We start from the raw sequence: 55,961 nt of genomic DNA, 5'->3' as shown, positions 1-55,961 counted from the left end.
CCCGTGACCACGGGAAGGGGAGCACCCACTGCGCTACAGCGTTCATCGGGGCCCCACCTCCAAGCATCACGTCACGGACCACGGCACCGTATCAACCGGTCCACCGCGCCGGCCAGCCATTTTTGCAGGTCTCGAACACTTGTTCTAATATGTGGCCATGGGGTACAACAATCCGCCGATCAAGTGGTCCGAGCTGGAGCGGAAGCTCTCGGATCGCTCGCGGCCGGGTAGCCATGGTGGGCGGCCGGTGACGGGGGACGGTGGTGACAGTCCGGCGTGGTCGCAGCATCGCGGGCCGTATGTGCCTTCGAAGGTTCTGGCCGTCAGACCGGAGCATTCGGTGCCGTACGCCGAGCTCCACGTCCACTCGAACTTCTCCTTCCTGGACGGCGCCTCGCAGCCGGAGGATCTGGTCGAGGCCGCCGTCCGGCAGGGGCTGCACGCGCTGGCGCTGACCGATCACGACGGGTTCTACGGCGCGGCGCGGTTCGCCGAGGCCGCGGCGGCGTACTCGCTGCCGACCGTGTTCGGGGCGGAGCTGTCACTCGGGCTGACCGGCCCGCAGAACGGGGTGGCGGATCCTGAAGGCAGTCACCTGCTGGTGCTGGCCGAGGGGCAGGAGGGGTACCACAAGCTGGCCGGCGAGATCACCGAGGCGCAGTTGAAAGGTGGGGAGAAGGGGAAGCCGGTCTACTCGTTGGAGCGGCTGGCCGACAAGGGTCGTGACGCCTGGGTAATCCTGACCGGGTGCCGGAAGGGACTGGTCCGGCAGGCGCTGGAGCTCGGCGGGCGTGCCGACGGTCCGGCGGCGGCCGGTCGCGAGCTGGACCGGTTGGTCGCGCTGTTCGGCAAGGACCGGGTGGTCGTCGAGCTGATCGACCACCACGTCCCCGCCGACACCACGCGGAACCGGGTCCTGGCCGGCCTGGCGGCCGACCGCGGCCTCCCGGTAGTTGCCACGAACAACGTTCATTACGCGACCCCGGCCGAGCACAAGCTGGCGGCCGCGCTGGCCGCCGTACGGGCCCGTCGCGACCTGGACGCGATGGACGGCTGGCTGCCGTCGAGCGGGATGGCGTTCGTGCGTTCCGGCGCGGAGATGACCGCCCGTTTCCAGCGGTACGACGGGGCGGTGGCGCGCTCGGTGATGCTGGCGGACCAGCTCGCGTTCGACCTCGCGCGGGCGAAGCCGAAGCTGCCGCTGCGCGACGTACCCGACGGTCACGACCCGATGTCGTGGCTGCGGGAGCTGACGTTCCGGGGGGCTTCGAAGCGGTATGGGACGCGTGGGCAGCGGCCGGACGCGTACGAGCGGCTGGAGCGGGAGCTCGACGTCATCGAGGAGAAGGGTTTTCCGGGGTACTTCCTGATCGTTGAGGACATCGTCCGGTTCGCCCACGACAACGGGATCCTCTGCCAGGGCAGGGGATCGGCGGCGAACTCCGCGGTCTGCTACGCGCTCGGGATCACCGCGGTGGACAGCATCCTCTACAACCTGCCCTTCGAGCGGTTCCTGGCCACCACCCGCGCCGAGGAGCCGGACATCGACGTCGACTTCGACTCCGGACGCCGCGAGGAGGTGATCCAGCACGTCTACACGAAGTACGGCCGGCACAACGCCGCCCAGGTGGCGAACGTGATCTCGTACCGCCCGAAGTCCGCCGTCCGGGATATGGCCAAGGCGCTGGGGTACTCCGTCGGTCAGCAGGACGCGTGGTCGAAACAGGTGGACGGCTGGAGCCCGGAGATCACCTCGACCGAGCACGACATCCCGCCGCAGGTGGTGGGGATGGCGACCGAGCTGCTGAAGTTCCCGCGGCACCTGGGGATCCATTCCGGCGGCATGGTGCTGACCGAGCGTCCGGTCGGCGAGGTGGTGCCGATCGAGCACGCCCGGATGGAGAACCGCACGGTCCTGCAGTGGGACAAGGACGACTGCGCGTGGATGGGGCTGGTGAAGTTCGACCTGCTCGGGCTCGGCATGCTGGCCGCGCTGCAGTACTGCCTGGACATGGTCCGCGAGCAGCTCGGGGAGTCGTGGGAGCTGCACACGATCCCGCGGGAGGAGGCCGGGGTCTACGACCAGCTCTGCCGCGCGGACTCGGTGGGCGTGTTCCAGGTGGAGTCCCGCGCGCAGATGGCGACCCTGCCGCGGCTGAAACCGCGGCGGTTCTACGACCTGGTCACCGAGATCGCGCTGATCCGGCCCGGCCCGATCCAAGGCGGCGCCGTGCATCCGTACATCCGCCGCCGGACCGGGGAGGAGCCGATCACCTACCTGCACCCGAAGCTGGAGCCGGTGCTGGAGCGGACCATGGGCGTGCCGCTGTTCCAGGAGCAGCTGATGCAGATGGCGATGGCGGTCGGCGAGATCGACGGCGACGAGGCCGACCTGCTGCGCCGCGCGATGGGCTCCAAACGCGGTATCGAGAAGATCTCGTCGCTGAAGGACAAGCTGTACGCCGGGATGGCGGGCAACGGGATCACCGGGGAGCTGGCCGACGAGATCTACGCCAAGATCGAGGCGTTCGCGAACTTCGGGTTCGCCGAATCGCACTCGATCAGCTTCGCGCTGCTCGTCTACTCCAGCACATGGCTGCGGCTGCACTACCCGGCCGCGTTCCTGGCCGCACTGCTCCGGGCACAGCCGATGGGGTTCTACTCACCGCAGTCCCTGGTCGCCGACGCCCGCCGGCACGGTGTCGAGGTACGCCGTCCGCACCTGCATCTCTCGGGTGTCGACGCGGGGCTCGAGCTGCTGGTCGACGGGCAGGAGCGGACCGGGCCGACCGGGTTGGACGAGTGTTTGGCGGACCCGCAGCCGTTGGTCGGTCCGTTCGATCCGAAGGCGCCGTTCGACACCACGGTGCATCGCCGGGACGGCGTGTTCGCGGTCCGGCTCGGGCTGTCCGAAGTACGCACGGTCGGGGAGAAGGGCGCGAAGCTGATCGTCGAGGAGCGGGAGCGGGGCGGGCCGTTCACCGAGATGGCCGACCTGGTCCGGCGTACCGGAATCACTGCGGCACAGGTCGAGGCGCTGGCGACCGCCGGGGCGTTCGACTGTTTCGGGCTCGACCGGCGACAGGCGTTGTGGGAAGCGGGCCGGGCGGCCGAGGAGCGTCCAGGTCAGCTGGCCGGGATCACCGCGGCCGGTCCGCCGCCGACACTGCCTGGGATGAGCGACATCGAGGCCGACATGGCCGACCTGTGGTCCACCTCGATCACCACCGCGAGCCATCCGATGCAACGGGTCCGCGACCGGCTCCGCGCCGACGGCATCCTGTCCGCGGCCGAACTTCGCGAGGCCCCCAACGGCGCCCGCGTCCGGGTCGCCGGCGTGGTCACCCACCGCCAACGCCCCGCGACCGCCTCCGGCGTCACGTTCATGAACCTCGAGGACGAAACCGGCATGGCGAACATCGTCATCACCGTCGGCTGCTGGCACCGCCACGCCGCCGTAGCCCGCAACGCCGCCGCCATGATCATCCGCGGCCGGGTAGAACGAGCCGGCGAAGTAACCAACCTCTCCGCCGACCACCTCCAACGCCTCCCCCTAACCGCCCGCACCAAATCCCGCGACTTCAGATAACCCCCACCAGTCGCGAACAACCCTGCGTCGAGTCGTGGTGTTTGGTTCGGGGCGGGTACGGCGAGTCGTGGATCGTGGTTGGGTTTTGCAGCCGTATCTCACGACTCGGTGGGTGGTTGCCGGGATCAGGCTGGGGTGGGGTGTTTTCGGCGGGTCCAGAAGGGGGCGGGGTGGGGGAGGGCTACGGCGTAGTAGTCGGCTCGGGTGGAGAGGTAGGTGGTGCACTCGGTGTTTCGGGTGGATTCGTAGGACTTGATGGGGGCGGGGTCGGCGGGGTGGAGGAGCAGGTGGGTGGCGGTTGTTGCGGCGGCTTCGGCGGTGCGGAGGGCTCGGGGTACGCCGCTGCCTGAGATGGGGTCGACGGCGAGGGCCGCGTCGCCGACTGCGAGCCACGGGCGGGAGTCGCCGGGCCGCACGAGCCGGTGGCTGGCGGCCGAGTACACCCGGGGACTGGTCGGGAAGCGTGCGGCGGAGGTGCCGTCGGACGCAGTTGGGCGCGTGGCGGCGCCCAGGCTGGTGGCAAAGCCGACGCGGGTGGCGGGGCGGAGGGCGGTGCTGAGGCGGAGGGCGGTTGCGGTGGTGGATTGTAGGTGGATGCGCCAGGGGGCCGAGGTGGCGAGGTTTTGGTGGCGGCAGATGTCGGCGTCGGTCATGAGCATGCCGACCATCACGTTGCCGGGGAGTGGGGCGGTGTACCACCAGCCGTCGGGGACCGACTCGATCAGGAGGTACTGCTCGGTGGTGACGTCCACGTCGCTCCATTGCGCGGTGATCCCGACCAGGTGATCGAACGCGATCCGACGAGCACCGAGCGACCGCCCGATGGTCGCCGAGCGGCCGGTGGCGTCGATCAGCACTCGGGCGGTCAGGCGGCGGCCGTTGGAGCAGGTGAGTTGCCACGTACCGTCGTACCGGCAGTCGATGAGGGACGTGCCGAGGGATACCGACGCGCCGGCCGCGGCTGCTGCGTCGAAGAGCATTCTGTCGAACAACCGGCGATCAACGTGCCAACCGCTGTCGGAACCGCTCTCGAGATGTGAGTGCGCGGCCGGTTCCGTGCTGCTCCAGATGCTCCGGGTGCCCCACGACGGCAAGGGGCCCAAGGCAACGAACCGTTCCCAGACGCCAAGCTCGCGCAGCAACGGTTGGATGCTAGGGGCAAGCGTTTCACCGACACGAGGACGGTCGAAGGAACTGCGCTCCAGCAACGCCACGGTGTGCCCGGCCCGCGCCAGCCGCAAGGCGGTCGCTGCGCCGGCGGGGCCTCCGCCGGCGACAACGACGTCGTACGTCGAGAGCATGGTCAGCAGCCGCAACCGCGCAGGCACTTGCGGAGTGCGTCGATGTCGAACCCGAGCCGCCGCAGCCGCTCGATCAGCTTCTCGTCGATGACCCCGCCCTTGAACAGGCAGGTCAACAACTCGCAGAACGAGTCACTGGTCGGAGGCACCGGCGGGTTGTCGCCGCCACGCCATACGGCGGCGGTGAGCGTACGTTCGCGGGTGAACGGCCGACCTACGCGAGTACGGCCGCGGGCGCGCACGCGGATCCGGTAGACGCCCGGCAGCGACGTACCGAAGCTCGCCGTGAAATCATCGACCCCGTCCAGGACGAGTGTCACGACAGACCCGTCCGGGCGCGTGATGTCGGCCCACACGGAGGGATCGCCGTCGACCGGTACGCCGGACTGGGTGAGCGTCGCGTTGATCGTCACCTCGGCGCCCGGCTCGAAGGATCGCTGGTCGGCCGAGGCTCGCAGCGACACGTTCGAGTAGGAGTGCACCACCAGGCTGTACGGAAGGCCGCGCTGCCCCGGCTGCTCGCCGCGAGCCGGCTCGTTCGCGACCGCGAAGGCCCGCTCGAACTCGAACGGTCGCCGCTCGGGCTGTGCGGATGGAGCAGTTCGCACCGGCTGGTTGCCCCGGCCGCGAAGGATCGACAGGTCGACGCCGTCGGAGTCATCAGGGGTCCTCCCGGTATGTGGCTGCCCGATCGTCAGCAGCGCGTGCCAGGTCCCGGCCTGGTCGAAACGGCCCGGCCGGAGCTGGACGGGCAGGGTGATCCGGTAGTACGCGACGCCGTCACCGGTCACGTACCGCATCGCCGGCTCCGACTGCGCCCGCCACGGTTCGATCAGCAGACCGTTCGGCGTCTGGAGCCGGAAGTCGACGGCATCCGGACGCGGCGTCAGCAGTACGACGTCCACGCCCGAGTCGCCGTCGGACAGCTGGAACGGGATGCGGTGCACCGTGCCGACACTCAGCTCACCGTCCGGGTCGAGTACCACCTCGGCGTTGCTGATCCCCGCCAGTACCTGCAGGAAGTACTTCTGCAGCAGGAACCTGTTGTCGGTCGTGATCGCGCCCGTCACCAGCAGGTACCCGCCGTTGTTGCCGGAGATCGTCTGCAGCGCGGGCACGCTGATGTTCTGCGGCTGCCCGAGCCCGACGGCGTACGTGCGCTCGTTGATCTGCCCGGCGACGTCGGCGATCGCGCGGGGACTGTTCTCGATGCCGTCGGTGAGGACGACCAGCGATTTCACGTCGTACGGCGGTGCCGCGTCGAGCAGCGCGCGGCCCTCGAAGATGCCGTCACCGATGGACGTCGCGCCCTGCGGGTCGAGGCCGGTGCCGTTGATCGTGTCGTGGGTCGCGTTGCGGTTCAGATCGGACAGCCCGCCCGCGCCGAGTTCGAGGACGGACTGCAACGGTTGCGCGTCCTCGTTGAAGCGGACGATCCCGACACCGTCGCCTTCGAGCATCACGTCGACGAAGATGTTCGCGGCCTGCTGCAGCGCCACGTGTTTGCTCTGGCCGTCGCCGCGGTCCTCGCTCATGCTGCCCGAGCGGTCGAGTACCAGCGCGGTGGCGACCGTCGTACGAGCAACCGTGTTGCCGGTGACCGTCACCTGCCAGGTCTGACCGGATGCGGCCTCGCGGACCGTGAGTACCTGCGGCGGGATGGACGACGGAGCCGCGCCGGTCCGGTACACGACCCACAGCCGGGCGGTCGCCACACCGTTCGGCGCAGTCGGACCGACCGTGACCGAGGTAGTGGCGGCGACCAACTGAGGATGCGCCGGGGCACCCCCAGGCGCGTAGTCGAGCGTGACGGCGGATCCAGGTGACAGCACCTCGAAGCTGATCGCCAGCGCGGCCTCGCGCACCATGCCCATCGGCCCCTGCGGTACGTCGATGAAACGCAGCTCGGGGGTGAGCAGCGTGATCGACGACTCGTCGCAGTGCTCGACCTCGACGTGCTCGGCCCCTTGCTCGACGACGAATCCGAGTGTGTGCCACAGCGACACCATGTCGTCCATGCTCGCGACGTCACGATCCCAGCGGGCCTGGCTGCCGGTGTCCTGCGCGATCACGTCGTTCGGTCGCGGGACCGGCCACCAGTTGTCACCGCACGCCTTGAAATCGGCGTGCCACGGCAACGCCATCGCCTGGCTGATCGTGCCGGCGGTGATCGAGGACGCGATCCGGAACGCCTCGGCGTACGACGTCTCGATGATCGGCCGGTCGCCCGCGGACAGCCCGCCGGCCTCGATACCGGGGAAGAACGCGCCGCCGACACAGGCTTCGAGGGCCGCGCGATCCAGGCCGTCCGGGGTCAGGTCGGTCTGCGGTTGCGGCACGCCGGTCCAGTCCGCGGCGTAGTTGCCGGCCTGCCAGCGCTGCATGTGCGCGTACTGGGTCGGCGTCAGCGCGGAGTCGCCGCCGTTGAGCCGAGGCATGTCGCCGGGCGGGCGCAGCCGCGCGAAGATCGCGTCGACGAGCGGCTGCGACGTGACCGGATCCGGCCAGCTGTGCGCGCCGAAGATCCCTTCCACCCAGCGCATGTCGCGGGCGCGTTGCAGGATCGGGTAGACGTCGTTCGTGTACGACGTCGTGGTCGGCGCCGCCGCGAGTCCGAGGTCGATCATGTGTTGCAGGACCCGGTCGTAGAGCGTGGTCACGCTGTCCTGGTGCGGCGCGAACTTCGGCGGCGCGACGATCGCCCACGCGCCCTCGACCGGTGGCGTCGAGGTGTCCGCCCGCAGCGTGATCGTCGCGGTCACCGGTCCGTCCGACACGTCGTCGTACCAGCCGGCGTTTCCCCAGAAGCTGCCGATCACGTTGCCGGCCGGTGACGCGGCGGCCCCGTGCCCGCCGAGGACGAGCAGGTGGTTGTCGTCATCGCTGCGGATCTCGCCGAGCGGCACGGTCACCGACGGCTCGCCGGAGAAGTCGATCGTGCCGGTGTCGAAGAGCTCCCGCTGGTCCGGCCCGGTCAGGGTCCGCGCGCCCGGGTCGATCGTGAGCTGACCGATCGGCTCGCTGTTGCCGCGGTTCGGGTGCGCGGCCTTCGCGTTCACCAGGTGAACAGTCCACGAGATCTCGGCGCTGGCATCGGTGATCTCCTCGACGCTGCCGTCGTCGTGGTGCGCGAAGATCCGGAAGCGGGCGGCCTGCCGTTTGACGCGACACTGTGCGTCCTTGAACCCGCCCGGTGGTTCGGGCCGCTCGCCCAGGTGCTCCGGTCCGACGAAGAACTCGTCCGGACTGTTGCCGACCCGGGCGATGCCGATCGCCGGATGGATCTTGTACGTCGTGGCCATTCGTTTCTCCCCCTAGTTGGTGCGTGAACGCGTGCCGCGGTCGAGCATGGTGCGGAGGCGGCGCAGGACCTGGTCGGTGAACAGGCCGGCCAGGCAGCCGGTCAGCACGAGTACGGCGACCGCGGCGCTGGACGTGCTGTCGTCACCGATGCTGAGCAGGCCGGTGTTGACGGCGATGACCGAGACCGAGCCGAGCATGGCCGACCACAGCGGCCGCATGACGTACCACGCGACCTGATGGTCCGGCGCAGCGCTGCGCGCGAACGCCATACTCTGCTGGATCACACTGCCGACCGCCCCGGCGGCGGCGCCGACGATCAGCAGACTCATGTTCAGCGTGATCGCGAGATGCGCGACCGACTGGCTCGCAACCCGGTGCGGCCCGACGACTTCCTGCGCCGCAACGAGCTGCTCCGCAAGACCGTACGCCGCGACGAGACAGGGCAGGGCGACGACGGCCTCGGTGATGTTGACAGCGACGATCGCCCGCCGCGCAGACCGCCGTACCGCCGTGCTCCGCCTCCGCTGTGGCCCAAGCGTATTGCTCATGGCAGCTCCTCCCCCTACAAGTACGGAGGCCCGAACATGCCGCTGCGATACATGGTTATTGTCAGTGGACGGCGAGAGCAGAGGCGGTGGGTGCGTGTACGCGTGTGTGGCGCATGGGGCGGGGGATTTGCGGGTCGAGGAGCGCCCGGGGGTCGAGCCGGGTGTGGGGCAGGTTGCGGTGCGGGTCGCGTACGGCGGGATCTGCGGGTCGGACCTGCACTACTACCACGACGGCGGGGTGGGGGACTTCCGGATCCGGCAGCCGTTGGTGCTCGGGCACGAGGTGGTCGGGCGGGTCAGCGGCGGCGATCTGCCCGCCGGTACGCCGGTTGGGATCCACCCGGCGACGCCGTGCGGTACCTGCCCGGAATGCCTCCAGGACCGGCGGAACATCTGTGCCTACAGCAACTATCTCGGGAGTGCGGCGCGGGATCCGCACATCCAGGGCGGGTTCGTGCAGGAGCTGATCGTCCCGGCCGACCAGGTGCGGGTGCTACCGGACGGACTCGCGTTGCGGACCGCCGTACTCGCGGAGCCGCTGTCCGTCGCGATCCACGCCGTACGGCAGGCCGGCGACGGCGCCGTGGACGGGAAGCGGGTGCTCGTCACCGGCGCGGGACCGATCGGCTTGCTCGTCGTCGCGGCACTGCGGCAGTCGGGTGCGCGCGAGGTGATTGCGACCGATCTGCAAGAGGCTCCGCTCACGCTGGCGCGAGAAGTTGGGGCGACGCAGACCATTCGGGTCGGTACGGCGGACTGGCCGGACGAGATCGACGTCGCGATCGAGGCGTCGGGTACGGCGGGCGGGTTGCGGACCTGTCTGGAGCGGGTACGTCGGGGCGGCACCGTCGTACAGGTCGGATCGTTGCCAGGGGGCGACACCGCGTTCCCCGGGAGCCTGCTGATGACGCGTGAGCTGACGCTGACCGGTGCGTTCCGGTTCGACCACGAGTTCGACACCGCGATCGCGTGGCTGGCCGGCGGGCTGTTCGTCGATCCGATCGTCACGCACACGTTCCCGCTCGAGGACGCCCGCGCCGCGTTCGACCTGGCGACCGATCGCACCGTGGCGTCGAAGGTGCTGCTGGACCTCAGCGGCGATACACCGCGCTGAGGTTGCCCTCGGGATCGACCGATTCGAGGATCGCGCCGGTGATCTCGGCGAGCTGGGTGATCTGCTCGGGCGTGAGTACGTCGATGACGTGCTGCCGGACCGTCTCGACGTGGCCGGGCGCGGTCGCGCGGATCTTCTTCCAGCCGGCCGCGGTCAGTCGTGCGTTGGTGGCGCGGGCGTCCTCCGGGCACGGGAACCGCTCGACGATGCCGCGGTCCTCGAGGCGCTTCACCACATGTGACAGCCGGGGGAGCGTGGCGTTCGTCCGCTGCGCCAGCGCGGTCATCCGCAGCGTCCGCTTCGGCGCCTCCGACAGCATCGCCATCACGTAGTACTCGTAGTGCGTCAGCTCGGCGTCCCGTCGCAGCTGCGAATCGAGGACACCGGGCAGCAGCTCGAGTACGGCGGCCAGCCGCACCCAGGCCGTCAGCTCCGCGTCGTCCAGCCACCGTGTGCTCACGTCGAACATTCTGCCACACATGGTTGTAGCCACAACTAAATGGCGCTATCGTGATAGTTGAAGGTACAACCAAAAGGAGCGATTATGACGCACGTCAGCATCATCGGCAGCGGCACCATGGGACAGGCGATCGCGGCCGTCGTCGCCAAGGGCGGCAACACCGTCGAGCTGTTCGACTCCACCGACAAGGACAAGCCGGTCACCGGTGAGCTCGTGATCCTCGCGACGCCGTACCCGGCTTTCGACCAGGTGCTCGCCGACCGCGCCGACCAGTTGGCCGGCAAGATCGTCGTCGACATCAGCAACCCGCTGAACTTCGAGACGTTCGACGCGCTGGTGGTCCCCGCGGACGGTTCCGCGGCCGCCGAACTCGCCGTACAGCTTCCGGATTCCACGGTGCTGAAGGCCTTCAACACCAACTTCGCCGCCACTGTCGCGGCCGGGACGGTCGGTGCGGAGCCGACGACCGTGCTGATCGCGGGTGACGACGCGGATGCCAAGGCGCTGCTGGCCGGTGTCGTGTCCGCCGGTGGGCTGAAGGCGGTCGACGCCGGCGCGCTGAAGCGCGCCCGCGAACTCGAGGCCGCCGGGTTCCTTCAGCTCACGCTCGCCGTCGGGGAGAAGGCCTCCTGGACCGGCGGCTTCAACCTCGTTTAGCTCGACTTGGTCTAGCGCAGGAGCGCGAGGCGGACGCCGAGTCCGATGAAGATGCCGCCCGTGGCGGTGTCGATCCGGCGCCGGGCGGTACGGCGGGTGCGCAGCCAGTTCCCGATCCGCCCGGCGAGCAGGCCGACCGTCCCGTCGACCAGGAACTCCAGCACGATCAGGATCGCCCCGAGTACCGCGAACTGCAGCCACACCCGCCCCTGCGACGGCACCACGAACTGCGGCAGGAACGCGATCGTGAACGTGACCATCTTCGGGTTCAGCAGGTTCGTGGTCAGCCCGGTCAGGTACGCCTTCCGCCCGGACATCGCGGCCTCGCCGGCCGGCCCCTCGTCGACAGCGTCGTTGCGGTGCCGGATCATCTGCACGCCGAGATAGACCAGGTACGCCGCGCCGGCGATCCGGACTGTGGTGAACGCGACCGGCACCGCCGCGAACAACGCGGCCAACCCGGCCGCGGCCACCGCGACATGCACCGCCTCACTCGTCGCCACCCCCGCCGTCGCCAGCAGACCGGCCCGCGGCCCGCTGCGCATCCCGCACCCGAGGATGAACAACATGTCCGGACCCGGCGTGATCATCGCGATCGTCGTGGTCACCAGAAACGCAAGCAGAAGGTGCTGATCAACCGGCATGCCCCGATCCTCGCACCACCCTCGCGCGTTGTCCGGTCCTCCTTGCGGCGCACCCCCCGCACCACCGCGGGCCGGCGGCGCGTTGTCCGGTCCACTTTGTGCACCGGATCCGCGCGTTCGGCGCTCGGTGGCGCGGATCTGGTGCACAAAGTGCCCCGCAGGCGATGCCGCTCCGGAGTTGGCCGGCTTTGTGCGCCCACCAACCACTTTTCGGCGTGGTTTTTGGTTGGTGGGTGCTCAAGGATGACCCGCGGAGCGCTCTGGGCGGGCGGGGGCGTTCGGAGGGGATGGTAACGAGCGGTACTATCTTCGGGTGATGGTTTCGGTGGGGCGGTTGTGGGGGGCGGTGTTGTGTGGGTATTTGGCGTTCGGGGCGGCGTTGCAGGTGTTGCCGTCGTACGTGCCGGAGAGGTTCGGGGGTGGGGCGCTGGCGAGTGGGACGGCGGTCGGGATCGCGTTTCTTGCGGCTGCGTGCGGGCGGCCGGTCGCGGGGTGGTTGGCCGATGCGGGGTGGTCGCGTCCGGTGGTCGTTGCCGGGGGAGTGCTGGCGGCTATTGGGGGCCTGGGGCAACTGTTGGCGCCGAACCTGGGCTTGCTACTGGTCGCTCGTTTGGTGATGGGTGCGGGGGAGGCGGCGCTGTTCTCGGCTGCATTGCCATGGGTTCTGGCCGGCACGCGGGTGGCGCAGCGTGGTCGGGTGGCGGGCTGGTTCGGCTTGTCGATGTGGGGCGGCTTGGCTGGCGGGCCGGTGGTCGCGACGGTGCTGGCGGCGATCGCTGGTGACGGTGGCGAGGTGGTCTGGTGGGCGGTTGTCGCGCTCTCCGTCGCGTCGGCCGCCCTGGTCCTGACAACACGGCGCGAGTCGGGATGTGGTGGGCGGTTGGCGCGGGTCCGGGAGTTGGTGCCGCGCGGCGTTCCGTTGCCGGGGGTGGTTGTTGGGTTGGCTGCTTACTGCTATGGGACGGTGGCGGCGTTGCTGGTGTTGCGGTTGCGGGCCGGTGGGATCGGTGTCGACGGCGTTGCGCTGGCGGTGTTTGCAGCGGCGTTTCTGGTGGTGCGGTTTGTGGGGAGTCCGTTGGTTGATCGGTACGGCGGGCGCGTGGTTGCGGCCTCGACCGTCGCCGTGGAGATCGTCGCGTTGGTCGGGATCGCCCAGGCCAACGGGCCTGTGGGCGCAACGATCTCGACCGCGCTGGCGGGGGTCGGGCTGGCGTTGGTCTACCCGGCGTGCGTCTCGATGACGCTGGATCGGGTGCGGGGTTTGCGGCCAGGCGTGTCGATGGGCGTGATGACGTCGTTCTGGGATCTCGGCGTGATGGTGGCGGGTCCGCTCGGCGGGTTCGTCGCCGAGCAGGCCGGGTTCCGCGCGGCGTTCCTGCTCGCAGCCGGCGCGGGGCTCGCCTGTGTCGGCGTACTGCTCAGAATGCCGCGTCGAGCAGGGTCTCCACGATGACCCGCGCCTCCGCGCCCAGCCCGGGATCCTGGTCGACCGCGCTGATCAGCGTCGCACCCTCCAGTACGACGACCAGCTGCCGCGCCGATGCCTTCGGGTCACGCGCCTCGCTCAGCAGTCGCTCGAAAAGTGAACGGTAGAAGGCGAGATGGTCCTGCGCGAGCCGTCGCGGCGCGCCATCGTGTCCGCGGTCCTCGGTGGCCGCGTTCATCATCGCGCAGCCGCGGAACCCGGCTTCGGCGTACCAGCTCGCGACCAGGTCGAAGACCGCGAGAACGCGCTCTCTCGCGTCCCCGCCGGCTTGCTCGACGGCCTCGTGGTGCCACGCGCGGACCCGTTGCGTGCGGTCGGTGAGGACCGCCTCGACCAGACCTTCCTTGGAGCCGAAGTTCTTGTAGATGGTGAGTTTGGACGCGCCGGCCGCCTCGACGACCTCGTTGATCCCGGCCGCATGGATCCCGCGCCGGCCGAACACGTCCGCCGCCGCCTTCAGGATCCGGGCCTTCGTCGCCTCGGGATCCAGCCGTTCCCCCGCCTTGACCGGCATCGGGTCACCACCTCCACGCTCCACCATACCGAGCTGGACCAAGTTAAGAACGATCGGTACTATCAGATCCATGTGGACAGCAGCGGGATACGAGGACGTCGCCGAGGCGTTCCAGCGGAACTTCACCGAGCGCGGCGAGCTGGGCGCGGCGTTCGCGGCGTACCACCGGGGCGAACTGGTGGTCGACCTGTGGGGCGGGACAGCCGATCCGGACACCGGTTGGACGTGGGATCGCGACACCGTGCACCTGATGTTCTCCGGGACCAAGGGCCTCACGAGCGCGTGCATCCTGCTCCTGGCACAGCGCGGCCAACTGCAGCTGGAGGATCCGGTCAGCCGCTACTGGCCCGAGTTCGGTGCCGAGGGCAAGGAACGTACGACGGTCGCGCAGGTGCTGTCCCACCAGGCCCGGCTGGCGTGGGTCGAGGCCGGGTACGCCGATCTCTTCGAGCATGACGTGATGGCCGCGCACCTGGCAGCGCAGGCTCCGGCGTCAGATCCGCGCGCCGGGTTCATGTATCACGCGGTGACCTGGGGCTGGTTGCTGGACGAGCTGGTACGGCGGGTGGACGGGCGCACCGTGAGCCGCTTCTTCGCCGAGGAGTTCGCCGCACCGCTGGGGCTCGAGGTGTGGATCGGCCTGCCGGAGGAGCTGCACTGGCGGGCGGCGACGATGGTCGCTCCGGACGGCGTTCTCGTCGACGGCCCGTGGAGCGAGCTGAACCGGCCGAATCCGCTGTGGATCCCGGGCTCGGAGAAGATCTGGAACAGCGTCGAGTACCGCACCGCCGGGCTGGCCGCAGTCGGCGGTTACGCGACGGCGCGCGGGATGGCGCGTTTCTACGCGTCGATGCTCGGCGAGGTGGACGGTGTTCGCGTGCTCACCCCGGAGAGCGTCGAGCTCGGGCGCCGCGAGATCCGGCGGGGTACCGAACCGAACTGGGGGAGCCCGATGGCGTACGGCGCCGGCTACGAACTGCAGACCGGCGACGGGCGGATGGGCGCCGAGCCCGATGCCTTCGGTCACGCCGGAGCGGGCGGCTCGCGACACGGCGCCTGGCCGGGTCGCGAGACCGCCTACTCCTACTTGATGAACGAGGTGCGCATGGGTCCGGACGACCGATCGCTCACCCTGCTCGAAGCAATCAGCCGAGGTAGTCGCGCCACGGGCCGGTGATGGCCAGCGTGATGCCCGGCGTCTGGATGTTGACGAAGAGCACCTTGCCGTCGGCGGAGAACGTCGGGCCGGTGAACTCGGAGTCGTTCAGCATGTTCCGGGCGATGGCGTACGCCGGGCCGCCCGGCGTCGCGCTCAGCACGTGGCTGCTGGCGTTGCCGTCCTCGGCCAGGACCAGCGAACCCCACGGCGTCACGGTGACGTTGTCCGGGCTGTCGAAGTTGTAGTCGTCGTACTTCGCGCCCGGGCCCAGATCGGCGGCCGCGTTGTCCGGGAAGTACGTGACCAGCTGGATGGTCTCGGCGTCGTAGTTGTAGAACCACACCATGCCGTCGTGCGGGACCGCGTCGGCGGGCAGGTCGGCGGTGCCGGACTCGGCGTACGAGTTCACGACGTACACGCCCTGCTTGGTGCCGTAGACGCCCTCGAACTTCTTGCCGCGGGTGATCTGGCCGTCGGTGAACTGCTTGCGCACCGAGGTCGTGGCGCCGTCGCGGTCGGGCACCGGAACCCACGCGACCCGGAACGGGCGGAGCAGCTGGGCCGACGTCAGGTACGCGACGTCCGGGATCGGCTTGCCGTCGTCACCAAGGATGGCCAGCGCCTCGAGGGTGCCGAAGTCCTTGTTCTGCAGGTCCTGCCAGCTGCGCGGGCCGAGCTTGTAGCCGCGCGGCGCGGACCAGCGGTAGAAGGTGCCGTTCGGGCCGGAGGCGTCCTCGGACAGGTAGACGTGGGTCCGGTCCTCATCGATCGCGAGCGCCTCGTGGGCGTACCGGCCGAGCGCCTTCAGCGGCACCGGGTGCGAGGTCTTGCCGTCGCCCCAGACCTCGAAGACGTACCCGTGGTCCTTCAGCCGGGTGGTGCCGTTGGCCTTGTTCTCGGTCTCCTCGCACGTCATCCAGGTGCCCCAGGGCGTCGGGCCGCCGGCGCAGTTCGTCAGCGTGCCGGAGATGCCGACCCATTCGCCGAGGTTGGTGCCGTCCTTGTCGACGTCGATGACGGTGCAGCCGCCGGCCGCGCCGACGCCGGTGTCGTACACGGTGCCCTCGATCGGCGGTACGCCGAGGGCGTTGGCGGCACCGATCTCGTGGTTCTGGATCAGCTGGTAGCGGCCGGATCCGGCGCTGAACACCGCCGTACCGTCGTGCAAGCTCGGCGTCGGCTGACCGGTCTTCAGCGTGGTCTCACCGGCGTGCGTGACGACCTTGTACTTGAACCCGGCCGGCAGTGCGAGGATGCCCTTCGGGTCGTCCAGCAGCGGCGGGAAGGGCTTGTGCTGGGGGAACGGCGAGCGGTCGCCGTGCGAGGCCGGCGCGGCCTCCGCGAGCGTCGGTACGGCGCCGACGGTGGTGAAACCGACCCCGGCGGCGCCGACTGCGGCACCTCGGAGGACGGAACGACGATCGACAGACATGGGCTTACTCCTTGGACGGGACGTTGCCGCGATCCTTCACGGCGACGGCTGACGGACGGCAAACAGAAGTTGAACAGAAGGTCTGCAACGAACCGGCCGGCGACGGCGTCTACTGTGGGAGGTGATGGTGATGCGCAGTGTGACGACCGTACTGGCGGCAGCCCTGCTTTTGGTTGCGTGTGGCAATGAATCTGTGACTGGAGGACAACCGTCGATGACGACGCCGAGCAGCAGCAGTAGTAGCAGCAGCGCAAGCGGCAGTGTGGTTGACCAAGCGAAGACTGACCTTGCCAAGCGGCTGGGCGTGGAGGCGGCGCAGGTGACCGTGGTCAGCTCCGAGGACGTCACCTGGCCGGACGGCAGCCTCGGCTGCCCGGAGCCGGGGATGTACTACACGCAGGCGCTGGTGCCGGGGAACCGGACGGTTCTCGAGGCCGGCGGGAAGCAGTACAGCTACCACTCCGGCGGTCACCGCGCGCCGTTCCTCTGTGAGCAGCCGCAGCCGCCCAGCCGTTGAAAACTTTCTTGATAACCGGGTGTATCAACTTGCACCGAGGGTGACTCCGCAGAAGTGGGGGGAAGCCTTCGGGCCGTTGCAGGGGGGAGGGCGGCGCGGGGCACGCAGAGGGGGAGCTGGCGCGGTGCGAGAATCCGGACGGTCGGGCCGGAGATCCGCACCGCGCCAGCGCGTGATCAGTGCTGCGCGTTAGCTCTGGCCGAGTGACGCGAGCGCGTCGCCGGCCCGCAGGACCGGCCCGGTGCCGGGCTCGGGCTGGGTGAGCGCGAACGCCAGCAGCGCGTCTGCCGCCTGTTTGGCGCTCTCACCGGTGACCGACATCCGGCCGGCGATCAGACCGGCCACGAGCGGCGTCGCGAACGACGTACCGCTCCAGCGGGCCATACCCGCGAACGAGCGCAGCTGGCCGGTGTTCGGCGGTTCGCTGCACTCGTAGTCGCCGGTCAGGAACGCGTTCACCAGGTGCTCGCCCGGTGCGTACACGTCGACCCAGCCGCCGAAGTTGCTGAACGACGCCCGGTCCCGCCCGTTGTCCGCCAGCGCCCCGACGCCGACGGCCTCCGGGAACGCGGCCGGCCAGAAGTAGTCCCGGGACGACTCGTTGCCCGCGGCGGCGACCAGCGTGAGGCCGTTGACGCGGTTCAGCCGGGTTTGGACGAAGACGTCCAGAGCGAGCGGCGCCAGGTTGAACCGCGTCCTGGTGCCCGCCGACAGGCTGATGATGTCGGGCGCCAGATCGAGGATCTCGTCCAGTGCCTGCGCGAGATCGAACTCCCAGATCGCACCGGCCGTGGTGAAGTAGCTCTTCACCACGATCTCCACGTTGCGCGCGATCGCCCGCATCACCCCGGCGATGAAGGTCCCGTGCCCGGCGTACGGCCGGATGTGCCCGGAACCGTCGAACGCGTTCTCCGGATCACCGGTCACACCGTTCAGCCAGTACGCCGCCGGCGCGTCGGACCAGCCCACATCGAGTACGACGACCTTCACCCCGCGACCGTCAGCGGCGCCCGCGGGCAGGAACGGCGTGGGCAGCACCGGATCCGGCGGAGCGCCTGGTGTGACAACTTCTGGTTCGGTCGCCGGGCACGGGCTGACGCTCGGCGTCACGTAGAACAGGTGCTCCGGTGTGACCACGCCGCGTCCCAGCCGCAGGTCGGCGTACTTGAGGAATCGTTGGGTGAGCGAACGATCCTCCGGAGCTTCGGGCGGCACGCGGTCCGGCAGCAGCAGCCGCGTGACGCCGCCGATCCCGCCCTCGTCCGGGCGTCCGCCCTGGAAGAGCTCGACGACACGCGGAACGTCCTCGTCGCGGACCAGGACCACGCCGGTCCGGTACAGGTAGTCGGCCCCCTCCGGCCGCTTCTCCCAGTCCTCCGGGAACACCTCGACCTGACGCTCGAAGGCCGCCAGAATCAGCTCGATCTGAGCAATGTACTTTCGTTCGGTCGTTTGATTTTCCATCTTCCTGCATCCCCCCTGGACAGTCGAAATGCCCGATATCATTCCAGAATGCCGATGGCAGGGGGGAGTGCCGGGGCGGTAGAAGATTTACTGCCCCTCGCGTTGTCGCGCCCGCACGACGCGATCGCGTCGGCGCGCACGGTGCTGGCCGGTGCGCCGCCCGCGGTCGAGGCGTCGATCGCGCATCAGGCCTGGGGCATCGGCCTGCGGCAGCTCGGCGACGTGACGACAGCGGTCCGCCAGTTGCGCACCGCGCTGCGGCTGGCGGAACAGTCCGGGCGATCGGAGCGGCAGGCGGATGTCCTTGCCACGCTGGGCGCAACGCTCGGCCGGGCGGGGCGTAGCCGGGAGGGTCTCGCGCGGCTCGATCGTGCCGTCGACCTCAGCCGCGGCGCGCTGACCGGGCGGGTGCTGTTACGGCGGGCCGACGTACTGCTGGTGCTCGGGCGGCATCGCGAGGCGCTCGACGATCTGCGCTCGGCGATCACGCGGTTGCGGCGGTCGGGCGATCAGGTCTGGGAGGCGCGGTCGCGGAACTATCGCGGATTCATCCAGCTCGCTTTGGGCTCTACGTTGCGGGCGGATGCTGATTTTGCGGTCGCGGAGAAGTTGTACGCCGCGACCGGGCAGGAGTTCGAGTACGCCGAGGCGCGGCAGAATCGGGGCTTGGTCGCGTACTCGCGGGGCGATCTGCCGGCCGCGCTGCGGTACCTGGACGAAGCGGGCCGACGGTTCGCGGCGGTGGGTGTGGTGTGGCCGGATCTCGCGATCGACCGGTGCGGTGTGCTGCTCGCGGCCGGGCTCAGTGCGGAGGCGCTGGCCGAGATGGATCAGGCGATCACGGCCGAGGGCGGTACGGCGACCAAACGCGGGGAGCTGTGGTTCGCGGCGGCGACTGCTGCGTTGGCGGCCGGGGATCCGGCGGCGGCGCGGGAGCGGGCGGATCGGGCGCGGCGGTTGTTCTCGGCACAGCGTCGGGAGTGGTGGTCGGTGCGTTCGTCGATGGTGCTGCTGGAGGCGCGGTATCAGTCGGGAGAACGCGGAGAGCGGCTGCTTCGGCGCGTGAGTGCGGTGGCTGGTCGGCTGGATGCGTTGGGTGCGTCCGAGGCGTCGGCTGCGCATCTGCTCGCGGGGCGGTTGGCGTTGTCCGAGGGGCGGGCTCGGGCCGCGGATCGTCAACTGGAGTTGGCCGGACGGCACAGCAAGGACGCGCCGCCGATCGCGCGGAGTGCGGCGTGGTTGGGGAAGGCGTTGCGGGCCGAGGCACGTGGTGATGTGCGGGGGATGTTGTCCGCGTGCGGGCGCGGGCTGGATGCGCTGGACGAGCATCGGCTCGCGATGGGCGCGACCGAACTGCGGGCGTTGGCGACCGGTCACGGGGCTGAGTTGGCGGAGCTGGCGTTGCGGGATGCGCTGCGGCGCGACGATCCGCGGCGGTTGCTGAGCTGGGGCGAGCGGTGGCGGGCGACGGCGCTAGGGGTGCCGCCGGTGCGGCCGCCCGACGACGAGCAGCTCGTCGGCGAGCTCGCGGCGTTGCGGGACGTCGTACGGCGGCTGGACGCGTCGCCCGATCCGTCCCTGGAGAAGGAGCGCCGCCGCCTGGAAAAGGCAGTCCGCGACCGAGCCCTCTGGACCCAAGGCAGTGAGCACCAGGGCGTGAGTCGGTTCGACGTCGACGAGTTGGTGGGGGCGTTGGGCGCGACTGTGCTTGTTGAGTTGGTTGAGGTTGGCGGGGTGTTGCATGCGGTCGTGGTGCGGGACGGGCGGATCACGAGGCATGAGGTCGGGCCGTTGGCTGCGGCGGCGTTGGAGGTCGAGCGGTCGCGGTTCCGTCTCCGCCGCCTCGCCCACAGCCGTGCGCACGGACGGGCGCACGGACGGGCGCAGGGTGGACCCTCGCTCGAGGTGCTGGGTGTGCGGTTGGGGGACGCGATTCTGGGGTCGGCGCAGGAGTTGTTGGGGGATCGGCCTGTGGTGATGGTGCCGCCGGGGAGGTTGCATGCGTTGCCTTGGGGGCTGGTGCCGGTGCTGGCCGATCGGGCCGTGAACGTGGTGCCGTCGGCGGCGACCTGGTTGCGGGCGCGGCAGGTGCGGCCGCCGTCGGATCGTCGGGTCGTGCTGGTGCTCGGGCCGGGTCTGTCGGCCGGCCGCGCCGAGGTCATGCAACTGGCGAAGCAGTACCCGGACGCCACCGTGCTCGCGGACGGCGATGCGACCGCGGAGAAGGTACTGCGGGAGCTCGACGGTGCCTGGATCGCGCACATCGCGGCGCACGGCACGTTCCGCTCGGACAGTCCGTTGTTCTCGTCGTTGCGGCTCGACGACGGGCCACTGACCGTGTACGACTTCGAGCGGCTGCGCAGAGCGCCGTACCGGATGGTGTTGTCGAGTTGCGACTCCGGGCTGGCGAAACCGGTCGGCGCGGACGAACTGCTCGGGTTGAGCAGCAGCCTGATCCCGTTGGGCGCGGCGGGCATCCTGGCGAGCGTCGTACCGGTGAACGATCCGGCAACCGCTCCCTTGATGCTCGCGCTGCACGAGAACCTGCAGGCGGGCCGATCGCTGGCGGCGGCGTTCGCGGCGGCTCGGGTGGAGACGCGCGGTGATCCGGTGGCCGATGCCGCCGGTCGTTCGTTCGTTGCGCTGGGAGCGTGATGTATCAGCAGGCGTCCGGATCGCTCTGTACCAGTAAGAGGTATAGCTGAGCGGTCCGGTGAGAAGGGGGGACGGCATGCGGGACGATCCGACAGTCGTCGACCTGGTCACCAGGGCCAGGGACGGCGAGAAGTCTGCCTGGGACGAGCTGGTGGAGCGGTACGCGCCGCTCGTTTATTCGGTGTGCCGGCGATGCCGCCTGGCGCCGGCGGATATCGACGACGTCGGACAGAGCGTGTGGTTGCGGCTCGTCGAGCACCTGCCGGGTCTGCGCGAACCGGCCGCGTTGCCGGGCTGGATCGCGACCACGACCCAGCGCGAGTGCTACCGGCTGATCCGCGCGACCAGCCGGGTCGAACCGGTGGACTTCGAGCAGGCGCCCGACGTACCCGAGCAGGCGATCGCCGAGGAAGAAGTACTGCGGCACGAACGCAAGACGATCCTGCGGAGCGCGTTCGCGGAACTCTCGCGGCGCTGCCAGGTCCTGCTCGCGTTGCTGATGCAGGACCCGCCGGCGCCGTACGACGAGATCAGCCGGCGCCTCGAGGTGCCGATCGGCAGTATCGGCCCGAACCGGGCCCGCTGCCTGACCCGGCTACGACAGACTCCCTCGCTGGCACGGCTGGCGGCGGATGGACCCGATGACAGGACGAGGGGGTGAGAACCGTGATGGATCCGGAATGGCACGATGACGAGAAGCTCATCGAGGCTCTGCGGGACGCGTTGGCGTCCGCGGACGAAGTACCGTCCGCCTTCGTCGAAGCCGGCAAGGCGGCGTTCGCATGGCGGACCATCGACGCCGAACTGGCGGCGCTCACCTACGACTCCGCACAGGATCCGCTGGACGCGCTCGCGATCCGCTCGGAGAGCGCGATCCTGCGGTCGCTCACGTTCGCCTCGGACGGCTGGACGGTCGAGCTCGAGCTGACGCCGGACGCGATCCTGGGCCAGCTCGACCCGCCCGACGTCGGCACGGTCACGGCCCGCGGCGACGGCGGCAAGCTGGTCACCACGGACATCGACGAACTGGGCTTCTTCGTCCTCGGTCCGCCGCCGACCATTCCCTACCGGCTGATCTGCACGACGCGATCCGGTACGACGATCCTGACCGGCTGGATCACGCCCTAGGTCCTGGAGCCGCTGCCTCAGGCGGCGAACACCTGGGAGTCGTCCGCGAACGCCTTGAACTCCAGGGCGTTCCCGGCCGGGTCGAGGAAGAACATCGTCCACTGCTCACCGGTCTGGCCCTGGAACCGCACGTACGGCTCGATGACGAACTCGGTGCCGGCTGCCTTCAACCGCGCCGCGAAGGTCTGGAACGCGTCGACGGTCAGGATCAGCCCGAAATGCGGCACCGGTACGTCGTGGCCGTCGACCGGGTTGTGGATCCGCTGCGCGCGCTCGGGCGCGACGTGTGTGACGAACTGGTGGCCGCGCAGGTTCCAGTCGATCCAGGTGTCGGAGCTGCGGCCCTGCTCGAGGCCGAGCACCTCGCCGTAGAAGCGCCGCGCCGCGTCCAGGTCGTCGACCGGCATCGCGAGATGGAACCGAGGGATGGGCGAGTCGAGAACAGTCATACTGCCTATCCAACACCGGGAACGGGCCGCGGGGACTGAGAACAGGCCATTGCTTGTTCTCGGTCCCTGGCGGGTGGTCCCCGTGATCAGCGGAGGCGGGTGATCAGCGGAGGCGGGTGATCAGCGGAGGCGGGTGATCAGGCCGTAGGTCTGCGCGTCTTCGGCGGTGAGGACTCGGCCGGTTTCGAGGTCTGTGGCTACCTCGTCGGCGGGGCGGTTGGTTGCTTGGGCGATGAGGTCGCGGAGACGGGCGGACTGGTGGTTGTGCTCTTCGGAGAGCGTGGCCAGTTCGTCGGCGGTGCCCTCGGCGGTGAAGCGGGGTGCGAAGAGGACGAACGTCGTGTGGCGGTGGGCCTCGCGTTGTTCGGCGGCGGCGAGTACGGCGATTGCGGGGCCGCGGAGCGTGCCGCGGGCGATGGCGTGGACGGGGGCGGTGATCAGGTCGATCGCGGCGGCGACCGAGAGCGCCGCGTCGAGGTCGGACTCTGCCGACGACAGGTGGAGGGTGACCGGGTCGTTGCCTTGGGCATTCAGTAGGAGGAGCTGCGAGGCGATGTGGTTCGCCAGCGCGTCGTCGAGCCGGCCGCCGATCAGGATCACCCGCTCCGCCAGCAGCCGGTCGGCCAGCTCCCGTTCGAGCGTGATCGACGTCGGCTCGTACCACGACGGCAGAATCGGCTGCGGCGCCGGCCGCTCGGGCGCCCCCGGCTGCGGGATCCCAGGAATCTCCGGCCACGGCCGCCCCGGAATCCCCGGCTGACCCGAAACGGTTGCGTCCGACTGTTGTTCGACGTACATGTGTGTCCTCCTTCGACAGCTCCACCCTGGGGGAGGAAGCAGCTGGGGAGAAGAGTCTTCCGCTGTCAGCAGACGGGAAGCCCGGCGATCGCCGCGATGAGCTTGTCCCAGAAGGCGTCCTGGTCGAGGCCGACCGCGATCCGCGCGTTCGCGGGCCGGCCCGTGTACCCGTCCAGGTCCACGACCGTCGCACCCGCGGTCCACTCGCCGGCCGTTTCGATCACCAGATTGGCCTCGACGCACCGGACGATCGCAGGATCGATCACCCGCGCCACCGCGACCGGATCGTGCAGCGGCGGCGCCTCGAACCCGAACAGTTCCCGGTACGTCGACGCGAAGAACGTCATCCACTCGCTGCAGATCCGCGCCAGCGGCGTACCGATCCGCTCGAGCCGCGCGAGTACGTCGTCTGTCACGAGAGCCTGATGCGTCACGTTCAACCCGCACATCGTGAACGGCACGCCCGATCGGACCACCACGTCCGCCGCTTCCGGATCGACGTACGCGTTGGCCTCGGCGAGCGGTGCGATGTTGCCGCGCTCGGTGGATCCACCCATCCAGACGATCTCGGTGATGTTCGCCGCCAGACCGGGTTCGTCGACGAGCAGCCGCGCGACGTTCGTCAACGCCCCGGTCGCGACAATCGTGGCCGGTTTCGAGCGCAGTACGTCGACCAGCAGCTCGTGTGCCGAGTACGGCGACTCCGGGACCGACGGCTCGTCCGTGAACTGCGGGCCGTCGAGCCCGGTGCGCCCGTGGACGTCGTCGGCGATGCGCAACCGGCGTACCAACGGCCGGTCGGCGCCCCGCGCGACGGGGATGTCGGGCGCGCCCGCGAGGGAGAGGACGCGGCGGGCGTTCACGGTGCACTTGTCGACGGTCTGGTTGCCGGCCACGGTCGTCACGGCGAGCAGTTCGACGGCCGGATCGGCGACTGCGAGCAGGATCGCCAGCGCGTCGTCGTGGCCGGGATCGCAGTCGAGGATGAGGGGCGTGGCCATGCGCCAGCGTACGACGGCGGTCCAGCAGGGAGTTGCTGCTGGGTCGGTGGCGGTTCAGGTCCTATGTTGGCTTCATGAGCGAGAAGGAGCCGCCGGCGAAGGACGAGTCCAGCGCCGACCGGGGACAGGGTGCCGACCAGGGCGAGCGGAAGAATGACGCGTCGCAGCGGCCGCACAAGCCGTGGCGGACCGAGGGGCTGCCGGCCGGCCACGGTGACGACGACAAGCCGCGCCGGCCGCGGTGGTGGAAGTGGGCCGCGTGGATCGTCGGCGGGTACCTGGTGCTCTTCCTGCTCACCACGATGCAGGACCAGCTGGCCGGCGGTGAGCAGACCATCGCCTACACCGACTTCACCGCGCAGGTGCAGAAGCAGAACGTCGCCGAGATCTTCTCCCGCGGCGACACCATCGAGGGCCGGCTGAAGCAGGCTGCGGAGGTGCCGGGCAAGAGCGGGTCGACGTACACGAAGTTCACGACCGAGCGGCCGACGTTCGCCAGCGACAACCTGTACGGCGACCTGCAGAAGGGCGGCGCCACGGTCCGGGCGACGCCGGTGGTGGCACAGCGCGGCGTGCTGGTGAACCTGCTGATCTCGCTCGGCCCGTTCATCCTGATCGCAGCGTTCTACTACTGGCTGTTCCGGCGGAGCCGGGCGGCGGGCGGTGGTCTGGGTGGTGGTCTGGGCGGTCTGCTCGGCGGAGGCGGCCAGCAGAAGAAGCCGGTCGACCCGACCACGGTGCGAGTGACGTTCGCGGACGTCGCCGGGATCGACGAGGTCGAGTCCGAGATCGAGGAAGTCGTCGACTACCTGAAAGAACCGGAGAAGTACCGGCGGCTCGGGGCGCGGGCGCCGAAGGGCGTGCTGCTGGCCGGCGCACCCGGTACCGGCAAGACGCTGCTCGCGCGGGCGACCGCGGGTGAGGCCGGGGTGCCGTTCTTCTCCGCGAGCGCCTCGGAGTTCATCGAGATGATCGTGGGCGTCGGCGCGAGCCGGGTGCGGGAGCTGTTCGGCGAGGCGCGGAAGGTGGCGCCGGCGATCATCTTCATCGACGAGATCGACACCATCGGGCGCGCCCGCGGCGGCGCCCGCTCGGTCGGCGGGCACGACGAGGGCGAGCAGACGCTGAACCAGATCCTCACCGAGATGGACGGGTTCTCCGGTACCGAGGGCGTCGTGGTGCTCGCCGCCACGAACCGTGCCGACGTACTCGACCCGGCACTGCTCCGTCCCGGTCGGTTCGACCGGACGATCACGGTGCACGCGCCGGACCAGCCGGGCCGCGAGGCGATCCTCAAGGTGCACGCACGCGGGAAGCCGCTCGCACCGGACGCGGACCTGGCCGCTCTGTCCCGGTCCACGCCCGGTATGACGGGCGCCGACCTCGCCAACCTGCTGAACGAGGCGGCGCTCGCGGCCGCTCGGCAGGGGGAGTCGCAGATCACCAACCGCGACCTGACCGACGCGCTGGAGAAGGTCCAGCTCGGGACCGCGCGGAACGTGGTGATGCCGCAGGAGGAGCGTCGGCGTACGGCGTACCACGAAGGCGGGCACGCGTTGCTCGGGATGATCCAGAAGGGCGCCGACCCGGTCCGGAAGGTCTCGATCATCCCGCGCGGGCGGGCGCTCGGTGTGACGTTGTCGACGCCGGAGACCGACCGGTACGGGTACGACGTGGACTACCTGCGCGGCCGGATCATCGGTGCGCTCGGCGGAATGGCGGCCGAGCAGGAGGTCCTCGGCGTCGTCACCACCGGCGCCGAGAGCGACCTGGAGACCGCGACGCGGATCGCCCGCTCGATGGTCGGCCGGTGGGGTATGTCGGACGCGATCGGCCCGGTGTCGATCCTCCCGTCCGAGGGCGACGCCCGTATGGCGGGAGTCTCGGACGAGCTGCTCAACACCGTCGACGAGGAGGTACGCCGTCTCATCGAGCAGTGCTACGCGGAGGCCCGCCGCCTGCTCCGCGAGAACCGCCCGAAGCTCGACTCGATCGCCGACCAACTCCTCGAACACGAAACCCTCGACGAAGCCGACGCCTACGCAGCGGCAGGCATCACCCGCGACAAGGTCCGGTAGCGGGAGGTCAGGTCGGGTCGATCGCGTCCAGGGCGGCGCGTAGGCCGGCCCGGGATGCGATACCGAGCTTGGGGTACAGCCGGTGCAGGTGCGAGGCGATCGTGCGATGGGACAGGACCAGCCGCTCCGCGATCTGCTTGTTGGTGAGCCCGGTCGTTGCCAGCTCCGCGATCTGTCGTTCCTGCGCTGTCAGTTCGGACCTGATGTTCGGCAGGTCGTACGCGACCCCGGCCGCGCGCAGCTCCTCGCGAGCTCGGCGGGCGAACGCCTCGGCACCGATCCGGTCGAAGGTCTCCAGCGCGCCACGGAGCTGAACCCGGGCGTCAGCTGTGTCATGGGTGCGGCGCAACCACCGGCCGTACTCGAGCTGAACGCGCGCGTGGTCGAACGGCCACCGGTCGGCGGATGGCACCGCCAGGGCTGCCTCGAAGAGGACCCCGGCCTGTTCGTCCTCGACGGTCAACGCCGCCGCACCGGTGATCATCAGCTCGATCCGCGGACTGATTCGATGCAGGCCTGCACGCTGTGCGGCGACGACGTGGGTGCGGGCCTGGCCGGGATGACCGGAACGGACGGCCGCCTCGGCGAGGTCGAGCACCGCCCAGCGGCCGGGAACACCGGCGCTCGGGGCAACCTTTGCGATCTGGGCGAGGGCCTCCTCGAAGTCGCCCTGTCCGATGGCTGCCAGGGCGCCGGCCGACCGCGCGTACGCCTCGGTCACCCCGATCCCGCGCGGAGCTGCCCAGTTCGTAGTCTCGGCGCAGCGGGCTCGGGTGCGCTCAGCGTCGCCGCGTAGCGCCGTACCCACGGCCAGCAGTGCCGCGAGCTGGCCGTGCCAGAACTGGTAGCCGTACTCCGAGGCAAGGCCGAGTCCTTTGTGGGCCAGGCGCTCGGCGTCGTCCCACTGGCCGTGGGCGTACAAGTCTTGGGACAGCAGCAGCAAAGCAGGAATGACCATGGCGGTCGCTCCGCCGTCGCGTTCCCGCTCGATGAGGTGCTGGAGGGGACAGCGGTAGTCGGACAAGACATCCATCGCATGCGCCGCGAAGGCCAGCGGGATGAGTCGCCACGGCGTGAGGTCGCCGGGCGGCGCGGTGAGGGCCTGCGCGAGTCCCGCTCGTACGGCGTCCGCCTTGCTGCACGGATCGACGTACGCGTCGTGGCACAGCCGGAAGGGGAGGACTGCGTCCGGCTCGAATCGGCTGATGACCTTGTTCAGTACCTCCCATGGCTCGGGACGGCCGGAGTAGAGGCAGATCAGGAGCAGCGTGTGCAGGATCGCGTCGACTTCCCACTGGTGTTCGTCGGGCAGTACGTCGAGCGCCTGGAGCACCAAGCGGTACGCGGTGTCGAGGTCGCCGTCCTGGTACAGGATCCGCTGGGCGATGGCGGCGAGGTCGACCGCTGCCGGCACGTCCGATGCCCGGCTCGCGTCGGCGAGCAGGAGCGGTACGTCGTCGAGGCGGCCGGTGAGGCCGGCGAGACAGGCCGCCATACTCAACCGCCGGGCCCGGTCGGCCGGCCGTGGACTCAGCTCACCTGCCCGAACCAGAGCCGTCACCGCCCCAGCCGCCGGCCCGCCCGCCGCGGCGGTTTCCAGGGACTGAGCTATGGACTCGTCCGGTCCGTCGGCGGCACTGGCGAGGTGCCACGCGCGACGCAGGGGTGAGTCGGCCATGACTGCGGCGAGGGTGTCGTGGATGTTGCGGCGCTCCCGCGGTGGTGTCTGGTCCACGATCGCGGAGCGGATCAGCGGATGCCGAAACCGGGCGCGGTGGCTGTCGGCCCCGGCGTACACGAGCCCGGCGTGCACCGCCGCGGTGAGATCGTCGGCTGCTGGGCCGCGGATCGGTACGTCGGGCTCCAGGGCCAGCTGCACAAGGACCTCACGTGTTGCCGAGGGCAACGTTCGGTACCGGTCCGCGAACCTGCGGCGCAACCGGGCGGACAACGGCAGGAACTCGGGCAGGAGGGACCGTCCGGAACGCTGGTCCTCGTCGAGCATCGACGGCAGCTCTCGCAGCGCCAGCGGATTGCCCGCGGCATCGGCCAGGATTCGTCGGCGTACCGCGGGAGCCAGGTCCGGCCAGTGGAGCTTCAGGAGCGCATCCGCGGCCGACGTACTCAGAGGCTCGACGACGCGTTCCGGCAGCCCGGTGAGACCTGGCGCGTCGGTCCGGGCCGCCATCAGGATCGCGATCGGCTCGTGGCCGAGCCGGCGCAGCGCGAACCCGATCGTCGACGCGCTGGCCGCGTCCATCCAGCCGATGTCGTCGACGATCATCAGGATCGGCTGTTCGAGGGCGACTTCGCTGAGCAGGGCGAGCACGGCCGCCACCAGTTGCGGATCGGGGGACAGGCCTGGCGCCAGATCGAGGACCTGGCAGAGCGCGCTGCGGTCGATCCGATCACGGAGCGGGTAGAGGAGCTGATGCAGGGTCGAGAAGCTGACACCGGCCTCGGATTCGGCACCGAACGCGCGCAGGACCCGCATCCCGCGAGCCGTCGCCCGTGCCGCCGCGGCGTCGAGCAACGCTGTCTTGCCGACGCCCAGATCCCCGCGAAGCAACAAGGCGGGGTACCCGTCGAGGAGCGAGTCGAGGCACTCCAGCTCGACGGTCCGCCCCACGAGGTCTGACTTCACGTCGTGCACCCTTTCGATCGTCGCCCGCTTCCAGGATCCGATTGGTCCGAGCACCTGTCGATGTGGGTGTCCACAGGGTTCGGCGACCTTGGCAGTGGCCGCCCACACCGCTCTACGATCGGCAGATGCATCCGGAAGAGGACGCCGATCTCGACCGCCAGCTCGCGCGCCTCGCGACCGCCCTGCTGGGCCGGCTCGACGCGCTGGCTCCATCGATGGCGGAGTGGATCCAGAAGGAAGTCACGTCGTACGTCGACGACGGGCAGGTGTCGTACGCCGATCTCCGCGAGGACTGCGCCGCGCAGCTTCGGTCGGTCCTGCCGGCGCTCGGCGGAGCCCAACGAGCGGACGTCGGCTACGCGCGGGCGAGCGGTCGCCGGCGCGCGACGCTGGGCGTGCCGCTGGCGAAGGTGATGGATGCCTATCGGGTCGGTGGCGGGTTCATCTGGGAGACGCTGGTCGCCGAGGCGGAGCGCAGCGGCTCGCTCGGCAGCGATGCCCTGGTCCGGGCCGCGTCCCGGATCTGGCGGATCGTCGACGACTTCACCGACGCGATGGCCGGCGCGTACCGAGACACGGTCGCCGAGCGGATCGTCGCCCAGGAGCATGAACGCTCCGCCCTGGTGGCCGCCTTGCTCGAGGGACGGATCACTGAGCACGAGACCCTGTGGGAAGCCGCCGAGATCCTGCGGATCTCCCGGCGGGGACCGTTCGTCGTGGTCGCCGCGGAGGTGCCGGAAGTCGGACGGCAGGCCCTTCCCGAGATGGAGTCACGGCTGCGGTCGGTCGGCCTGGCGTCGGCGTGGCGACTGCTGGCGGACCTGCAGGTCGGGATCGTCGTGCTGCCCGCGGGCGGACGGCTCGATCAGCTCGTCGCCGCTCTGACCAAGCACGCCCGGCGTCGGGTCGGCGTCAGCCCGCAGTACTCGACCCTCGACGGCACGCGGGAGGCGCTACGGTTCGCGAAGTTCGCCCTGCTCGGTACGGCGGAAGGCGCCAACGTCACGCTCTTCGACAGCGCTCCCCTCGCGGTGACCGCGGCCAGTACGCCCGAGGTGATGGCCCGGGTCGTCACCTCAACCCTCGGCGCGCTCGACTCTGCCACCGACCGCGAGGTCTTGCTGGACACGCTGGCTGCGTGGCGTGATGCCGGGGGATCGACCGAGGGGGCGGCCAAGCAACTCTTCGTGCACGCCAACACGGTCCGTCAACGGCTACGCCGGATCGCGGAGCTCACCGGCTGCACGCTGACTGCTCCCCGGGACGTCGCCCGGCTCTGCCTGGCCCTCGAGGCCGTTCGGCAGCAAGGCCCGGACGAGCTGCGTCCGTGAGCGGACCTCGAGCTTTCGGAAGACCTTCTGCAGGTGGTACTCGACGGTGTGCCGGCTGATGAACAGCTGCGATGCCACCTGCCGGTTGGAGCTGCCGTCGGCGACCAGCCGGGCGACCTGCGCTTCCTGTGGCGTCAGTTCGCTCGGCCGGTCGGGTCGGGTCGCGCCGGTGGCCTGCAGTTCGATCCAGGCGCGCTGCGCGAACGCCTCGGCGGCGTGTTGGACGAAGAGTTCGTGTGCGGCGGACAGATGTTCACGGGCGTCGCGGCGACGACGCCGGCGTCGCAGCCATTCGCCGTACAAGAGATGTGCTCGTGCTCGCTGCAGAGGCGGGTCCGGCTGCCTGATCGCGTCGCGGTAGAGGGCGTCGGCCTGGGCGCTGTCGGCGAGCAGGGCGCGCGATCTGAGGAGTCCGCCGGTTGGGCTGCGGGCGGTCAGGCGCTCCAGTGCCGACTCGGCGAGATCGCGCCGGCCACAGCGAACGGCGGCCTCCACGAGGTCGGGCAGGATCTGGGTGCCGAAGTCCGGAGGATCGTCCTGGAAGACCTGCAGCGCCTGGCTCGCTGCGGACTCGTAGTGGCTCAGTCCGAGTTCGAGGACAGTCAGCGCAGACCGTGCCATGGCGATGCCGCGCGGATCCGTTGCCGCGAGCAACAGCTCGTCGGCGGCGGCACGGGTGTCGTCTTCACGGCCGCTCCAGGCCAGGGTGAGCAGATCGTCGGCAGGCCGGACGATCTGGAGAATGCTGCGATGTCCGGAGAAGTGGATCTCGGGCAGGCCGGCCAGCGGGTGACACCAATCAGTCGGATCGCGTACGGCGATCACCAAGGCGACTCGGGTTGCGCCGAGTCGGCGGGCGACGAAGGCGAGCACGGAGACCGTCGCGGCGTCGAGCCAGTGCGCGTCGTCGACAACGAGCACCAGAGGCGTGGCGGTTTCGGCAAGCAACGTGAGAACTGCAAGGCCGACCAGGAACGGATCCGGGTCCGTCGTGTCCACGATTCCGAAGGCTGCTCGTAACGCGTTGCGCTGAGGGTCGGGGAGGCGGCCGGGATCTGCGCCGAGGGACAGCAACAACCGATGGAGAGCGGCGAACCGGTACGACGACTCGTCCTCGACACCGTTCAACTGCAGCACGTGCATGCCGCTCGCCGCGGACACGGCGTACTCGAGCAGCTCGGTCGCGCCGCCCGCACCCCGCAGCACCAGCGCGCCGCCCGCGCCGTCGCGAGCACCCGCCAGCAGCTGGTCAAGAGCGCGAGGGGCCATCCCCGGGACGGTACTCGCGCGAACTCCACGACGGCTTGGGTCATCTGACTGCATCCGATACGCAGTCAGATGACCCAAGCGGCGGCAGGTGGTACGCCGGTACCGTCAGACCGAGCGGTGAGCTCCGGACGTCCAGGCCGGGCCCCGCACCGACGTACCAGGAGGTCCTGTGCAGTCCGAGACCACGAACACCCGTCCGCAACAACATCCTGTCGTTCTGGCGACCCAGGCGCAGCGCGCCGCCAACCTGCAGTTGCGGATCGCCGACGCGATCACGGCGTTCGCCGGCTCGATGCGTTTCGTCTACGCGCATGTCGTGGCGTTCGCGGTGTGGATGCTGTTCGTCGAGCACAGCCCGTGGCCGACCCTCACGCTCATCGTCTCGCTGGAGGCGATCTTCCTGTCGACGTTCGTGATGATCGGCCAGAACCGGCAGGCCGCGTTCCAGCAGGCGAAGGCCGACCACGACTTCAACGAGTCGGAGCTGGAGCTCAAGACCAACACCCAGCTGACCCGCGAGATCCACGCCCTCACCACCGAGCTGCACCGCCGGGTGGTCGACCAGAACCAGGCGTGAGGCCGGGGCTGCTCCGCCTACTTCGCTGCGTCCGCCGCCACGTCCGCGTCGGCGCGGGCGAGGACGGCGTCGAGTACGGCGTACTCCGCGTTCTCGATCGCTGAGTACGCGAAGTCGATCGCGAACTCCGCGTAGTCGTCGGCCTCGTCGGCGTCCCGCTCGGCGACCTTCGCGTCGTGCTGTGCCTTCCGCGCATCGACCTTCTCGCGGACCGCGGAGAGGTGCTGGTTCCACGACAGCTGAATGTCGTCGCCCCAGGACTGCGCCTTGCCGGCGGCGGTCGTGGCGTCGCTGCGGAGCTTGTCCGCCGCCGTCTGGGTGTTCTGCCGGGCCTGTTCGACATCCTCCTCGAGGCGGTCCCGGGCCTGTGTCTTGGCCGCGGCGACCCGGTCTTCGGCCTCCTTGGCCCGTTGTGACAAGCGCATCAGATCGTCGGACAACGCCATGAGTTCCTCCTGGAGAGCTGGCTGGAATCGAGTTCGCCGCCACCGTAGGCAGGCCCGGCCGGACGCGCATCAGGGTGTTCGGTAGTGCTGCCGGCAACGTGCTGGGACTGGGGATTCCAGTGATTCGCGGAGCGGGATTCAGCTCTACGTTGGTGCCCGATCTGACGTCTCTTCCAAGGAGTGCCTCCATGTCCCTGTCGACGTCGTTGCTCCTGCGCGGCCTGCTCGCGATCGTGGTCGGAATCGTCTCGGTGGCGTGGCCGGACATCACGGTCGGCGCGTTCGTCGTCCTGTTCGCGGTCTACGCGTTCGTCGCGGCGGTCACGGACGCCATGCAGGCGTTCAGCAGTGACAGCGCCGGACCGGTCTTCGGCTACCTGCTCCTGGCACTTCTCTCGGTCGCGGCCGGAGTTGTCGCGCTCGCCTGGCCCGGCCTGACCGCAGTGGTGCTGACCGTCTGGGTCGCCTCCTGGGCCCTCGTCACCGGCATCGTCGAGGTAGGCCTCACCTTCCGCCAAGGCCAGTCCACCGGCGCCCGCGCGATGTGGGTACTGAGCGGACTGCTCTCGATCGCACTAGGCGTCGTACTGTTCATCCGCCCCGACATCGGCGCGGTCTCCCTCGCCACCGTCTTCGGCCTCTTCAGCATCGTGTACGGCGTCTCGACCGTCGTCCTCTCACTCCAGGCGAAGGAACTCTCCTCCGCCACCCACAAACTCCTCGACAGCCCGACTGCCTGAGTCTTACGGGCTAGTGACGGTCTGTCCTAGATCGTTGTAACCGGTGCTCGGCTGCCAGGTCCCGTTGTTGGCCAGGCGGATCGAGTACTCGGGACGAGTGGACAACAGCGGGTCCGGCAGGTTCAGCAACACGCGGTACTTGCCGGGAACAGGCGGTGCGGCGACCTTCCAGTCGAGGTTGGTCGTCGTACCGGCTCCCCAGCGCCGCGGATCGGCCGGAACGTTGACCTTGAACGTGTGCTGGTCGTTCTGGAAGACCAGCTGCACCTGGCGTGGGTTGTACGGCGCTGCCCATCCGTCGTTGCGCAGTTGCAGGCTGACCTCGACGTTCCCGCGTCGGGTCGTGACAGTGCTCTGGGCGAGCGCGAACCGGTAGCCGAGCTTCTGCTTCGCGACCTCGAGGTTGGCACCCCACGTGTCCAGAACGTCATGGTTGTAGTCGGTGTTCAGGAACGAGAAGTGCAGCCGGGCCATCTCGGCGGAGGCCGACGCCCAGTCCGACCGCGGTGAGTTCACCGCGCAGGTCTCGCCACCCTCCGGGACGTAATTGGTGTCCTGGGCAACGAAGTCCTTGTCCAGCTCGATCGGGTCGCTGAGATACGTCCCGAAATCGTCCGGGCTGGCCAGGAAACAGTCGTTGTGATGCCCCACCCGCGCCACCGGCGAACCGTCGTACGCCTGATCCTCGGACAGTGCTCCGTCGATTCCCGTCGGTACGCCGAGCATCCGCTGCTTCATGTACGGCGTACGCACCTGGATCATGCGGTCCTTGGGGAGCGCTCTCAGCAGGGCCATGACGACGGCCTTGCGGTCGGCCCAGTTCTGGTCCGAGACCTGGCTCGGGTCCTGCGGGTTGCTGAAGTAGTCGGTGTAGTAGCCCTCGCCCCACAGTCCGACGAAGCCTGCCTGGACGAGTTCGATCACGTCGGCGTTCTGGCGCAGTACCGGCGTGAGTTGCTGGATGTGCTTGAGTACGCGGGCGACCGGCGCGTCGCCGTACGGCGTCGGCGGCGGCCAGCCGGCACCGGGCAGCGCGTACGCGAACCGGACGATCACCTTGACGCCGGCCGCGCGGGCGGTGCGGAAGTCGGCGCGGACCAGGTCGAGGTACTGCTTGTCGATCACGTCCCGGCTCGCGAACTTCTCCAGGTAGAACACGCGGAGGATCTGGGTGATGTGTTCCTGGGTGCGGAAGCTCCGCAAGGTGGCGACGTCGAGCGGGACGTAGCCGGTGTTGTCGGCCTTGTAGTGCGTCTCGGTGTGATGGTAGAAGCCGCGCTCCGGGTTGGTGATCACCTCGTCGGTGGTTGCGTAGGTGCGGGCCGTGGTCGCGGCGATCGCCTGTTGCGCCGGTAGCAGCAGACCGATCGCCGCAAGAGCTATGACAAGCCGTCTCATGAGGATCTCCTTTCGGCGGTCGTGGGATAATCATGGAGTCCAGGAAAATTATGTCAAGGTCTGAGCCCTGTGGTGATGGTCGACTCGACCTCGTCGAGCACCAGCCGGACGGCGCCGAGCGCGACTCCTTCGTCGGCGAACGCGGACACCCGGATCTCCGGCGTCCGCAGGCACCACCGGTCCAGCTCCCGCCGCAACGGCTCCACCATCACATCCGCCGACCGCGAGAACCCGCCCCCGATCACCACCAACTGCGGATCCAACGTCAACACCAACGCCGACGCCCCCACCGCCAGATCTCGCACATACCCCTGCACCGCCGCCAGCGCCTCCCCATCACCCGCCCGAGCAGCCACAAACACCCGCTCAAACCCACCGGCCGAATGGGTTACCGAGGAGGGCTGCCCCGTCCCCCCGGTGACGACCACGGCAGCCGTCGGAGCGGTCCCCGGCCCTGACCGGACCTCCGCCCCGCGGGACGGGTACCTTTCCAGCCATCGGTGCAGGTGGTGGGGGGCTTGTTGCCAGCCGGCGGCAGGTAAGGCGCCTATTTCGCCGGACCAGTTGGCGAAGCCGCGATGGAGTTTGCCGTCGATGATCAGGCCGGCGCCGGTGCGCAGGCCGGCGAGCAGGAACACCACGTCCTTCGCGTAGCGCGCGACCCCGCGCCACGTTTCCGCCAGAGCCGCTAGCTTGCAGTCGTTCTCGACTCGCACAGGACCCGGCACAAGCCGCCGTACATGGGCACCCAGGTCGACCCCGGTCCACTCCGGCAGCGAGTCGGACAGCATCACCTTCCCGGTCCCGTCGACAAGCCCGGTCGTCGCGACACCTGTCGCCCAGATCATCCCGGCACCCGCACCCTCTCCGGCGCCTGCTCCGGCAGACGTCGCGGCCGACGCCTTCGCGAGGGCCTTGGTCACGCACTGGTCCAGGGCTGCGAGCCGCTCTCGGCGGCCGGCTTCCGGGTCGATCTCAAGCCGCGCCTGGCTGATCACCTCGCCGTCCAGGTCGGTGACCAGCGCGAGCACCTTGTGGCCGCCGATGTCGATCCCGAGCAGCCGCCCGGCGCCTGCGTTGAACCGGTACCGCCGGGCCGGTCGCCCGACCGACCCGGACGCCGGCGCCACCTCGGTCAGCCAGCCGCGCCCGAACAGGTCCCGCGCCACGTCCTCCGTCGAAGCGCGCGACAGCCGTGTCCGCTTCGACAGCTCAGTCAGCGTCAGCGGCTGATCGCCGCGCAACTCCCGCAGTACGGCGGCCGCGTTGAGCTGGCGCAACCGCGAGAGATCCCCGCCGACCGGCTGTTCACTCATCGCGACACCTCGCCTATTTCCTGGACTCCCGGATAACTATAAGCATCCCGATTGCGCGCGGGTCTCACCGTGTGAACGGGCGCGCCGGAAGTCTGTTGCGCACTCCTGACAACGTTGTACCGTGATCTGCCGACGGTCGATCAGAAACGTTTCCGAAGGTTTCCACTGAGGAGGACCCGCGTGTCCAACCCGCTGAAGATCGCGACACTCAGCTTCTGGCACGTCCATGCCGGCGACTACTCCAGACAGGCCCAGGAACATCCCGGGACGGACCTGGTGGCCGTCTGGGATGACGATGCCGAGCGCGGCCAGGCCGGTGCCGACAAGTTCGGCGTGGAGTTCACCGGCGACCTTGACGCACTGCTCGCGCGGGACGACCTGGACGGCGTCGTGATCACGACGCCGACCGATGTCCACCGTGACATCATCGTCAAGGCCGCGCAGGCCGGAAAGCACATCTACACAGAGAAAGTGCTCGCTCCGACGGTCGCCGAGGCCGAGGAGATCGTGGCCGCCACGGATGCGGCCGGCGTGAAGCTGACGGTCTCGCTGCCGCGGCTCGCGCACGGGTATACGACCGCGATCCAGGAGGTGCTGGAGAAGGGCTCGCTCGGGCAGTTGACGTACGGCCGGGTCCGGCTCTCGCACGACGGCGCGATCCCGCGCGACGGCAAGGAAGGCTGGCTCCCGCAGCGGTTCTTCGAGCCCAAGGCGGCGATCGGTGGGGCGCTCACCGACCTCGGCTGCCACCCGGTGTACCTGATCCAGCTGTTCCTCGGCGCGACGCCGGAGACCGTGAGCGCGACGTACCGCTCGGTGGCCGGCCGCGGGCTGGAAGACAACGCTGTCGTGGTGGCCGGGTACGGCGACCAGAAGATCGGGGTGATCGAGGCGGGGTTCGCGAGCAGCAACCCGTTCACGATCGAGCTGTTCGGGACCGAGGGCACGCTCACGTACACCGACGCCGGCAACCTGCTGACCGTGAACGGCGAGCAGGTCCCGGTGCATGAGCACTCGCCGGATCCGTTCGCGCAGTGGGTCGATCACATCACCAACGGCACGCGCGCGGACGAGAACATCGAGCGCGCGGTCGAGCTGACCCGCCTGGTGGTCGCGGCGAACGCGGCGGCCGAGTCCAACCGAGTGATCTCCTACAGCTGAGAGGACGTCCCGATGATCAAGGTCGGTCTGATCGGCGCCGGGGGAATCGCATCGGCGCATATCAAGGGTTACCAGCAGCACGCGGACCGGATCGCTGTCACCGCAGTCGCGGACGCGGTGGAGGAAACGGCGAAGAAGCGTGGCGAGGAGCTGGGCGCGACGGCGTACACGGACTATCGCGAAATGCTCGCCAACGAGGAGCTGGACGCGGTGGACATCTGTCTGCCGCACCATCTGCACCGGGACGCGATCGTCGCGGCCGCCGAGGCGGGTAAGCACATCCTCTGCGAGAAGCCGCTGTGCCTGTCCGCCGAGGAGGCAGCGGATGTTCGCAAGGCGGTGACCGAGAGCGGCGTGACGCTGATGTGCGCGCACAACCAGTTGTTCATGCCGGCGGTCGCGAAGGCCCGCGAGCTGTTGCAGGCCGGGACGATCGGCACCGTGTACGAGGTACGGACGACGGACAGCTTCTACAACGACTTCGACCCGAGCTCGATGGGCTGGCGGGCGAGCAGCAAGACAAGTGGTGGTGGCGAGCTCATCGACACCGGGTACCACCCCACCTATCTGATGCTGCACCTCGCCGGCGGGCTGCCGGTCGAGGCGACCTCGATGCTCTCCACGCACCGGTTGAAGTTCATGGAGGGCGAGGACTCCGCGCAGGTCCTGATCAGGTTCGACAACGGAGTCGTCGGACAGTTGGTGACCAGCTGGGCGTACCAGCCGGCCGCCGGCACCGAGCGGTTCTCGGTCGTCGGCGAGCTCGGCTCACTGACCAGTGACGGTACGACGCTGTCCTACAGCCTCCGGTCGTGCGAGACCGAGACCTTCGAGTTCGAGCCCGTCGACACGTTCGTCGCCGAGATCGGCCACTTCGCCGACTCTCTGTCCGGCAAGACACGTCCGCTGCACACCGAGGAGGAAGGCATCGCCGTCCTCGGCATCCTGCTGGCGGCGTACGAAGCCTCGCGCTCCAAGGTCATCGCCCCGGTGGCGACCCCCTGACACGTTAGGGCTGGTGGAAGTAGAACCCCTCGGCGAGGTCGGCCAGCAGGTTCGGGTGGGTGGGCTGCCAGTTGAGCAGCTCACTCGTCCGGGCCGAGGACGTCGGGCTGTCCATGGTGGCGAACCGGCTCAGGTAGCCGAGGTACTGCGGCGCCTCGTCCGAGGTGACCGAGCGGGCGGGGAGATCGAGGCCGCGGCCGATCGCCTCCGCGAGCGCGCGGAACTCGATGCCCTCGTCCTGAACCGCGTGCAGCCGGCTGCCTGCCGGCGCAGACTCCAACGCCAGGCGGTAGAGCCTCGCGGCATCGAGCGTGTGCACCGAGGGCCAGCGGTTCGTCCCGTCGCCGACGTACGCCGCGAAGCCGCTCTGGCGGGCGAAGGCGATCAGTGACGGCGCGAAGCCGTGGTGGTCGAGGCGGCTGTGGGTGATCTGCGGTAGCCGTACGACGGATGAGCGGACACCCTTTGCGGCCAGGTCGATCACGAAGTTCTCGGCGTCGATGCGGTAGCCGCCGCTCGGGTCGTAGTCGTCCTCGGTCGCCACCCGCCCTTGGACTATGCCGGCGAGCATGCCGGTGCCCGACGTACTCACGAGCGGCTTGTCGGTGCCGGCGAGAGCGTCACCGATCGTCTGCAGGGCAGCGAGATCGGACTCGGCCGCACCGGCCAGGTCGCCGGCTTGCATGGCGTCGTGGCGGAAGGCGAGGTGTACGACGCCGTCCGCGGCCGCCGTTGCCGCGCGGAGTCGATCGAGGTCGTGCAGGTCACCGCGGACGGCCTCGGCGCCCCACTCGGTGAGTCGTTTCGCCGACTCGTCGGACCGGGCCAGGCCGAGGACCTGGTGGCCGTTGTGCAGGAGCTCCGGGACGAGGGCCGAGCCGACGTGTCCGGACGCTCCGGTGATGAAGACGCGCATGAAGCTTCCCTTCGAGTGATGTCATTGACTGACATCACCGATGCTACACCCTGATGTCACTCGATGACATCGGCTAGGATCGACCGCATGGGACGGTGGGAGCCGGACGCGGCCGGGCGGCTGCGGGAGGCGGCGATGGCGCTGTACGCCGAGCGCGGGTACGACGGCACGACCGTCGCCGAGATCGCCGACCGGGCCGGAGTCACCGCGCGGACCTTCTTCCGGCACTTCGCGGACAAGCGCGAGGTGCTGTTCGCCGGATCCGAGCAACTCGAGCGGCACATGGTCGAGGCGCTCGCCGCCGCGCCGGCGGACGCGTCCCCGATGGAGGCGGTGAGCGCGGCGGTTCTCGCCACGGCCGAGTTCTTCGACAACATCCGCCGGGACTACTCGCGTCGGCGCGCCGCCGTCATCACGTCGACGCCAGAGCTGCGCGAGCGCGAGCTCATCAAGATGGCCACGCTGACGACGTCCCTCACCGACGCTCTGCTCGAACGTGGCGTCGCCCCGGACGTAGCAGCGCTCGCGGCCGAGACCGGGGTCGCGGTGTTCCGGGTGTCCTTCGAGCGCTGGATCGCCGCGCCTGACGACGTACCGATCGCCGACGTCATCCGGGCGACCCTGAAGACCCTCGCCGCACTCACCGCCTGAGTCTTTCGGGTCTGACTGTCACAGGGCGGGCGGGTGCCCTGTCTTACCTGGTGACAGCTCATGACAAGCGAAGGAGTTCTGCGATGAAGATCGTCGTGATCGGCGGCACCGGCCTGATCGGTACGAAGCTGGCGGCGTTGCTCACCGGGCACGGACACGAGGTGGTCCCGGCCGCGCCGAGCACCGGCGTCAACACGATCACCGGCGAGGGCCTGGCGGACGTGCTGAAGGGCGCCGACGTGGTCGTGGACGTGGCCAACTCGCCGTCGTTCGAGGCCGGACCGGTGATGGAGTTCTTCAAGACCTCGACCGGGAACCTGCTGCAGGCCGAGGGCGAGGCCGGTGTCCGGCACCACGTCGGCATCTCGATCGTCGGCACCGAGCGGATGCCGGACAACGCGTACTTCGCGGCGAAGATCGCGCAGGAGGAGCAGATCGTGGCGTCCGGTCTCCCGTACTCGCTGGTGCACGCGACGCAGTTCTTCGAGTTCGTCGGCGCGATCGCCGACGAAGGCACCTGGGACGACGGCAAGGTGCACATCGCGCCGGTCGCCTGGCAGCCGATCGCCGCCGAGGACGTCGCGAAGAACCTCGGCCGGACCGCGGTCGGTGAGCCGCTGAACGCGCGGATCGACATCGCGGGGCCGGACGAGTTCCGGATGGATGAGTTCTTCCGCAAGGCACTGGCCGGGCGCAGTGACACCCGCGAGGTGGTCGCCGACGAGCACGCACGGTACTTCGGCTCCGAACTCACCGAGCGCAGCCTGGTCCCGACCGGCGAAGCCACCCTCGGCGAGCTGCACTACGACGACTGGTACGCGGCGCAGGCCGGTCGATGACCATGGCGATCGAGGGGATGCGTCGGTCGTATTCTCCAGCTGATGAGTGACGAGCTCGATGATGCGGTTGCGGTCTTCGACGCGGTGCGGCCGCGGTTGATGGGGATCGCGTACCGGATGCTGGGCAGCCACACCGAGGCCGAGGATCTCGTCCAGGAGGTGTGGCTGCGCTGGCAGGCCGCGGACCGTAGGGCGGTGCAGAGTCCGATCGCGTACCTGTCGACGGCGGTGACCAGGCTCGCGATCAACGCGAGCCAGTCCGCGCGTGCCCGCCGGGAGACGTACATCGGGCCGTGGCTGCCCGAGCCGGTCGACACGAGCGCCGATCCGTACCTCGGCGCCGAGCGCGGCGAGGCGCTGAGTTTCGCGGTCCTCCTCGTGCTCGAACGGCTGTCGCCCACCGAGCGCGCGGCGTACATCCTGCGGGAGGCGTTCGACTACCCGTACGACGAGTTGGCCGCGATGCTGCAGTCGACCGAGCCGGCGGTGCGTCAGCTCGTCAGCCGCGCGCGCAAGCGAATCCGGGCGGAACGTCGTACCGAGGTCAGCGGGAGCCAGCAGAAGACGTTGCTCACGGCATTCGTCGCGGCCGCGCGGTCGGGTGACCTCAGGGTGTTGGAGCAGCTGCTGGCGAAGGACGCGATCAGCTACTCCGACGGCAACGGGTTGCGGCAGGTGTCGAAGTTCCCGGTGGTCGGGCAGGAGCGCGTGGCGAAGTACTACCGGGCGTTCCACCAGCACTTCTGGATCGGTGTCGAGGTCGAGTTCGGTACGGCGAACGGCCGCGCGGTCGCGATGCTGCGGCGCGACGGCGGCGAGGTGTTCGCGGTCTGCACCGTGACGGTGTCGGACGAGGGGATCGACGAGGTGCTGTGGCAGATGAACCCGGCCAAGCTCACCGCGATCGCGTAGGGCGGCGGAGTGTTCAAGCGGGGCGATCATGCTGTCGTGCACCGGTTCGCGACGGCCTGCCGGGCCGGCAGCGTCGGGGCGCTCCGGAGCGTGCTTGCGCCTGAGGTGGTGGCGGTCAGTGACGGTGGCGGTCAGGTGCCTGCCGCGTCGAGCCCGGTCCGCGGCGCCGATCAGGTCGCGCGGAGCGTGACGGAGCTGTTGGAGCCGGAGACCGTGCTGAGTGTGGAGGCGGTCAACGGAGAGCTGGGCGTCGTACTGCGGGATGTCGAAGGTGTCGTCGCGGTGCTGAGTTTGAAGGTGACGGGGTCGAAGGTGTCCGCCGTCTGGATCGTGCTGAACCCGGACAAGCTCCGGCACTGGCGCTCGCGGGAATGAACCCTGGCCGGTCTGGTGTTGACGTGTCAACCTAGACTTGTTGTAGCGAGCGGACAGGAGAGTGCGGACATGGCCGAGGTGGCCTTCGGGTTGGACACGTTCGGTGACATCCCGGTCGACGACAGCGGTGCGCCGGTGACGGCTGCCGCGGCGATCCGGCAGGTGGTGGACGAGGCGGTCCTGGCCGACCAGATCGGGGTGGACGCGATCGCGCTCGGCGAGCATCACCGGCCGGAGTTCTCGATCTCGTCGCCGGAGACGGTGCTGGCCGGTATCGCGACGCAGACCTCGAACATCAAGCTCGGGTCCGGCGTGACGGTGCTGAGCTCGGACGACCCGGTGCGGGTGTTCCAGCGGTTCTCGACCGTGGACGCGCTGTCGAACGGGCGCGCCGAGGTGATCCTCGGGCGCGGGTCGTTCACCGAGTCGTTCCCGCTGTTCGGCTACGACCTGGAGGACTACGACAAGCTGTTCGAGGAGAAGCTGCAGTTGTTCGTGCAGTTGCTCGACGAGAAGCCGGTGACCTGGGAAGGCACGGTGCGGGCGGCGCTGGACAACATCGAGGTCTACCCGAAGACCGAGTCCGGCCGGCTGCACACGTGGGTCGGGGTCGGCGGCTCGCCGCAGTCCGTGGTGCGTACGGCGTACTACGGGTTGCCGCTGATGCTCGCGATCATCGGCGGGTCGCCGGACCGGTTCGCGCCGTACATCGACCTTTACAAGCGGGCGGCGCAGCAGTTCGGCACCGTCGCGCATCCGGTCGGGATGCATTCGCCGGGATTCGTCGCGGAGACCGACGAGCTCGCGAAGGAGATCTACTACGAGCCCTACAAGGTGATGCGCGACCGGATCGGCGCGTTGCGCGGCTGGCCGCCGCTGAAGCGCGAGGAGTTCGAGTCCGAGGTGCTGCACGGATCCATGTACGTCGGTTCGCCCGAGACGGTCGCCCGCCGGATCGCGGACGCGGTGCAGGCGCTCGGGGTCGAGCGGTTCGACCTGATCTACTCGGGTGGTCCGCTGCCGGTGAGCGCGCGGCTGAAGGCGGTCGAGCTGTACGGCACGAAGGTGATCCCGCTGGTCCGCGAGATCTTGGCGGAGTCCAAGTGACGACCATCGCGATCCTTGGAGCCGGGAAGGTCGGGACGGTGCTGGCGCGGCTGGCGGTCGCGGCCGGGTACCGCGTGCTGATCGCCAGTTCGGGTGACGTCTCGAGGATCGCGCTGATCGTCGAGGTCGTCACGCCCGGCGCCGTGGCCACGACCGCCGCCGAAGCCGTCGCCGAGGCCGATGTGGTGATCCTCGCGCTGCCGCTGGGCAAGCACCGGACCATCCCGGTCGAGGCGCTGCGCGGCAAGCTCGTGATCGACGCGATGAACTACTGGTGGGAGGTCGACGGCATCCGCGACGACCTCACCGATCCGCGGACGTCGTCCTCGGAGATCGTCCAGGAGTTCCTCCCGGAGTCCCGGGTCGTCAAGGCCTTCAACCACATGGGCTACCACGACCTCGACGAAGGCGCCCACCTGTCCCCTCGCAAGGCCCTTGCCGTCGCCGGTGAGCCGGCCGACGTGGAGGAGGCCGCGAAGATCGTCGACGCGTTCGGCTTCGAGCCGGTCATCGCGGGACCGCTTGCCGAGGGCAAGCGTCTCGAACCGGGCACTGAGCCCTTCGGCGCCAACGTCGACGCCGAGGAGCTACGCGCGATGCTCGCACGCTTCCCGGACACCATCCGCGGCCAGGAGATCCAGCAGGCCCGCGCCTCCTAGGGAGGCGAGTTCAGGCGCCGAAGAACTGGGCGACCATTTCGGCGCGGCTGGTGACGTCGAGTTTGGCGAAGATGCGGCGCATGTGGGTCGACACGGTCCAGGGGCTGATGTCCAGGGAGCTGGCGATCGCGCGGTTGGTGGCGCCGTCCGCGACCAGGCGGGCGATCTGCAGTTCCCGCGGGCTGAGCGTGTGCCGCGGGACCTGCGCCGAGACGACGAGGACGCACCGGACGTTGTCGTGTTCGAGCATCACCGACACGCCGCTGTCGCTGGTCGTGGTCTCCACGGCGTACAGCTCGACGTGGTCGAGCATCGCCCGTAACGCGGCCACGATGCACTCGCGGAGAGCTCCGTCGTCCCCTGCACCGGCATCAGGCGATGGCGGCGAATGCGCGAAAGTACTGGCCTCCCGGCTCGACGCAGGTGTGACGGTAGCGGTCATCGTTCCTCCCCCTCGCGCTGCACCGGCCGTTCGCCGCAAGGAAACTGCCGGATCCCTCCATGGTGATCCCTTCGCCGCGATACCGGTACCGGGTCGCCCCGAATCGGTTGGGTCAATGTCCACAACAACGTTGCAGACATCCGTACCGCGGCGGCCCATCCGGCGAGGTCCAGCGCTTCGTCGGGCCCGTGCGCGTTCCCGCCCGGAGGCCCGAATCCCAGCAGGAGCGGGCGAATCCGCAATGCACGAGACAGTACGCCGACTGCCGGGATGGTGCCGCCGGACCGGACGTAGGCCGGTGGCCGGCCGTGGACAGCGACGCACGCTTCATCAACCGCTTGACGCACAAGGCGATCCGGCATGAGGTCGAGTGCCGGTGTTCCACTACTGAAGTGCAGTTGTACGCGCGCACCTCGCGGAGCACACCGCATGAGCAGACGGCGCGCACGACGTACGACGTCTGCCGGGTCGGAGCGTGGCGGCAGCCGCAGATCGAGTACGGCGAACGCTCGCGACGGCAATGCAGCGCCGCCAGCACCGGCGACGAGCCGGGTGACGCCGATCGATCCGTGCAGCGTGACCCGTTCGTCCAGGCCCGCGCCGACGGTCGCGCGACCGCGGGCGGCTCGTCGGACCGAAGTATCGGTGCGCACCACAGCCGCGGATGAAGCCGGAGCGGACGCGATAAACAGCTCCTTGCGCAGTGTCCGCAACGCGTGGGCGAGCACGAGGCTCGGGTCGACCACGGCGCCGCCGAGCCGGCCGGCGTGTACCGCCGTACCGCCGGTGTCGACCGTGAGCGTCGCCGTGAGCTGGCCGCGCTGGCTGATCGTCACGGTCGGCGTGCCGTCGTCGTACCGCTCGGTGTCGGAGACGATCACCGCCATCGGCCGGAGCTGCCCCGAGACCTCGCGGACGACCTCCGCGAATCCGGCGCTGCCGACCTCCTCGGCCCCCTCGGCGATCACCACGACCTCGGCCGGCAGCAAGCCCGGCCACGCATCCAACGCACAGAGGTGCGCGAACAGTTGCCCCTTGTCGTCGTTGGCGCCGCGCGCGTAGATGACTCCGTCGCGAATCACCGGGCGGAACGGATGCGACGACCATCCAGGACCAGCCGGCTGTACGTCGTAGTGCCCGTAGATCACCACCTGCCGAGCACCCGGTGGTGCGGGCCAGCGCGCGACGACGACGTCCCGTCCTTCACGCGTCGGCCGCAGGTCCACCGTCGCGCCGCGGGCACGCTGCCAGGACGCGAGCCACCGGGCGGCCCGGCCGACGTCGGCGGTACGGCGTGGATCCGCGCTGACCGAGGGGATGGCGAGCCAGTCCAGGAGCTCGGTCAGACGTCGTGCCTGCCGCCGCTCGGCAGCGGCAAGCACCTTGGGCAGGATCATCGTTCAATCACGGCCGAGTCCGGGCAGGAACGCCGCCTTGACCACCGCGATAGGTCCCGAGGCCGCCGCGTTGCGGGTAGATGGGTCCGCCGGCGCGGGCGGCGGCCGGCATCTGCGACGGCGAGCGTTCGCTGTATCGCGCGGCGATGCCGGCCTGTCCCAGCTGCTCCCACGGCATGACCCGGTCGGTGCCGGTACGCCGGGCGAGACTCATCGCCTGTGCGGACGTCAGCCACTCCTCGGCCGGTTCGGCGATCTCCATCAGCAGGGTCTCGAACTGACCGCGCCCGGTCTCCATCACGTGGTTGCCGGACAGCCAGCGCAGGACCTCCCGGCCGTTCACGGCCATCCGCTGCCGCGGACTGCTTTGCAGGCGTACGTCGAAGTACCGGATCAGCACCTCGTCGACGACGTCCCACGCGTTCGCGGCGCCGAACAGGTCCTTGACGTCCTCGGCGCCGAGGATCGCGAAGCACTCCTCGAGCAGGTTCATGACCTCGACCCGGAGCACGTTCAGGTGACCGTACGAGGTGAACTTCAGGTTGTTCCGCAGGTCGAGGCCGGCCCGCCGGACGACGGCGATCGATCCGAAGCTCGGGTCCAGCGCGCGTTCCCTGATCACGTCGCTGATCCGCTTGTCCCGCCAGAACAGCGTGACCTGGTTGACGAAGTGCGAGAACAGCATGTGGAAGTCGGTGTTCGGCCGGCTCTGCCCGGCGCCGAGGCCACGTCCGTAGCCGAGCACCCGCCGGTACGCCGCCAGTCGGTCCTTGGCCGTGTACCGCAGGACGTCGCGACGGTCGAACTGGTACAGCCGGTAGGCGCCCTCGCCGCCCGACAGCCGGATCGCGCCACCCTCGAACAGCTGCTTCAAGCGCTGCACGACCTTGAAGACGCCGATCCGCTCGTGCTGGTAGATGTAGTAGAGATCGCCGACCGCGACGACCCGCTCGGAGTTGACGTTCTCGTCGTACTCCGCGACGCCCTGCGACACCTTGACGTCGCCGAACTTCTGCGCCGCGTCCGGCCCGACTCCGACCAGCTCGGCCAGCCCGCGGTCCGGCGGCTGCGGCCCGCTCGCATCGGCCTCCCGGGCCGCCGTCACCAGATCGTCGAGCTGCCGGTTGATCTCCTCGGCCAGCGCCGGATTGGAGACCAGACTGCCCGACAACCGCTCGGCCACCTGGCTCCGCAGCGCCTGCATCCGATCCAGCAAGTCCTGGTAGTCCCGTTCGGAAAGCATGTCAGATCCCCTTCTCGTCCGAGGAGCTGCCGGTCAACCGTTCGTGGTGTTCGTAGATCAGCACGGTGAGCGGATCCCTGACCTCTTTACGCCGATGGGCGGACTGGACCTTCTCCTCGATGGTCTCGCCCTCCTGACTCATCACGTAGTCGAACAGCGCGGTGAACGCGGCGGCCTGCACCTCGACCGCACCGGCCGCGCCCTCCACGACGGCCACCTCTTCCTCCGCAACGGCTTCCTCCTCGGTGTGCCGTGCGTCCGCGGCACTGATGGCCTCGATGAGGTCAGTGAGCTTCTCGCTGCGCAGGGCCTTCACGAGGCGCGAGCCCATGACGTCTTTCAACTCGGGATACTCGTCGGCGAACGCTCTGGCCTGATCCGAGACCTCGTCGTCGTCGGCGATGGCCCGGAAGCGTTTGAGGGCCGAGTGCGCAACCTTCAGCGCATGACACCCGCAGCCGCAGTCCGCGCAGCCGTCGTCGCACTCGTCCTCCTCGAAGACTGGGTCGACCGGATCCGCGGGGGACTGCGGGACGAAGCGCTGATTGGGTGGGATGTCGTCCCAGTTGTCCGGTGCGCCGTCGATGTTCACGTCGTACGCCGGGCGCAGCTTGGGCCAGGTGGTGACGGACGGGCCTTGGACGAGCCGGCCGAGTTCGCCGTCGACGATGGCGAGCGGGACCTCTGCGGCGGCCAGCAGGATGCCGGGGCTGCCCGCGGGGCCGAGGAGGTCCAGCAGCGCCGTCGGCAACGCTCCGCGTTGGAAGATGCCGGCGAGGTGGTCGTCGTCGGCGCTCGCACTGCCTTGGAGCGGCAAGACCAGGGTCGAGAGGTCCAAAGGCCGCAACTTGTCGCTGATGAAGGCCGGCACGTAGGTCGGTCGCAGGTGCAGGCCGCGGACCTCGACGCGGACGAAGTCCTGGCCGCCTGGGGAGTCGCTGTCGAACGGTGTCACCGCGAGGTCGAGCAGTACGACGCCGGGGAAGCGGCCGATGCGGATCGCCTTCGCGGTCAAGCGTTCGATCAGGCCGCACAGCGTCGACACCGCGATCTTGACGCGCCCGGAGTACATGCCGGGCGGTAGCGGCGTACAGCAACCGAGTGGGATGTAGGTGACCTTGCCGCGGGAACCGCAGTGGCAACCGCCGGCGCATCCCGCGCCGCCACACGGAATCAGCCGCAGAACGAGCTTGCTGCGCAGCGCCCCCATCAGATCGATCGCGGTCGGCGTGAAGCTCGAAACCAGCCCGTCGCGGCCGGCATCGCGGATGATGTTCGGGCCGTCCTGCGTGACGAACACGCGCAGCCATTGGGTGAGGTCGTCGAGCGTGAGCCCGGTGCTGCTGTCCAGTACGACGGTCTGCCGCTCGGCACCCGAGACGAGCACCGAGTCGAGAACCGCTTCGAGTTCGTCGACCTGTTCGGAGGCCGCGGCCAGCAACCTGCTGATCTGCACCAGGTCCGTGCCCAGGAACCCGTTGCCGGCGCCGAGCGTGAAGTCCAGCCGCCGCAGGTCCCAGGACCGCTGCAGGTCGGTGATGAGTTCGACCAGTGTCCAGAAGCTGGTGCGTTGCTTCTCCTCGTCCACGGTGTTGACGTGGTCGTCGTCGAGCCCGAACCGGTCGCGCAACGCGCCGAGCTGCCCGGGCACGGTGTCCGGATCGATCTCGGCGACAGCCGCCGGCACCACGAGCCCACCGGCACCGGTCGTCGTCCGCGGCCACATCGCCGCCTGATGCTTGGTGGCGCCAACGACCGGTACGGCGCCGACGGAACCGCCGGCCGTGGTCGGCTGGTAGCCGGACAGCACCCCGAACGCCGAGTCGACGAGCGGCACCCGCGGACCGCCTTCGCGCCCGAACTCGCCGACGATCCGGCGGACCGAGTCCCGGACCAGCCCGCGGTAGGCCTCGCAGTCTTGGGGGTCGGCGTCGGTGCGGAGGGGTTTGAGGCTGTCGAGCATGCGGGTGATCTGCTCGTGGGCAGCCTTGGCGCGCAGGTACAGCGAGGCCTGGCCGCCGGTGACGCCGCCGAGGTCGGCCTGGACGGCCACGCCGCGCGGGACGTACTTCGCGATCACGTGGTCCTCGAACGTCGAGAGCTCGAAGGAGGCCGACAGCGCGGCGGTGAAGGCCTGCGGGTCCTGGACGCGCGGGCGCCAGCCCAGCACGTCCCGGATGGCGGCGCTCACCGCCGGACCCTGGTCGCCGGTGCCGGAGGCGTTCGCCGGGCGGGCGACCGAGTCCGCCGTCATCAGCGGGAAGGCCTGGTCGACCTCGACGACCGGAAGTCCTGGCTGCGATTTGTCTTTGGTCACGACGACCTCCTGGAGGTATTCGCCCGGGCCGTCGCGACGGACGGTTCGGTGACGAGCTCATGCCACGCGTCGCCGACGGCCACACCGGCCGCGACGAGCGGTTCTTCACAGCGTTCGAGGCTCTGTTCGACACCCGACCACCACGACGGCCAGGACCCACCCCGCCGCCTCGTGGAGCCGCGCAGTCGCCAGACCGCCTCATGGGCGCGCAGGTCGCGCCAGTAGATCAGGCTTGCTTCGCGCAGCAGCCGGTCGACCGCACAGGCCTCGCGGATCGCGGACGGGTCGTCCGCGGCGGCGATCGCCTCGGCCAGTCGGCTCTGCAGTTCGACGGTGAGCTGCGCGATGTGTTCCGCGGCGGCGAGGTCGCTCTCCACCGGCTGGTCGTCGTTCGCGGTCAGCACGAGTTCGGCGACCGCGAGCCACAGTGCGCGGAGCGCGTCGTGCATCGCCGTACGGCGGTCTGCGATGGTCACGACCGTCACCGCCTGGCCAGCTGGATGTAGAAGTTGCGCATCAGCAGATCCGGTGCGGCGCGGTGCTGATCGAGCGCGGAGCGGACGGCGCCGATCAGGAAGCGTTCCGGGACGACACCCGGGTCGACGCCCTTGGCCAGCCGTGCGCCGGCCTCGTCGATCATCGCCTGATGCCGCGGCTCGAAGAAGATCACCTCGCGCAGCGACTTGTTGCCGAGGCCCTTGAAGCGAGTCTCGCAGACGGCGTCGACGACCGCGGGGATCGCAGTCTTGGCGGTCGCGAGCAGCTTGGGCGGCATCGTGGACTCGCGCGGCGCCGGGTAGAGCTGCGACCAGGCGCGGCTGAACTCCGCGGCCCGCTCTGGGAAACCCATCCGGCGCAAGAGCTCGCAGGACAGGAACGTCCGCAGGTACGGCGTGGGATGTACCGACCGTGGCGTATAGCCGAAGCTCTGCGACGGCGCCCGCCCGATCACGTCCATCAACGACGACACGAACGCCTCGCCACCCAGCAGGCAGCCGACCATGTCGCCGAAGATCTCCCGGTTCCAGCGCACCCAGATCGCGACGATCGGCGCGGGTACGCCGGCCGCGCGCAGGCTGCGCGCGATCGACGCGGGCACGGCCTGCTCGAGCTGCAACTCGTTCTGCAGGTTGTGCGACACCTCGTGCAGGATCGCGCCGATGGTCCACGGGTTCACGAGCCGGTGGTAGGGCAATTGCACCAGCGGGAACGGGTTCAGCTGCCGACCGAGTCGGCGCAGCGGAATGCCGCGCCGGAACGTCGCCGGCGAGAACCCGGTGCGCATGTAGCAGAACGGCGGCGGCGCGGGAATCGAGCGCTCGTTGCCGAGGTGCATGAACACGTGCTGGTAGCAGTCGAGCGTGATCCGGTCGCACGCGTCCAACCACTCGCCGAACGCGCTCTGCCGCTGACCGAACAGCTCGAAGTAGAAGTCCCACACCCGTTCGGTGGCCCGGACCAGGTCGTGCGCCTGCGTCTTCAGGTCGAGCGCGAGCCCGACCCGGTGCGGCGACGGTTGGGTCTGGGCGGCGTCGACGGCGCGGTCGAGGCGCTCGACGATCGTGGTGAGCGGTCCGCGAAGCGTTGCCAGCAAGGCGTTCACGGCCTGCACGTGTCCCTCGCTCGGTCGCGCGGGTTGCCCGCCGAACTCGTCGCGCCGGAAGTCGCGGAGCGCCGTCACGTGCCGACGTACGTTCAAGGCCTGGCCCGACAGGTACGCCGGAAGCACGTCACGTCGGCCGCGCGCCGCAATTGGCCGGGCGATGGGTGTCGCGGCCGCCTCACCCTCGAACCAGGGCAGCGAAGGCAGCCAGGACCACCACGAACTGGTGGCGCCGGGAGCGGCCGGGGTGGGTGGTGGTGTGGTTGGGGCAGGAGGCGGGGGAGTGGTGCCGCCGAGCGCCGCGATCCGGGTGCGGAACGCGGCCATGTCGAAGTTGGGATCGATCTTTCGGCCGGGCGGATCTGCGACTTCCTTGTGGCCGAGTACGACGTTCGTGCTGAGTCCGAAGTGGTCGACCAAGGCCCGGCACAGCTGGGCGAACGCGTCCATCTGCACCTCGGGCCAGGTCGCGTCGATACCGGTCGCCTCGGCCTCGATGCCGATCGAGTGGCTGTTGCCCCACGACGGATCCCGGACCGTCCCGGCGTGGTTGCAGCGACCGGCGGCGATCACGTACACCTTGCCGGATCTCGACAGGCCGAAGTGCGACAACGGGCCGATCAGGTCCGGCCGCCCGTTGATCAAGGTGTCCAGCGACGGCATGTCGGCGGTCCGGTTCAGCGTCGCCGTGTGGTGGCAGACCACCGCGCGGACGTCGCTCATCTCGCCCCGCCCGCGGGTCTGCCAGCCGGGGACCTCGATGACCTCGAGGCTGGTCTTGCGTGCGACGCCCGCGAGATCCGTCAGGTACGGCATCGTCCCTCCCGACCTACGTCAGCGCCGCGCGCGGCGCCGGCGCGCGGGCTGCGCTGCCCCGCCGGCCCGGCGGACCCGGCGGACGCCCGCGGGTGATCCGGCAGGCACTCCGGCGGATGTCCGCGCGCGGCGCCGGTACCGGCGGTCGAACGTGCCCACCGCACGCATCGCGCGGTTGCGTTCTGAACCCTGGCGGAAGATCCGGCCCGCGATCCGGGTCATCGTCGACAGCGCCGTCTGCGCGGAGACCGGACGCCCGGACGCGGCCTGGTCAGCGAGACTCTGCGCGGTGCGCTGCAGGATCACCGGCATCGCCGTCACGTACTTGCGGGTGGCCGGGTTCCGGCGCAGCCGCCGGCCGAGCGCCGACGTACCGCGGATCAGCGCCGGCGCGTTGCGGGCCAGGACTCCTGCGGCGCGCGGGATCAGCTTGGAGGCGAGCGGGACAAGCGCGCCGAGGAACGCCTCGGCCTCGGCCTCGCTGGACGTCTGCGCCGCCTTCGCGGACAGGTGCGCCATCAGCTCGGCGTCCGGGTAGAGGCGCCGGACCGGGTTGACGAAGGCCTCGTCCTCGTACTCCTCCTCGGCCTCGTCCTCGGTTTCCGCCTCGGCCTCGAACTCGAACTCGGCTTCGTACTCGCCGTCGCCACCGCCGAGCAGCCCGCCGAGGGCCTTGCCGATGCCGCCGATCGCGCCAAGGAAGTCCTCGTCCTCGTCCTCGGCCTCGAATTCGAGCTCGTCCTCCAGTTCGGTCTCGAGTTCGGTCTCGACCTCCTCCTCGAACTCGTCCTCCAGCTCGAACTCGCCCTGGATCTCGGGGTAGCTGCGGTTCAGCGCGGATGCCATGGTCGATGTCCCTCCCACTCAATTGCTGCATGCTGCGGAGCTCGTGCAGGTGCTGCAGGTCAACGGCGGCGGCCGCCGGCGCTGGTCGGACGACCGGCCGGTACGGCGCCGCGCGGCACCTTCACGTCGCTCACCACGCGCACCACCCGCGCGGGCCGGCCGCCCTTCGGCGGGATCCGCACCGGGGTCGTGATCCGCACGAGGCCTGGACGCGGACGTGGCACCCGTCCGGCGCCGACGGTCCGGGTACGGAGCGGCTGACGGCGAACCGTCATCGCGCGCCCGGATCCGAGGTCCGACGGGCGCCGGCCCGAACCGGTGCGGCGCGGCCGGCTGTACGCACGTCCCCGGCCGTAGCCGCGGCGACCGCGACCGTGGTAGCGCCGACGACTGCGGCTGAGTCCACGCGCGTGCCTTCGCAGTACTGCCTGCCGCACTCGACCGGGCGTCAGCGCGCGGGTGGCCGCGGCGCCCATCACCTGGCCGAGTTCGACCGGACCGACCGGCTCACCGGCGGCGATCCTCCGGACGATGGTCCGGGCCGCTCCGTCGGCGATCCCCGGCACCAGCCGCACAGCCGGCCGGGTGCTCCGGTTGCCGTGCAGCATGCGGGTGATCGTGGCCGCACCGCGCAGCAGATGCGGCAGCAGCTGCTCCAGCTCACGCCGATCCTGTGCGTTGATGCCGGCGTACGCCGCCGCGCCGCCGAGAGCCTCCGCCTCTGCTTCGGACTCGGTGGCTGCTGCCTGCGCCGCGAGGTACTCGCCGAACGCCTGCGAAGGAGCGAGCGGTGCCGAGGCCATCTCCTCGAACTCGGTTTCGAACTCCTCCTCGTACTCACCTTCGAGCTGCGAGGTGACGGCCCGGGCGACGGCCCCGGCAGCGGGGCCGCCGATGGCCGTCGCGACCAACGGGCCGGCGGTCTTGGCGAGGGTCCGGAGGAACGGCGCGGCCTTCTTGAAGACGCCTTTCAGCCGCTTGAAGAACTCCTCGGCCTCTTCCTCGGCCTCGAGTTCCTCCTCGCCTTCGTCCTCGTACTCGTACTCCCCGTCACCACCACCTCCGCCGCCGCCGAGCAGTCCGCCGGCGATCTTGGCGATCGGGCCGAGCAGCCCGAGGAACGCCTCGTCCTCGGCCTCTTCTTCGCCCTCGTCCTCCCACTCGGCCTCTTCCTCGCCGAGCAGTCCGCCGATCGCGTTGACCACTCCGCCGAGACCGGGGAAGAAGTCCTCGTCCTCGTACTCCTCCTCGAGTTCGGACTCGCCCTCGATCTCGTCTTCCCACTCGGCTTCGTCCTCGGTCTCGTACTCCGACTCCCACTCGTACTCGACCTCGTCCTCGAAATCCGTGGCCCGACGCGCCATGGTGGCCCTCCTCGCTCGGCCGGGACAGCTTGCTGTTCCACTTGCTGTTCCATGGCAGCCCGGATCGGGCCGGCGGGTCAGTCACCTCTCGGGGTGACGCACAACGGTGTTCCACCACCCGTGCGACCCGAACCGAAGTACCTCATCCGCGTGACGCGGCACTTCTCACTCGACCAATTTGCCCTCGGTCGCGACGTGCCGCATCAGCTTCCGCAGTTCGTCGGGGATCGCGGGGAGCTGCTCCTTCTCGATCGCGTCCGGACCCGACCAGACGAGGTTGACCTGCAGCGATTCGTCGAGCTCCGGGTAGTCCGAGCATCCCGCGCGCGGCGCCCTGGGCGACGATCTGCACGGTGACCGGGTTCGCGAGCAGGTAGCTCTCCTGGAGCGTGTCGGCCGCGTGCTGCTGCCAGCTGTCCTCGGGGTCCATGGTGGCGAGCGCCGCGTTGATGCCGCCGGCGGCCAGCGAGGTGTCCTTCGCGAGTGTCGGGTGGACTCACTCAGCAGGACACCGCAGAGTGTCCTTGTGTGACTGTCTTCCCGGTCGCACAAGGGCTGTCTGTTAGGTCTCCTCAGCGACGGATGGAGAGTGCGGTGCGCAGGATCTTGGTGGTGGGCGGCGGGTACGCCGGGTTCTACACGGCGTGGCGGCTGGAGAAGAAGCTGCGCCGCGGGGAGGCCGAGGTGGTCGTCGTCGACCCGCGGCCGTACATGACGTACCAGCCGTTCCTGCCCGAGGTGGTCGCCGGTTCCGTGGAGGCCCGGCACGCGGCGGTGTCACTGCGCCGCAACCTGAAGCACACGAAGATCGTGGCCGGCATGGTCACCGGCATCTCGCACGCGGACAAGACGGTGACGATCCACCCGGCGGACGGTCCGGACTACCAGTTGACGTACGACGTGATCGCGGGTGACCGCCGGTGCGGTGACGCGAACGTTCGACGTACCGGGGGTGGCCGAGCGGGCGATCGGGATGAAGCACGTCGAGGAGGCCGTGGCGATCCGCGACCGGTTGTTCACCGCGTTCGACGAGGCGGCCGGGCTGGAGCCGGGGCCGCAGCGACGGAAGTTGCTGACGGTCACGTTCGTGGGCGGTGGATTCTCCGGTGTCGAAGGGTTCGCCGAGCTGCTGTCGCTGGCGCGGGCGCTGCTGAAGAAGTACCCCGAGCTGTCCGAGAGCGATCTCGCGTTCCATCTGGTCGAGGCGACCGGGCGGATCCTGCCGGAGGTCAGCGACCGGCCCGGCGAGTGGGTGGTGAAGATGCTCGAGAAGCGCGGCGCGGTCGTGCACCTGAACACCACGATGGATGCGGCCGACGACGGGCACGTGGTGCTGTCGGACGGGTCGGAGTTCGACTCGGAGCTGATCGTGTGGACGGCGGGCAACGCCGCGACCCGGCTGCTGCGCAACCACACCGACCTGCCGCACAACGAGCGCGGGCTGGTGCAGGTGCGGGCGGATCTGCGGATCGGTACCGAGACCGAGGTGATCCCGGACGCGTGGGCGGCCGGTGACGACGCGGCGGTGCCCGATCTGGCGGCGCCCACGAAGGGCGCGTACACGGTGCCGAACGCGCAGAACGCCGTACGGCAAGGGAAGTTGCTGGCGAAGAACCTGCTGCGGTCGCTGCGCGGGCGGGAGCCGAAGAACTACGTGCACAACAGCCTGGGCGTGATCGCGACGCTCGGGCTCGGCACCGGGATCTTCCAGTACAAGCGGATCGTCATCAAGGGCGTGCTGGCCTGGTTGATGCATCGCGGATACCACGTACTCGCGGTCCCGACGTGGGACCGGAAGATGCGGGTGTTGGCGATCTGGCTGGTGGCGTTCTTCTACGGGCGCGACATCGTGTCGCTGGCCTCCGTCCAGAGTCCCCGCGAGGCGTTCGCCAGCGAGGCCAAGAAGGCAGACACAGCGCGGGTCAGCTGATCCGGGTGAGGCGGCCGTCCTGCTGGACACGGATGGTGGCCCTGCGGGTGCCGACGGTCAGATCGACGAAGAACATGCCGCTGACGGTTCGGGTCTTGTAGGTGACCGCTTCGGTGGAGCCTGCCGGGACGATCGCGGACAGGATGGTCGCGGACGTCCCGTTGCGGTTGAACTTGACCACGGGGGCCGGCTGTCGGTGGAAGATGTCGGGGTAGTACCACCCCTGGACCGGGTCCTGCTGGCCTTGGACGACGGTGATGCCGTCGCCGGGTGGCTGTTGCTGGTACGGGATCTGCAGCAGGTACGTCTTCGACTTGTCACCAGGCTTCGCGGCAACGGCTGCCGTAGGGGACTGGACCG

Annotated in this window: 48 protein-coding genes and 1 pseudogene (1 of these 49 only partly in view); 23 read left to right on the top strand and 26 right to left on the bottom strand. The window is 69.6% G+C overall.

From position 1 onward, the window contains the following. Window positions 1-157 precede the first annotated feature (157 nt). Window positions 158-3,589, top strand: coding sequence for an error-prone DNA polymerase (locus ACWF0M_RS28065; protein ID WP_452238708.1), 3,432 nt, complete (start codon window positions 158-160; stop codon window positions 3,587-3,589). A gap of 125 nt (window positions 3,590-3,714) precedes the next feature. Here the strand turns inward: ACWF0M_RS28065 and ACWF0M_RS28060 are convergent, their stop codons facing one another. Genes ACWF0M_RS28060 through ACWF0M_RS28050 form a run of 3 tightly spaced genes read right to left on the bottom strand, consistent with a single transcriptional unit; the run spans window position 3,715 to window position 8,741 of the window. Then, window positions 3,715-4,917: an NAD(P)/FAD-dependent oxidoreductase gene (locus ACWF0M_RS28060; protein WP_452238707.1), complete on the bottom strand. Its 1,203-nt coding sequence runs from the start codon at window positions 4,915-4,917 to the stop codon at window positions 3,715-3,717. Next, complete coding sequence (locus ACWF0M_RS28055) at window positions 4,893-8,192, bottom strand: LodA/GoxA family CTQ-dependent oxidase (RefSeq protein WP_452238706.1); 3,300 nt, start codon at window positions 8,190-8,192, stop codon at window positions 4,893-4,895. Before ACWF0M_RS28055 ends, ACWF0M_RS28060 begins: the two co-directional genes overlap by 25 nt. A gap of 12 nt (window positions 8,193-8,204) precedes the next feature. After that, window positions 8,205-8,741, bottom strand: coding sequence for a hypothetical protein (locus ACWF0M_RS28050; protein WP_452238705.1), 537 nt, complete (start codon window positions 8,739-8,741; stop codon window positions 8,205-8,207). Window positions 8,742-8,904: 163 nt separating this feature from the next. On the opposite strand from ACWF0M_RS28050, the gene ACWF0M_RS28045 reads away from it, so the two are divergent. Further along, the gene (locus tag ACWF0M_RS28045; RefSeq protein ID WP_452238704.1) at window positions 8,905-9,855 is read left to right on the top strand and encodes an L-idonate 5-dehydrogenase; all 951 of its coding nucleotides are present in this window, start codon (window positions 8,905-8,907) and stop codon (window positions 9,853-9,855) included. On the opposite strand, the gene ACWF0M_RS28040 is transcribed toward ACWF0M_RS28045, so the two are convergent. After that, a complete protein-coding gene (locus tag ACWF0M_RS28040; RefSeq protein WP_452238703.1) occupies window positions 9,833-10,315 on the bottom strand; it encodes a MarR family winged helix-turn-helix transcriptional regulator in 483 nt (160 codons plus the stop codon). The two genes, ACWF0M_RS28045 and ACWF0M_RS28040, sit on opposite strands and share 23 nt — an antisense overlap. A gap of 84 nt (window positions 10,316-10,399) precedes the next feature. Here ACWF0M_RS28040 and ACWF0M_RS28035 point away from each other — a divergent pair, with 84 nt between their 5' ends. Then, window positions 10,400-10,972, top strand: coding sequence for an NADPH-dependent F420 reductase (locus tag ACWF0M_RS28035; protein WP_452238702.1), 573 nt, complete (start codon window positions 10,400-10,402; stop codon window positions 10,970-10,972). An 11-nt stretch (window positions 10,973-10,983) separates the two neighbouring features. On the opposite strand, the gene ACWF0M_RS28030 is transcribed toward ACWF0M_RS28035, so the two are convergent. Further along, the gene (locus ACWF0M_RS28030) at window positions 10,984-11,616 is read right to left on the bottom strand and encodes a LysE family translocator (RefSeq protein ID WP_452238701.1); all 633 of its coding nucleotides are present in this window, start codon (window positions 11,614-11,616) and stop codon (window positions 10,984-10,986) included. A gap of 316 nt (window positions 11,617-11,932) precedes the next feature. Between ACWF0M_RS28030 and ACWF0M_RS28025 the strand changes: the two genes are divergently transcribed. Further along, on the top strand, window positions 11,933-13,069 hold the full coding sequence (locus ACWF0M_RS28025; protein ID WP_452238729.1) for an MFS transporter: 1,137 nt from the start codon (window positions 11,933-11,935) through the stop codon (window positions 13,067-13,069). Here the strand turns inward: ACWF0M_RS28025 and ACWF0M_RS28020 are convergent. Then, window positions 13,035-13,616, bottom strand: coding sequence for a TetR/AcrR family transcriptional regulator (locus ACWF0M_RS28020; protein WP_452238700.1), 582 nt, complete (start codon window positions 13,614-13,616; stop codon window positions 13,035-13,037). The genes ACWF0M_RS28025 and ACWF0M_RS28020 overlap by 35 nt on opposite strands. A gap of 70 nt (window positions 13,617-13,686) precedes the next feature. On the opposite strand from ACWF0M_RS28020, the gene ACWF0M_RS28015 reads away from it, so the two are divergent. Continuing rightward, complete coding sequence (locus ACWF0M_RS28015; protein WP_452238699.1) at window positions 13,687-14,793, top strand: serine hydrolase domain-containing protein; 1,107 nt, start codon at window positions 13,687-13,689, stop codon at window positions 14,791-14,793. On the opposite strand, the gene ACWF0M_RS28010 is transcribed toward ACWF0M_RS28015, so the two are convergent. After that, window positions 14,762-16,207, bottom strand: coding sequence for an alkaline phosphatase PhoX (locus ACWF0M_RS28010; RefSeq protein ID WP_452238698.1), 1,446 nt, complete (start codon window positions 16,205-16,207; stop codon window positions 14,762-14,764). The two genes, ACWF0M_RS28015 and ACWF0M_RS28010, sit on opposite strands and share 32 nt — an antisense overlap. A gap of 214 nt (window positions 16,208-16,421) precedes the next feature. On the opposite strand from ACWF0M_RS28010, the gene ACWF0M_RS28005 reads away from it, so the two are divergent. After that, window positions 16,422-16,724, top strand: a complete 303-nt coding sequence (locus ACWF0M_RS28005; RefSeq protein ID WP_452238697.1) for a hypothetical protein — start codon at window positions 16,422-16,424, stop codon at window positions 16,722-16,724. 189 nt (window positions 16,725-16,913) lie between these two features. Here the strand turns inward: ACWF0M_RS28005 and ACWF0M_RS28000 are convergent, their stop codons facing one another. Continuing rightward, entirely contained in the window at window positions 16,914-18,188 is a 1,275-nt protein-coding gene (locus ACWF0M_RS28000) for a S8 family peptidase (protein WP_452238696.1), read from the bottom strand. Window positions 18,189-18,236: 48 nt separating this feature from the next. Here ACWF0M_RS28000 and ACWF0M_RS27995 point away from each other — a divergent pair, with 48 nt between their 5' ends. The 3 genes from ACWF0M_RS27995 to ACWF0M_RS27985 all read left to right on the top strand — a co-directional run bounded on the left by ACWF0M_RS27995 (window position 18,237) and on the right by ACWF0M_RS27985 (window position 21,971). Continuing rightward, window positions 18,237-20,843 carry a CHAT domain-containing protein gene (locus tag ACWF0M_RS27995; protein WP_452238695.1) on the top strand — a complete coding sequence of 869 codons (2,607 nt, stop codon included), beginning with the start codon at window positions 18,237-18,239 and terminating at the stop codon, window positions 20,841-20,843. Between the two features lie 76 nt (window positions 20,844-20,919). Next, the gene (locus ACWF0M_RS27990; protein WP_452238694.1) at window positions 20,920-21,504 is read left to right on the top strand and encodes an RNA polymerase sigma factor; all 585 of its coding nucleotides are present in this window, start codon (window positions 20,920-20,922) and stop codon (window positions 21,502-21,504) included. After that, window positions 21,501-21,971, top strand: coding sequence for a hypothetical protein (locus ACWF0M_RS27985; protein WP_452238693.1), 471 nt, complete (start codon window positions 21,501-21,503; stop codon window positions 21,969-21,971). Before ACWF0M_RS27990 ends, ACWF0M_RS27985 begins: the two co-directional genes overlap by 4 nt. A gap of 17 nt (window positions 21,972-21,988) precedes the next feature. Here the strand turns inward: ACWF0M_RS27985 and ACWF0M_RS27980 are convergent, their stop codons facing one another. From ACWF0M_RS27980 to ACWF0M_RS27970, 3 genes are all read right to left on the bottom strand, one after another. Then, entirely contained in the window at window positions 21,989-22,420 is a 432-nt protein-coding gene (locus ACWF0M_RS27980) for a VOC family protein (RefSeq protein ID WP_452238692.1), read from the bottom strand. Window positions 22,421-22,540: 120 nt separating this feature from the next. Continuing rightward, window positions 22,541-23,218, bottom strand: coding sequence for a ClpP family protease (locus ACWF0M_RS27975; protein WP_452238691.1), 678 nt, complete (start codon window positions 23,216-23,218; stop codon window positions 22,541-22,543). Between the two features lie 65 nt (window positions 23,219-23,283). After that, entirely contained in the window at window positions 23,284-24,219 is a 936-nt protein-coding gene (locus ACWF0M_RS27970; protein WP_452238690.1) for a nucleoside hydrolase, read from the bottom strand. Window positions 24,220-24,293: 74 nt separating this feature from the next. Here ACWF0M_RS27970 and ftsH point away from each other — a divergent pair, with 74 nt between their 5' ends. Then, window positions 24,294-26,297 carry an ATP-dependent zinc metalloprotease FtsH gene (gene ftsH, locus ACWF0M_RS27965; RefSeq protein WP_452238689.1) on the top strand — a complete coding sequence of 668 codons (2,004 nt, stop codon included), beginning with the start codon at window positions 24,294-24,296 and terminating at the stop codon, window positions 26,295-26,297. Between the two features lie 7 nt (window positions 26,298-26,304). On the opposite strand, the gene ACWF0M_RS27960 is transcribed toward ftsH, so the two are convergent. Continuing rightward, the gene (locus ACWF0M_RS27960; protein ID WP_452238688.1) at window positions 26,305-28,941 is read right to left on the bottom strand and encodes a LuxR C-terminal-related transcriptional regulator; all 2,637 of its coding nucleotides are present in this window, start codon (window positions 28,939-28,941) and stop codon (window positions 26,305-26,307) included. Between the two features lie 125 nt (window positions 28,942-29,066). Here ACWF0M_RS27960 and ACWF0M_RS27955 point away from each other — a divergent pair, with 125 nt between their 5' ends. Continuing rightward, the gene (locus tag ACWF0M_RS27955; protein WP_452238687.1) at window positions 29,067-30,272 is read left to right on the top strand and encodes a PucR family transcriptional regulator; all 1,206 of its coding nucleotides are present in this window, start codon (window positions 29,067-29,069) and stop codon (window positions 30,270-30,272) included. On the opposite strand, the gene ACWF0M_RS27950 is transcribed toward ACWF0M_RS27955, so the two are convergent. Then, window positions 30,156-31,541: a LuxR C-terminal-related transcriptional regulator gene (locus ACWF0M_RS27950; RefSeq protein ID WP_452238686.1), complete on the bottom strand. Its 1,386-nt coding sequence runs from the start codon at window positions 31,539-31,541 to the stop codon at window positions 30,156-30,158. The genes ACWF0M_RS27955 and ACWF0M_RS27950 overlap by 117 nt on opposite strands. A gap of 169 nt (window positions 31,542-31,710) precedes the next feature. On the opposite strand from ACWF0M_RS27950, the gene ACWF0M_RS27945 reads away from it, so the two are divergent. Beyond that, window positions 31,711-32,118 carry a DUF1003 domain-containing protein gene (locus ACWF0M_RS27945; protein WP_452238685.1) on the top strand — a complete coding sequence of 136 codons (408 nt, stop codon included), beginning with the start codon at window positions 31,711-31,713 and terminating at the stop codon, window positions 32,116-32,118. Window positions 32,119-32,135: 17 nt separating this feature from the next. Here ACWF0M_RS27945 and ACWF0M_RS27940 read toward each other — a convergent pair whose 3' ends face one another. Next, window positions 32,136-32,564, bottom strand: a complete 429-nt coding sequence (locus ACWF0M_RS27940) for a hypothetical protein (protein WP_452238684.1) — start codon at window positions 32,562-32,564, stop codon at window positions 32,136-32,138. Window positions 32,565-32,752: 188 nt separating this feature from the next. Here ACWF0M_RS27940 and ACWF0M_RS27935 point away from each other — a divergent pair, with 188 nt between their 5' ends. Beyond that, a complete protein-coding gene (locus ACWF0M_RS27935; protein WP_452238683.1) occupies window positions 32,753-33,304 on the top strand; it encodes an HdeD family acid-resistance protein in 552 nt (183 codons plus the stop codon). A gap of 3 nt (window positions 33,305-33,307) precedes the next feature. Here ACWF0M_RS27935 and ACWF0M_RS27930 read toward each other — a convergent pair whose 3' ends face one another. Beyond that, complete coding sequence (locus ACWF0M_RS27930) at window positions 33,308-34,702, bottom strand: DUF4832 domain-containing protein (protein ID WP_452238682.1); 1,395 nt, start codon at window positions 34,700-34,702, stop codon at window positions 33,308-33,310. 53 nt (window positions 34,703-34,755) lie between these two features. Further along, the gene (locus ACWF0M_RS27925; protein ID WP_452238681.1) at window positions 34,756-36,018 is read right to left on the bottom strand and encodes an ROK family protein; all 1,263 of its coding nucleotides are present in this window, start codon (window positions 36,016-36,018) and stop codon (window positions 34,756-34,758) included. A gap of 180 nt (window positions 36,019-36,198) precedes the next feature. Here ACWF0M_RS27925 and ACWF0M_RS27920 point away from each other — a divergent pair, with 180 nt between their 5' ends. After that, window positions 36,199-37,179, top strand: a complete 981-nt coding sequence (locus tag ACWF0M_RS27920) for a Gfo/Idh/MocA family protein (protein ID WP_452238680.1) — start codon at window positions 36,199-36,201, stop codon at window positions 37,177-37,179. Window positions 37,180-37,191: 12 nt separating this feature from the next. Continuing rightward, a complete protein-coding gene (locus ACWF0M_RS27915) occupies window positions 37,192-38,184 on the top strand; it encodes a Gfo/Idh/MocA family protein (RefSeq protein WP_452238679.1) in 993 nt (330 codons plus the stop codon). A gap of 4 nt (window positions 38,185-38,188) precedes the next feature. On the opposite strand, the gene ACWF0M_RS27910 is transcribed toward ACWF0M_RS27915, so the two are convergent. Further along, on the bottom strand, window positions 38,189-39,100 hold the full coding sequence (locus ACWF0M_RS27910) for an SDR family oxidoreductase (protein WP_452238678.1): 912 nt from the start codon (window positions 39,098-39,100) through the stop codon (window positions 38,189-38,191). A gap of 87 nt (window positions 39,101-39,187) precedes the next feature. On the opposite strand from ACWF0M_RS27910, the gene ACWF0M_RS27905 reads away from it, so the two are divergent. From ACWF0M_RS27905 to ACWF0M_RS27880, 6 genes are all read left to right on the top strand, one after another. Next, a complete protein-coding gene (locus ACWF0M_RS27905) occupies window positions 39,188-39,751 on the top strand; it encodes a TetR/AcrR family transcriptional regulator (protein WP_452238677.1) in 564 nt (187 codons plus the stop codon). Window positions 39,752-39,834: 83 nt separating this feature from the next. Then, window positions 39,835-40,590, top strand: coding sequence for an SDR family oxidoreductase (locus ACWF0M_RS27900; RefSeq protein ID WP_452238676.1), 756 nt, complete (start codon window positions 39,835-39,837; stop codon window positions 40,588-40,590). Between the two features lie 42 nt (window positions 40,591-40,632). Further along, entirely contained in the window at window positions 40,633-41,502 is an 870-nt protein-coding gene (sigJ, locus tag ACWF0M_RS27895; protein WP_452238675.1) for an RNA polymerase sigma factor SigJ, read from the top strand. Window positions 41,503-41,538: 36 nt separating this feature from the next. Continuing rightward, window positions 41,539-41,877, top strand: a complete 339-nt coding sequence (locus ACWF0M_RS27890; RefSeq protein ID WP_452238674.1) for a hypothetical protein — start codon at window positions 41,539-41,541, stop codon at window positions 41,875-41,877. A 69-nt stretch (window positions 41,878-41,946) separates the two neighbouring features. Next, window positions 41,947-42,984: an LLM class flavin-dependent oxidoreductase gene (locus ACWF0M_RS27885; protein ID WP_452238673.1), complete on the top strand. Its 1,038-nt coding sequence runs from the start codon at window positions 41,947-41,949 to the stop codon at window positions 42,982-42,984. Then, window positions 42,981-43,643, top strand: coding sequence for an NADPH-dependent F420 reductase (locus tag ACWF0M_RS27880; RefSeq protein ID WP_452238672.1), 663 nt, complete (start codon window positions 42,981-42,983; stop codon window positions 43,641-43,643). The genes ACWF0M_RS27885 and ACWF0M_RS27880 overlap by 4 nt, the downstream gene beginning before the upstream one ends. Before the next feature lie 10 nt (window positions 43,644-43,653). Here the strand turns inward: ACWF0M_RS27880 and ACWF0M_RS27875 are convergent, their stop codons facing one another. The 8 genes from ACWF0M_RS27875 to ACWF0M_RS27840 are packed head-to-tail and all read right to left on the bottom strand — an operon-like array spanning window position 43,654 to window position 53,671. Then, window positions 43,654-44,085 (bottom strand): response regulator transcription factor, encoded by a 432-nt coding sequence (locus ACWF0M_RS27875; protein ID WP_452238671.1) that lies wholly within the window; start codon window positions 44,083-44,085, stop codon window positions 43,654-43,656. Next, on the bottom strand, window positions 44,082-45,482 hold the full coding sequence (locus ACWF0M_RS27870; RefSeq protein ID WP_452238670.1) for a M20/M25/M40 family metallo-hydrolase: 1,401 nt from the start codon (window positions 45,480-45,482) through the stop codon (window positions 44,082-44,084). Before ACWF0M_RS27870 ends, ACWF0M_RS27875 begins: the two co-directional genes overlap by 4 nt. A 7-nt stretch (window positions 45,483-45,489) precedes the next feature. Continuing rightward, window positions 45,490-46,725 (bottom strand): hypothetical protein, encoded by a 1,236-nt coding sequence (locus ACWF0M_RS27865; RefSeq protein WP_452238669.1) that lies wholly within the window; start codon window positions 46,723-46,725, stop codon window positions 45,490-45,492. A 1-nt stretch (window position 46,726) separates the two neighbouring features. Next, window positions 46,727-49,042 (bottom strand): hypothetical protein, encoded by a 2,316-nt coding sequence (locus tag ACWF0M_RS27860; protein WP_452238668.1) that lies wholly within the window; start codon window positions 49,040-49,042, stop codon window positions 46,727-46,729. Further along, on the bottom strand, window positions 49,039-49,518 hold the full coding sequence (locus ACWF0M_RS27855) for a hypothetical protein (RefSeq protein WP_452238667.1): 480 nt from the start codon (window positions 49,516-49,518) through the stop codon (window positions 49,039-49,041). The genes ACWF0M_RS27860 and ACWF0M_RS27855 overlap by 4 nt, the downstream gene beginning before the upstream one ends. A gap of 5 nt (window positions 49,519-49,523) precedes the next feature. Beyond that, the gene (locus tag ACWF0M_RS27850) at window positions 49,524-51,461 is read right to left on the bottom strand and encodes a peptidoglycan recognition protein family protein (protein ID WP_452238666.1); all 1,938 of its coding nucleotides are present in this window, start codon (window positions 51,459-51,461) and stop codon (window positions 49,524-49,526) included. An 18-nt stretch (window positions 51,462-51,479) separates the two neighbouring features. Then, window positions 51,480-52,307 (bottom strand): hypothetical protein, encoded by an 828-nt coding sequence (locus tag ACWF0M_RS27845; RefSeq protein WP_452238665.1) that lies wholly within the window; start codon window positions 52,305-52,307, stop codon window positions 51,480-51,482. 59 nt (window positions 52,308-52,366) lie between these two features. Beyond that, window positions 52,367-53,671, bottom strand: a complete 1,305-nt coding sequence (locus ACWF0M_RS27840; RefSeq protein WP_452238664.1) for a hypothetical protein — start codon at window positions 53,669-53,671, stop codon at window positions 52,367-52,369. A gap of 582 nt (window positions 53,672-54,253) precedes the next feature. On the opposite strand from ACWF0M_RS27840, the pseudogene ACWF0M_RS27835 reads away from it, so the two are divergent. After that, window positions 54,254-54,511 (top strand): annotated as a pseudogene (locus ACWF0M_RS27835) (FAD-dependent oxidoreductase); the annotation flags it as partial. Between the two features lie 70 nt (window positions 54,512-54,581). Then, the gene (locus ACWF0M_RS27830) at window positions 54,582-55,601 is read left to right on the top strand and encodes an NAD(P)/FAD-dependent oxidoreductase (RefSeq protein ID WP_452238663.1); all 1,020 of its coding nucleotides are present in this window, start codon (window positions 54,582-54,584) and stop codon (window positions 55,599-55,601) included. On the opposite strand, the gene ACWF0M_RS27825 is transcribed toward ACWF0M_RS27830, so the two are convergent. Further along, window positions 55,594-55,961, bottom strand: the 3' end of a protein-coding gene (locus ACWF0M_RS27825; RefSeq protein ID WP_452238662.1) for a heparinase II/III domain-containing protein. The gene runs 1,627 nt beyond the window's last position; the window shows 368 of its 1,995 coding nt (coding positions 1,628-1,995); its start codon lies beyond the right edge, outside the window; the stop codon is at window positions 55,594-55,596. The genes ACWF0M_RS27830 and ACWF0M_RS27825 overlap by 8 nt on opposite strands.

The sequence above is a fragment of the Kribbella sp. NPDC055110 genome (assembly GCF_053607525.1).
This window is presented reverse-complemented; position numbering and strand designations above follow the sequence as displayed.

What these genes read in the sequence shown, in the direction of transcription:
- ACWF0M_RS27845 (WP_452238665.1), bottom strand. Translation starts at nt 52,307, where the DNA reads ATGGCATCCGCGCTGAACCGCAGCTACCCCGAGATCCAGGGCGAGTTC.
- ACWF0M_RS28005 (WP_452238697.1), top strand. Translation starts at nt 16,422, where the DNA reads ATGACGACGCCGAGCAGCAGCAGTAGTAGCAGCAGCGCAAGCGGCAGT.
- ACWF0M_RS27995 (WP_452238695.1), top strand. Translation starts at nt 18,237, where the DNA reads ATGCCGATGGCAGGGGGGAGTGCCGGGGCGGTAGAAGATTTACTGCCC.
- ACWF0M_RS28030 (WP_452238701.1), bottom strand. Translation starts at nt 11,616, where the DNA reads ATGCCGGTTGATCAGCACCTTCTGCTTGCGTTTCTGGTGACCACGACG.
- ACWF0M_RS27970 (WP_452238690.1), bottom strand. Translation starts at nt 24,219, where the DNA reads ATGGCCACGCCCCTCATCCTCGACTGCGATCCCGGCCACGACGACGCG.
- ACWF0M_RS27935 (WP_452238683.1), top strand. Translation starts at nt 32,753, where the DNA reads ATGTCCCTGTCGACGTCGTTGCTCCTGCGCGGCCTGCTCGCGATCGTG.
- ACWF0M_RS28065 (WP_452238708.1), top strand. Translation starts at nt 158, where the DNA reads ATGGGGTACAACAATCCGCCGATCAAGTGGTCCGAGCTGGAGCGGAAG.
- ACWF0M_RS27885 (WP_452238673.1), top strand. Translation starts at nt 41,947, where the DNA reads ATGGCCGAGGTGGCCTTCGGGTTGGACACGTTCGGTGACATCCCGGTC.
- ACWF0M_RS27900 (WP_452238676.1), top strand. Translation starts at nt 39,835, where the DNA reads ATGAAGATCGTCGTGATCGGCGGCACCGGCCTGATCGGTACGAAGCTG.
- ACWF0M_RS28000 (WP_452238696.1), bottom strand. Translation starts at nt 18,188, where the DNA reads ATGGAAAATCAAACGACCGAACGAAAGTACATTGCTCAGATCGAGCTG.
- ACWF0M_RS28035 (WP_452238702.1), top strand. Translation starts at nt 10,400, where the DNA reads ATGACGCACGTCAGCATCATCGGCAGCGGCACCATGGGACAGGCGATC.
- ACWF0M_RS27940 (WP_452238684.1), bottom strand. Translation starts at nt 32,564, where the DNA reads ATGGCGTTGTCCGACGATCTGATGCGCTTGTCACAACGGGCCAAGGAG.
- ACWF0M_RS27850 (WP_452238666.1), bottom strand. Translation starts at nt 51,461, where the DNA reads ATGCCGTACCTGACGGATCTCGCGGGCGTCGCACGCAAGACCAGCCTC.
- ACWF0M_RS27925 (WP_452238681.1), bottom strand. Translation starts at nt 36,018, where the DNA reads ATGAGTGAACAGCCGGTCGGCGGGGATCTCTCGCGGTTGCGCCAGCTC.
- ACWF0M_RS28020 (WP_452238700.1), bottom strand. Translation starts at nt 13,616, where the DNA reads ATGCCGGTCAAGGCGGGGGAACGGCTGGATCCCGAGGCGACGAAGGCC.
- ACWF0M_RS27950 (WP_452238686.1), bottom strand. Translation starts at nt 31,541, where the DNA reads ATGGCCCCTCGCGCTCTTGACCAGCTGCTGGCGGGTGCTCGCGACGGC.
- ACWF0M_RS28010 (WP_452238698.1), bottom strand. Translation starts at nt 16,207, where the DNA reads ATGTCTGTCGATCGTCGTTCCGTCCTCCGAGGTGCCGCAGTCGGCGCC.
- ACWF0M_RS28055 (WP_452238706.1), bottom strand. Translation starts at nt 8,192, where the DNA reads ATGGCCACGACGTACAAGATCCATCCGGCGATCGGCATCGCCCGGGTC.
- ftsH (WP_452238689.1), top strand. Translation starts at nt 24,294, where the DNA reads ATGAGCGAGAAGGAGCCGCCGGCGAAGGACGAGTCCAGCGCCGACCGG.
- ACWF0M_RS28050 (WP_452238705.1), bottom strand. Translation starts at nt 8,741, where the DNA reads ATGAGCAATACGCTTGGGCCACAGCGGAGGCGGAGCACGGCGGTACGG.
- ACWF0M_RS27915 (WP_452238679.1), top strand. Translation starts at nt 37,192, where the DNA reads ATGATCAAGGTCGGTCTGATCGGCGCCGGGGGAATCGCATCGGCGCAT.
- ACWF0M_RS27870 (WP_452238670.1), bottom strand. Translation starts at nt 45,482, where the DNA reads ATGATCCTGCCCAAGGTGCTTGCCGCTGCCGAGCGGCGGCAGGCACGA.
- ACWF0M_RS28015 (WP_452238699.1), top strand. Translation starts at nt 13,687, where the DNA reads ATGTGGACAGCAGCGGGATACGAGGACGTCGCCGAGGCGTTCCAGCGG.
- sigJ (WP_452238675.1), top strand. Translation starts at nt 40,633, where the DNA reads ATGAGTGACGAGCTCGATGATGCGGTTGCGGTCTTCGACGCGGTGCGG.
- ACWF0M_RS27840 (WP_452238664.1), bottom strand. Translation starts at nt 53,671, where the DNA reads ATGGCGCGTCGGGCCACGGATTTCGAGGACGAGGTCGAGTACGAGTGG.
- ACWF0M_RS27990 (WP_452238694.1), top strand. Translation starts at nt 20,920, where the DNA reads ATGCGGGACGATCCGACAGTCGTCGACCTGGTCACCAGGGCCAGGGAC.
- ACWF0M_RS28025 (WP_452238729.1), top strand. Translation starts at nt 11,933, where the DNA reads ATGGTTTCGGTGGGGCGGTTGTGGGGGGCGGTGTTGTGTGGGTATTTG.
- ACWF0M_RS27910 (WP_452238678.1), bottom strand. Translation starts at nt 39,100, where the DNA reads ATGCGCGTCTTCATCACCGGAGCGTCCGGACACGTCGGCTCGGCCCTC.
- ACWF0M_RS27975 (WP_452238691.1), bottom strand. Translation starts at nt 23,218, where the DNA reads ATGTACGTCGAACAACAGTCGGACGCAACCGTTTCGGGTCAGCCGGGG.
- ACWF0M_RS27875 (WP_452238671.1), bottom strand. Translation starts at nt 44,085, where the DNA reads ATGACCGCTACCGTCACACCTGCGTCGAGCCGGGAGGCCAGTACTTTC.
- ACWF0M_RS27955 (WP_452238687.1), top strand. Translation starts at nt 29,067, where the DNA reads ATGCATCCGGAAGAGGACGCCGATCTCGACCGCCAGCTCGCGCGCCTC.
- ACWF0M_RS27980 (WP_452238692.1), bottom strand. Translation starts at nt 22,420, where the DNA reads ATGACTGTTCTCGACTCGCCCATCCCTCGGTTCCATCTCGCGATGCCG.
- ACWF0M_RS27905 (WP_452238677.1), top strand. Translation starts at nt 39,188, where the DNA reads ATGGGACGGTGGGAGCCGGACGCGGCCGGGCGGCTGCGGGAGGCGGCG.
- ACWF0M_RS27865 (WP_452238669.1), bottom strand. Translation starts at nt 46,725, where the DNA reads ATGCTTTCCGAACGGGACTACCAGGACTTGCTGGATCGGATGCAGGCG.
- ACWF0M_RS27930 (WP_452238682.1), bottom strand. Translation starts at nt 34,702, where the DNA reads ATGAGACGGCTTGTCATAGCTCTTGCGGCGATCGGTCTGCTGCTACCG.